This is a genomic window from Salmonella sp. HY31 (genome assembly GCF_042604575.1).
Lineage (GTDB): Bacteria > Pseudomonadota > Gammaproteobacteria > Enterobacterales > Enterobacteriaceae > Salmonella > Salmonella diarizonae.
In genome coordinates this window covers 115,343-173,013 of the sequence record NZ_CP170479.1, presented here as the reverse complement: position 1 = coordinate 173,013, position 57,671 = coordinate 115,343, and the positions used below count along the sequence as shown (strand labels likewise).

The 57,671-nt window shown below is 52.1% G+C and carries 51 protein-coding genes and 2 pseudogenes (2 of these 53 running past the window's edge); 27 read left to right on the top strand and 26 right to left on the bottom strand.

Features of this window, described 5'->3' with window-relative positions; all coding sequences use genetic code 11:
• Positions 1–1,017, bottom strand: the 5' portion of a protein-coding gene (xylB, locus tag ACE15A_RS00795; protein ID WP_053509366.1) for a xylulokinase. 438 nt of this gene lie to the left of the window's left edge; only the first 1,017 of its 1,455 coding nucleotides appear in the window; its start codon is at positions 1,015–1,017; its stop codon lies beyond the left edge, outside the window.
• Positions 1,018–1,115: 98 nt separating this feature from the next.
• The gene (gene xylA / locus ACE15A_RS00790) at positions 1,116–2,438 is read right to left on the bottom strand and encodes a xylose isomerase (RefSeq protein ID WP_053509363.1); all 1,323 of its coding nucleotides are present in this window, start codon (positions 2,436–2,438) and stop codon (positions 1,116–1,118) included.
• 362 nt (positions 2,439–2,800) lie between these two features.
• Here xylA and xylR point away from each other — a divergent pair, with 362 nt between their 5' ends.
• Entirely contained in the window at positions 2,801–3,979 is a 1,179-nt protein-coding gene (xylR, locus tag ACE15A_RS00785; protein ID WP_000459816.1) for a D-xylose utilization transcriptional activator XylR, read from the top strand.
• A gap of 60 nt (positions 3,980–4,039) precedes the next feature.
• Here xylR and ACE15A_RS00780 read toward each other — a convergent pair whose 3' ends face one another.
• On the bottom strand, positions 4,040–4,864 hold the full coding sequence (locus ACE15A_RS00780) for a protein bax (RefSeq protein ID WP_053509361.1): 825 nt from the start codon (positions 4,862–4,864) through the stop codon (positions 4,040–4,042).
• 315 nt (positions 4,865–5,179) lie between these two features.
• Here ACE15A_RS00780 and ACE15A_RS00775 point away from each other — a divergent pair, with 315 nt between their 5' ends.
• Positions 5,180–7,207: an alpha-amylase gene (locus tag ACE15A_RS00775; protein ID WP_053509359.1), complete on the top strand. Its 2,028-nt coding sequence runs from the start codon at positions 5,180–5,182 to the stop codon at positions 7,205–7,207.
• Between the two features lie 173 nt (positions 7,208–7,380).
• Positions 7,381–8,631 carry a valine--pyruvate transaminase gene (gene avtA / locus ACE15A_RS00770; protein ID WP_053509357.1) on the top strand — a complete coding sequence of 417 codons (1,251 nt, stop codon included), beginning with the start codon at positions 7,381–7,383 and terminating at the stop codon, positions 8,629–8,631.
• A 36-nt stretch (positions 8,632–8,667) separates the two neighbouring features.
• Here avtA and ACE15A_RS00765 read toward each other — a convergent pair whose 3' ends face one another.
• Together ACE15A_RS00765 and yiaJ are read right to left on the bottom strand one after the other, a co-directional pair.
• Positions 8,668–9,141 carry a 4Fe-4S dicluster domain-containing protein gene (locus ACE15A_RS00765; RefSeq protein WP_001078816.1) on the bottom strand — a complete coding sequence of 158 codons (474 nt, stop codon included), beginning with the start codon at positions 9,139–9,141 and terminating at the stop codon, positions 8,668–8,670.
• A 116-nt stretch (positions 9,142–9,257) separates the two neighbouring features.
• Positions 9,258–10,073 (bottom strand): IclR family transcriptional regulator YiaJ, encoded by an 816-nt coding sequence (yiaJ, locus tag ACE15A_RS00760; protein ID WP_023247336.1) that lies wholly within the window; start codon positions 10,071–10,073, stop codon positions 9,258–9,260.
• A gap of 219 nt (positions 10,074–10,292) precedes the next feature.
• On the opposite strand from yiaJ, the gene yiaK reads away from it, so the two are divergent.
• The 8 genes and pseudogenes from yiaK to araD all read left to right on the top strand — a co-directional run bounded on the left by yiaK (position 10,293) and on the right by araD (position 17,961).
• The gene (gene yiaK / locus ACE15A_RS00755; RefSeq protein WP_053509355.1) at positions 10,293–11,291 is read left to right on the top strand and encodes a 3-dehydro-L-gulonate 2-dehydrogenase; all 999 of its coding nucleotides are present in this window, start codon (positions 10,293–10,295) and stop codon (positions 11,289–11,291) included.
• 11 nt (positions 11,292–11,302) lie between these two features.
• Positions 11,303–11,767: a YhcH/YjgK/YiaL family protein gene (locus tag ACE15A_RS00750; RefSeq protein WP_053509353.1), complete on the top strand. Its 465-nt coding sequence runs from the start codon at positions 11,303–11,305 to the stop codon at positions 11,765–11,767.
• A 23-nt stretch (positions 11,768–11,790) separates the two neighbouring features.
• Positions 11,791–12,719, top strand: a pseudogene (locus ACE15A_RS00745) (DUF4862 family protein).
• Between the two features lie 134 nt (positions 12,720–12,853).
• A complete protein-coding gene (locus ACE15A_RS00740) occupies positions 12,854–14,173 on the top strand; it encodes an MFS transporter (RefSeq protein WP_053509352.1) in 1,320 nt (439 codons plus the stop codon).
• 81 nt (positions 14,174–14,254) lie between these two features.
• A complete protein-coding gene (locus ACE15A_RS00735) occupies positions 14,255–15,757 on the top strand; it encodes an FGGY-family carbohydrate kinase (protein ID WP_053509350.1) in 1,503 nt (500 codons plus the stop codon).
• Positions 15,754–16,419 (top strand): 3-keto-L-gulonate-6-phosphate decarboxylase UlaD, encoded by a 666-nt coding sequence (gene ulaD, locus ACE15A_RS00730; RefSeq protein WP_053509348.1) that lies wholly within the window; start codon positions 15,754–15,756, stop codon positions 16,417–16,419. The genes ACE15A_RS00735 and ulaD overlap by 4 nt, the downstream gene beginning before the upstream one ends.
• Complete coding sequence (locus ACE15A_RS00725; RefSeq protein ID WP_023247329.1) at positions 16,412–17,272, top strand: L-ribulose-5-phosphate 3-epimerase; 861 nt, start codon at positions 16,412–16,414, stop codon at positions 17,270–17,272. Before ulaD ends, ACE15A_RS00725 begins: the two co-directional genes overlap by 8 nt.
• Positions 17,266–17,961, top strand: coding sequence for an L-ribulose-5-phosphate 4-epimerase (gene araD, locus ACE15A_RS00720; protein ID WP_053509346.1), 696 nt, complete (start codon positions 17,266–17,268; stop codon positions 17,959–17,961). Before ACE15A_RS00725 ends, araD begins: the two co-directional genes overlap by 7 nt.
• A 76-nt stretch (positions 17,962–18,037) precedes the next feature.
• Here araD and aldB read toward each other — a convergent pair whose 3' ends face one another.
• Complete coding sequence (gene aldB, locus ACE15A_RS00715; RefSeq protein ID WP_023247327.1) at positions 18,038–19,576, bottom strand: aldehyde dehydrogenase AldB; 1,539 nt, start codon at positions 19,574–19,576, stop codon at positions 18,038–18,040.
• A 168-nt stretch (positions 19,577–19,744) separates the two neighbouring features.
• Here aldB and ACE15A_RS00710 point away from each other — a divergent pair, with 168 nt between their 5' ends.
• Positions 19,745–20,626 carry an ROK family protein gene (locus ACE15A_RS00710; RefSeq protein ID WP_023247326.1) on the top strand — a complete coding sequence of 294 codons (882 nt, stop codon included), beginning with the start codon at positions 19,745–19,747 and terminating at the stop codon, positions 20,624–20,626.
• 71 nt (positions 20,627–20,697) lie between these two features.
• Here the strand turns inward: ACE15A_RS00710 and yiaY are convergent.
• The 4 genes and pseudogenes from yiaY to ACE15A_RS00690 all read right to left on the bottom strand — a co-directional run bounded on the left by yiaY (position 20,698) and on the right by ACE15A_RS00690 (position 25,981).
• Positions 20,698–21,849: pseudogene (gene yiaY, locus ACE15A_RS00705) on the bottom strand (L-threonine dehydrogenase).
• A gap of 186 nt (positions 21,850–22,035) precedes the next feature.
• A complete protein-coding gene (selB, locus tag ACE15A_RS00700; RefSeq protein WP_053509344.1) occupies positions 22,036–23,886 on the bottom strand; it encodes a selenocysteine-specific translation elongation factor in 1,851 nt (616 codons plus the stop codon).
• On the bottom strand, positions 23,883–25,274 hold the full coding sequence (gene selA, locus ACE15A_RS00695) for an L-seryl-tRNA(Sec) selenium transferase (RefSeq protein WP_053509342.1): 1,392 nt from the start codon (positions 25,272–25,274) through the stop codon (positions 23,883–23,885). Before selA ends, selB begins: the two co-directional genes overlap by 4 nt.
• 98 nt (positions 25,275–25,372) lie before the next feature.
• On the bottom strand, positions 25,373–25,981 hold the full coding sequence (locus ACE15A_RS00690; protein ID WP_023247322.1) for a glutathione S-transferase: 609 nt from the start codon (positions 25,979–25,981) through the stop codon (positions 25,373–25,375).
• A gap of 477 nt (positions 25,982–26,458) precedes the next feature.
• On the opposite strand from ACE15A_RS00690, the gene mtlA reads away from it, so the two are divergent.
• The 3 genes from mtlA to mtlR all read left to right on the top strand — a co-directional run bounded on the left by mtlA (position 26,459) and on the right by mtlR (position 30,237).
• Complete coding sequence (gene mtlA / locus ACE15A_RS00685) at positions 26,459–28,372, top strand: PTS mannitol transporter subunit IICBA (RefSeq protein WP_000093295.1); 1,914 nt, start codon at positions 26,459–26,461, stop codon at positions 28,370–28,372.
• Positions 28,373–28,501: 129 nt separating this feature from the next.
• A complete protein-coding gene (mtlD, locus tag ACE15A_RS00680; protein ID WP_023247321.1) occupies positions 28,502–29,650 on the top strand; it encodes a mannitol-1-phosphate 5-dehydrogenase in 1,149 nt (382 codons plus the stop codon).
• Positions 29,647–30,237 carry a mannitol operon repressor MtlR gene (gene mtlR / locus ACE15A_RS00675; RefSeq protein WP_000193201.1) on the top strand — a complete coding sequence of 197 codons (591 nt, stop codon included), beginning with the start codon at positions 29,647–29,649 and terminating at the stop codon, positions 30,235–30,237. Before mtlD ends, mtlR begins: the two co-directional genes overlap by 4 nt.
• 9 nt (positions 30,238–30,246) lie before the next feature.
• On the opposite strand, the gene ACE15A_RS00670 is transcribed toward mtlR, so the two are convergent.
• Entirely contained in the window at positions 30,247–30,456 is a 210-nt protein-coding gene (locus tag ACE15A_RS00670) for a hypothetical protein (RefSeq protein ID WP_001062562.1), read from the bottom strand.
• 290 nt (positions 30,457–30,746) lie between these two features.
• Here ACE15A_RS00670 and ACE15A_RS00665 point away from each other — a divergent pair, with 290 nt between their 5' ends.
• From ACE15A_RS00665 to trmL, 5 genes are all read left to right on the top strand, one after another.
• Positions 30,747–31,109: a YibL family ribosome-associated protein gene (locus ACE15A_RS00665; RefSeq protein WP_000665689.1), complete on the top strand. Its 363-nt coding sequence runs from the start codon at positions 30,747–30,749 to the stop codon at positions 31,107–31,109.
• 272 nt (positions 31,110–31,381) lie between these two features.
• Positions 31,382–33,037, top strand: coding sequence for an L-lactate permease (gene lldP, locus ACE15A_RS00660; RefSeq protein WP_053509340.1), 1,656 nt, complete (start codon positions 31,382–31,384; stop codon positions 33,035–33,037).
• Complete coding sequence (lldR, locus tag ACE15A_RS00655) at positions 33,034–33,810, top strand: transcriptional regulator LldR (protein ID WP_000636693.1); 777 nt, start codon at positions 33,034–33,036, stop codon at positions 33,808–33,810. The genes lldP and lldR overlap by 4 nt, the downstream gene beginning before the upstream one ends.
• Complete coding sequence (gene lldD, locus ACE15A_RS00650; protein WP_001635973.1) at positions 33,807–34,997, top strand: FMN-dependent L-lactate dehydrogenase LldD; 1,191 nt, start codon at positions 33,807–33,809, stop codon at positions 34,995–34,997. The genes lldR and lldD overlap by 4 nt, the downstream gene beginning before the upstream one ends.
• Positions 34,998–35,061: 64 nt before the next feature.
• Positions 35,062–35,535: a tRNA (uridine(34)/cytosine(34)/5-carboxymethylaminomethyluridine(34)-2'-O)-methyltransferase TrmL gene (gene trmL / locus ACE15A_RS00645; RefSeq protein ID WP_000932339.1), complete on the top strand. Its 474-nt coding sequence runs from the start codon at positions 35,062–35,064 to the stop codon at positions 35,533–35,535.
• Between the two features lie 185 nt (positions 35,536–35,720).
• Here the strand turns inward: trmL and cysE are convergent, their stop codons facing one another.
• The 5 genes from cysE to ACE15A_RS00620 all read right to left on the bottom strand — a co-directional run bounded on the left by cysE (position 35,721) and on the right by ACE15A_RS00620 (position 38,919).
• Positions 35,721–36,542 (bottom strand): serine O-acetyltransferase, encoded by an 822-nt coding sequence (gene cysE / locus ACE15A_RS00640; protein WP_001112115.1) that lies wholly within the window; start codon positions 36,540–36,542, stop codon positions 35,721–35,723.
• A gap of 77 nt (positions 36,543–36,619) precedes the next feature.
• Entirely contained in the window at positions 36,620–37,639 is a 1,020-nt protein-coding gene (gene gpsA / locus ACE15A_RS00635) for an NAD(P)H-dependent glycerol-3-phosphate dehydrogenase (RefSeq protein WP_023247315.1), read from the bottom strand.
• Positions 37,639–38,106 (bottom strand): protein-export chaperone SecB, encoded by a 468-nt coding sequence (secB, locus tag ACE15A_RS00630; RefSeq protein WP_000003370.1) that lies wholly within the window; start codon positions 38,104–38,106, stop codon positions 37,639–37,641. The genes gpsA and secB overlap by 1 nt, the downstream gene beginning before the upstream one ends.
• 43 nt (positions 38,107–38,149) lie before the next feature.
• Positions 38,150–38,401, bottom strand: a complete 252-nt coding sequence (grxC, locus tag ACE15A_RS00625) for a glutaredoxin 3 (protein ID WP_001273795.1) — start codon at positions 38,399–38,401, stop codon at positions 38,150–38,152.
• A gap of 86 nt (positions 38,402–38,487) precedes the next feature.
• On the bottom strand, positions 38,488–38,919 hold the full coding sequence (locus ACE15A_RS00620; protein ID WP_001156175.1) for a rhodanese-like domain-containing protein: 432 nt from the start codon (positions 38,917–38,919) through the stop codon (positions 38,488–38,490).
• Between the two features lie 246 nt (positions 38,920–39,165).
• On the opposite strand from ACE15A_RS00620, the gene gpmM reads away from it, so the two are divergent.
• The 3 genes from gpmM to ACE15A_RS00605 are packed head-to-tail and all read left to right on the top strand — an operon-like array spanning position 39,166 to position 42,969.
• Positions 39,166–40,710, top strand: coding sequence for a 2,3-bisphosphoglycerate-independent phosphoglycerate mutase (gene gpmM / locus ACE15A_RS00615; protein ID WP_053509338.1), 1,545 nt, complete (start codon positions 39,166–39,168; stop codon positions 40,708–40,710).
• A 33-nt stretch (positions 40,711–40,743) separates the two neighbouring features.
• Positions 40,744–42,003: a murein hydrolase activator EnvC gene (envC, locus tag ACE15A_RS00610; RefSeq protein ID WP_024149606.1), complete on the top strand. Its 1,260-nt coding sequence runs from the start codon at positions 40,744–40,746 to the stop codon at positions 42,001–42,003.
• 3 nt (positions 42,004–42,006) lie between these two features.
• Positions 42,007–42,969, top strand: coding sequence for a divergent polysaccharide deacetylase family protein (locus ACE15A_RS00605; RefSeq protein WP_053509336.1), 963 nt, complete (start codon positions 42,007–42,009; stop codon positions 42,967–42,969).
• Here ACE15A_RS00605 and ACE15A_RS00600 read toward each other — a convergent pair.
• From ACE15A_RS00600 to kbl, 3 genes are all read right to left on the bottom strand, one after another.
• Positions 42,956–43,990 (bottom strand): glycosyltransferase, encoded by a 1,035-nt coding sequence (locus ACE15A_RS00600; protein WP_053509335.1) that lies wholly within the window; start codon positions 43,988–43,990, stop codon positions 42,956–42,958. The two genes, ACE15A_RS00605 and ACE15A_RS00600, sit on opposite strands and share 14 nt — an antisense overlap.
• 494 nt (positions 43,991–44,484) lie before the next feature.
• Entirely contained in the window at positions 44,485–45,510 is a 1,026-nt protein-coding gene (gene tdh / locus ACE15A_RS00595; RefSeq protein WP_053509333.1) for an L-threonine 3-dehydrogenase, read from the bottom strand.
• Between the two features lie 9 nt (positions 45,511–45,519).
• The gene (gene kbl / locus ACE15A_RS00590; RefSeq protein ID WP_053509331.1) at positions 45,520–46,716 is read right to left on the bottom strand and encodes a glycine C-acetyltransferase; all 1,197 of its coding nucleotides are present in this window, start codon (positions 46,714–46,716) and stop codon (positions 45,520–45,522) included.
• A gap of 202 nt (positions 46,717–46,918) precedes the next feature.
• Between kbl and rfaD the strand changes: the two genes are divergently transcribed.
• Genes rfaD through rfaL form a run of 4 tightly spaced genes read left to right on the top strand, consistent with a single transcriptional unit; the run spans position 46,919 to position 51,107 of the window.
• Positions 46,919–47,851: an ADP-glyceromanno-heptose 6-epimerase gene (gene rfaD / locus ACE15A_RS00585; RefSeq protein WP_023247310.1), complete on the top strand. Its 933-nt coding sequence runs from the start codon at positions 46,919–46,921 to the stop codon at positions 47,849–47,851.
• Positions 47,852–47,853: 2 nt separating this feature from the next.
• Positions 47,854–48,900 (top strand): ADP-heptose--LPS heptosyltransferase RfaF, encoded by a 1,047-nt coding sequence (gene rfaF, locus ACE15A_RS00580; protein WP_023247309.1) that lies wholly within the window; start codon positions 47,854–47,856, stop codon positions 48,898–48,900.
• The gene (gene rfaC / locus ACE15A_RS00575; protein WP_053509329.1) at positions 48,900–49,853 is read left to right on the top strand and encodes a lipopolysaccharide heptosyltransferase RfaC; all 954 of its coding nucleotides are present in this window, start codon (positions 48,900–48,902) and stop codon (positions 49,851–49,853) included. The genes rfaF and rfaC overlap by 1 nt, the downstream gene beginning before the upstream one ends.
• Before the next feature lie 39 nt (positions 49,854–49,892).
• Positions 49,893–51,107 (top strand): O-antigen ligase RfaL, encoded by a 1,215-nt coding sequence (gene rfaL / locus ACE15A_RS00570; RefSeq protein ID WP_053509328.1) that lies wholly within the window; start codon positions 49,893–49,895, stop codon positions 51,105–51,107.
• A 55-nt stretch (positions 51,108–51,162) separates the two neighbouring features.
• Here rfaL and ACE15A_RS00565 read toward each other — a convergent pair whose 3' ends face one another.
• From ACE15A_RS00565 to ACE15A_RS00535, 7 genes are all read right to left on the bottom strand, one after another.
• Positions 51,163–52,308 carry a lipopolysaccharide N-acetylglucosaminyltransferase gene (locus tag ACE15A_RS00565; RefSeq protein WP_053509326.1) on the bottom strand — a complete coding sequence of 382 codons (1,146 nt, stop codon included), beginning with the start codon at positions 52,306–52,308 and terminating at the stop codon, positions 51,163–51,165.
• Positions 52,309–52,390: 82 nt separating this feature from the next.
• Positions 52,391–53,200, bottom strand: a complete 810-nt coding sequence (waaZ, locus tag ACE15A_RS00560) for a 3-deoxy-D-manno-oct-2-ulosonate III transferase WaaZ (RefSeq protein ID WP_053509324.1) — start codon at positions 53,198–53,200, stop codon at positions 52,391–52,393.
• Between the two features lie 149 nt (positions 53,201–53,349).
• Complete coding sequence (rfaY, locus tag ACE15A_RS00555) at positions 53,350–54,048, bottom strand: lipopolysaccharide core heptose(II) kinase RfaY (RefSeq protein ID WP_053509322.1); 699 nt, start codon at positions 54,046–54,048, stop codon at positions 53,350–53,352.
• Positions 54,049–54,070: 22 nt separating this feature from the next.
• Positions 54,071–55,084, bottom strand: coding sequence for a lipopolysaccharide 1,2-glucosyltransferase RfaJ (rfaJ, locus tag ACE15A_RS00550; RefSeq protein ID WP_053509320.1), 1,014 nt, complete (start codon positions 55,082–55,084; stop codon positions 54,071–54,073).
• Positions 55,085–55,101: 17 nt separating this feature from the next.
• Positions 55,102–56,115, bottom strand: coding sequence for a lipopolysaccharide 3-alpha-galactosyltransferase (waaO, locus tag ACE15A_RS00545; protein WP_053509318.1), 1,014 nt, complete (start codon positions 56,113–56,115; stop codon positions 55,102–55,104).
• A gap of 5 nt (positions 56,116–56,120) precedes the next feature.
• A complete protein-coding gene (gene waaB, locus ACE15A_RS00540) occupies positions 56,121–57,200 on the bottom strand; it encodes a lipopolysaccharide 1,6-galactosyltransferase (RefSeq protein ID WP_053509383.1) in 1,080 nt (359 codons plus the stop codon).
• An 85-nt stretch (positions 57,201–57,285) separates the two neighbouring features.
• Positions 57,286–57,671: the final stretch of a glycosyltransferase family 52 gene (locus ACE15A_RS00535; RefSeq protein ID WP_077950628.1), read on the bottom strand. Its footprint extends 538 nt past the window's final position; 386 of the gene's 924 nt are visible here — the last part of the coding sequence; the start codon falls outside the window, past its right edge; the stop codon is at positions 57,286–57,288.

Below are 57,671 nucleotides of genomic sequence, written 5' to 3'. Positions count from 1 at the left end.
CGGCGTGCGCTCGCCGGACAGGTACGGCAAAAACCAGACAGGATCGGTATGCTCATCCGCCTGCTGTGCGGCGACAATCAGCGCCGGGACGTTCTCCTGCCCGGTGAGTTTAGCCGCCCAGTCCAGACAAGAAGCGGCGCTCAACATCACAGACATTAAATGCCAGCGTTCCGGCAGCGCATGGCAAAAACTGTGTACTGCGCTTTCCGGTTTACTCAGAAAGCCGTCGCTGACGGCAAAATAGACGCCCGATGTTCCGAGTGAGAGCATCGCCTGTCCGGCATTGATCATTCCTACGCCGACCGCGCCAGCCGCATTGTCGCCGCCGCCCGCCACCACGGGTACTGCTGGCATTCCCCATGCGCTGGCTACCTCTGGCAGCAACGTTCCAGTAATTTCACTACCTTCAAATAACGCTGGCATCTGCTGTCGGGTTAAATGACAGGCGTTGAGCATAACGTCGCTCCAGTCACGTTTTTTTACGTCCAGCCACATCGTTCCCGCCGCATCCGACATATCGCTGGCAAAGACGCCCGTCATTCGCAGCCGCAGAAAATCTTTCGGCAGCAGGACCTTTTCTATCTGGCGGAAAATATCCGGCTCGTGGCGCTGCACCCAGACTAATTTGGGCGCGGTAAAACCGGGCATCATCAGATTACCGGTTATCGCACGCGACTGCGGGGCCTGTTTTTCCAGCCAGGCGCACTCTTCGCTAGAGCGTCCGTCATTCCATAAAATTGCTGGTCGCAGAACTTGCTGACGGCTATCAAGCAATGTCGCGCCATGCATTTGTCCGGCGATCCCCAATGCCCGGACGCCACTTAACGACTGTTGCCGACCTAAGCCTTTAACCGCGCGATCCGTCGCCTGCCACCACTGCTCTGGTTCCTGTTCCGACCATAAGGGATGCGGACGCGATACGGTCAGTGTTTCAGTATGCGTAGCCAGCACATCGCCCTGCTCATTCAACAGGATAGCCTTTACACCCGATGTACCAAGATCGATCCCGATATACATATTGTGGATTCCTTTACTGAAAGCGCCCGGCAGCGCTACGCTTACCGGGCTAACCACGACTACAGGCCGGCTAACGCGGAGTCACCCGGTAGCTATAGTTATTTATCAAACAGATAACGGTTAACCAGATTTTCTAACAGCTCCTGATGACCGCTTTGATGTATCGGCGCCAGATTGTGCTGCTCCGCATACTGCGCCAGCTCGCCTAAGGAGAGTTGTCCTTTCAGGATCTGCTGCCCCAGCTCGCCATTCCAGCCGGCATAGCGCTTCGCCACGCGCTTATCCAGCTCGCCGTCTTCGACCATACGCGCGGCGATTTTCAGCGACAGCGCCATCGTATCCATCGCGCCGATATGGCCGTAGAACAGATCGTATTTATCGGTGCTCTGGCGACGGACTTTGGCGTCGAAGTTGAGACCACCCGTCGTGAAGCCGCCCGCTTTCAGGATTTCGTACATCACCAGCGCGTTCTCTTCAACGCTAATCGGGAACTGATCGGTATCCCAGCCCAGTTGCGCATCGCCGCGGTTGGCGTCAACGGAGCCAAAAATACCCAGCGCGATAGCGGTCGCGATCTCATGGTGGAAAGAGTGGCCCGCCAGCGTCGCGTGGTTCGCTTCAATATTCACTTTGATCTCTTTTTCCAGACCGAACTGTTTGAGGAAGCCATAGACCGTTGCAACGTCATAATCATACTGATGTTTTGTCGGTTCCTGCGGTTTCGGTTCAATCAGCAGCGTGCCCTGGAAACCCATTTTATGTTTGTGCTCAACCACCATTTGCATAAAGCGGCCAATTTGTTCGCGTTCCTGGCGCAGATCGGTATTCAGCAACGTTTCATAACCTTCGCGTCCGCCCCACAGTACGTAATTTTCGCCGCCCAGTTTGTGCGTGGCGTTCATTGCCGTAACCACTTGCGTCGCTGCCCAGCTAAAGACCTCCGGGTCCGGGTTAGTGGCGGCGCCTGCGCCATAGCGCGGGTTGGTAAAGCAGTTCGCCGTTCCCCACAGCAGTTTTACGCCGCTCTGCTCCTGTTTCGCCGCCAGCACATCCACCATCTGCGCGAAGTTGTTTTTATACTCTTTCAACGACGCGCCTTCCGGCGACACATCCACATCATGGAAGCAATAAAAAGGCACATTCAGTTTGTGGAAAAATTCAAACGCCACGTCCGCTTTGCGTTTCGCCAGCTCCAGCGCTTCGCCCGGTTGCTGCCACGGACGATTAAACGCGCCTACGCCAAACATATCCGCGCCGTTCCAGCAGAAGGTATGCCAGTAACAGGCCGCGAAACGCAGGTGATCTTCCATACGTTTGCCTAAAACCAGCTCATCGGGATTGTAATGACGAAATGCCAGCGGGTTAGTCGATTGAGGGCCTTCATAGCGAACACGATCGAGTTGGTCAAAATAAGCCTGCATAGTGAGCTCCATAATCAGATAATACGGCAAGTAAACGACATAACGTCATACTGGAATTTCCTGATTTATTGCTCAATTACGTTATTTCACACCGCTATTAAGAGAATACCCAAATGTGCTCTGGCTCTCAAAAAAATGCTGAAAACCGCAGAAGAAAAAAGCGATCGCGATCGAATCCTGGCAAATAAACAAAAAACCGTAATACATAGATAAGAAATGACAATTGTCATCCGCCGTTTGCTGTGATGAATTTCGCATAACGCTTCAGGCGCAAAATAATTTGCCATCATTCGCCAGGCCGTTATGTCAGCCGTTTTGATAGTATCCACAAATCCAGGTCCACTTTTGCAGGATATATCCTCATGTTTGATAAACGTCACCGCATCACTCTGTTATTTAACGCGAATAAAGCCTACGACCGTCAGGTAGTGGAGGGTGTGGGTGAATATTTACAAGCCTCGCAATCCGAATGGGATATATTTATTGAGGAAGATTTCCGTGCCCGTATCGATAACATTAAAGAGTGGTTAGGCGACGGCGTTATTGCCGATTACGATGATGACGATATCGCGCAATTATTGGCCGATGTCGACGTACCGATTGTCGGGGTCGGCGGTTCTTACCATCTTGCTGAAAATTATCCCGCCGTTCATTACATCGCCACGGATAACCATGCGCTCGTTGAAAGCGCTTTCCTGCATTTAAAAGAAAAAGGCGTCAACCGCTTCGCGTTTTACGGTTTGCCCGCCTCCAGCCGCAAACATTGGGCGGCGGAACGGGAATACGCCTTTCGCCAACTGGTCGCCGAGGAAAAATACCGCGGCGTAGTCTATCAGGGGCTGGAAACCGCGCCGGAAAACTGGCAGCACGCGCAAAATCGCCTCGCCGACTGGCTTCAAACGCTGCCGCCGCAAACCGGCATCATTGCCGTGACGGATGCCCGCGCCCGCCACGTATTGCAGGTCTGCGAACACCTGCATATTCCGGTGCCGGAAAAACTTTGCGTTATCGGTATTGATAACGAAGAGTTAACCCGTTATCTGTCACGCGTCGCGCTTTCCTCCGTCGCGCAGGGGGCGCGGCAAATGGGCTATCAGGCGGCGAAACTGCTGCACCGTTTGCTGGCGCGTGAAGAGATGCCTTTACAGCGTATTCTGGTGCCGCCGGTGCGCGTCATTGCGCGCCGCTCGACAGACTACCGCTCCCTGACCGATCCGGCGGTTATCCAGGCGATGCACTTTATTCGTAACCATGCCTGTAAGGGCATTAAAGTCGAGCAGGTGCTGGACGCGGTTGGGATTTCACGTTCAAACCTGGAAAAACGTTTTAAGGAAGAGGTTGGCGAGACGATACATGCAGTGATCCACGCCGAAAAGCTGGAAAAAGCGCGTAGTTTGTTGGTTTCCACCACGTTGGCGATAAACGAAATTTCGCAAATGTGCGGCTACCCCTCGCTGCAATATTTCTATTCGGTGTTTAAAAAGGAGTACGATACCACGCCTAAGGAGTATCGCGACCAGCATAGTGAAGTGTTGTTGTAGTTTATCCAGCCTACAGATGCCTTGTAAGCCGGATAGCGTAGCGCCATCCGGCACACAGAATTACATATGCGCGGCGATCAGGCGCTGGTTGTCCTGGTACATCGCGAACAAGTAGTTGTTATAGCGCGACCCCTGGGTAGAGTAGCCCTTCAGCTTATGAATCATCGCCGTGGCGGTGACTTCCTGATCCGCTTTACGCAGTTGGGCGCGCGACTTGCGGAAAGAAGAATAAGCCGGATGCGTGTTCAGGTTGGTGACATACGCGCTCACCGACTCCTTAACCGACGCGAATTGCGAATAACCTTTCACCTTACCCGGCGCATTGGTACAACGCCCTTTCGTACACTTCATGCCGAACAGGTTATTGTTGCTACGCGCCAGTTTAGAGGTTCCCCAGCCGCTTTCCGCCGCCGCCATCGTCGCCACCATGCTGGTTGGAATAATGTCGACGCGCTCCAGCAACGTATTCCACGGGATACGACGCGTGTTGCCGGACCAGCTCACTTTATAGCGCTTCGCGATATCTTTCATACGCGCGCGTTCAGACGGCGACCAGCGGTTCTGGTACTGTTTTGAGATCAGCCAGTTACGGTCCGCGGTAATCGCAGCATTTTGGCTGGTGATGTAAGGCATAACGGTCCGGAGAAACGCTTTTTTTCTGGGGGTTCCGGAAGGGTATTTTCGCAAATCAGGAAGTGAACTGCTCTTTGCACTATTGCGAGAATACTCTTGTTTACTGCTAACCTGTTTATAACTTGTCTCGGTTATGTGGGACTTTTGACTCGTTTGTGTTGCGTGCGTCTTTGCCAGCACCTCACCCGAAAATGCGATGGTGAGTAACATAAGAATCATTGCCCCATATCGTCGCATGGGAGTCAATATCATTAGGTCTCCTGGTCGGATTGATACATTCCAACACCTTTTATTTTTCACGAAGTTAAGGTACGAACCCCAAATTCTAGCAAAAATAGACTTAAAAAGCACCTCAGGGAATAGTCTTAATCCGAAACTATGTCACGCCTTAACGATAACAGACAGCAATAATGCCAGTAAAATGTGGTGCTTATCGCAAATAGACGCGTTTTTTTGCGCCTCGTCGCTCACCCTCGCGCCTCCTCCTGCGCGACTCTCTGTTTGGGAGGAGTTTATTCGCCTAAAAACCAGGCAAACTGATGAATATTGCCCATAAAGGATAGCGTGATGAAACTTGCCGCCTTCGCTCTGACGCTGATACCCGGTATCGCGATCGCCTCCTCATGGAGCTCGCCAGGCTTTCCGACGTTCTCGGCGCAGGAAACCGGACGCTTTACCAGCCATGCTGCGTTAACAAAAGGTACGCGTGCGTTAACGCTCCATATTGATCAGCAGTGCTGGCAGCCCGTCGGCGCCATAAAACTCAACCAGATGTTGTCGTTAAAACCCTGCGAAGGCGCGCCGCCGCAATGGCGTCTGTTTAAAGATGGCGACTATACACTAACGGTAGATACCCGCTCCGGTACGCCGACCCTGTTGTTATCGATAAAAACTGAACCTGAACGCACAGCGCAGCTCGCCTACCAGTGTCCCGTCTGGGATGATTCGCCGCTCACGCTGGATGTTAGCCAAACCTTTCCAGAAGGAACGGTAGTGCGCGATTATTACAGTGGTCAAACCGATACCGTCCAAAACGGGCAAATCACGCTGCAACCTGCCGACAGCCACGGGCTTTTATTGCTGGAACGCGCGGAAACCCATGCGTCAGCGCCTTTTAACTGGCGCAACGCCACCGTTTATTTTGTGCTTACGGATCGCTTTCGCAATGGCGATCCAACCAATGACCACAGCTATGGTCGCCATAAGGATGGTATGCAAGAGATTGGCACTTTCCACGGCGGCGATTTACGCGGGTTGACGAGTCAACTGGACTATCTACAGCAATTAGGCGTGAACGCCTTGTGGATAAGCTCTCCGTTTGAACAGATCCACGGCTGGGTCGGCGGCGGAACAAAAGGCGATTTTCCTCATTACGCCTATCACGGCTATTACACTCAGGACTGGACGACGCTGGATGCCAATATGGGCAGCGAAGCCGATCTCCGTGCGCTGGTCGACGGCGCGCACCAGCGCGGCATCCGTATTTTATTTGACGTAGTAATGAATCATGCCGGTTACGCCACGCTGGCGGATATGCAGGAGTATCAGTTCGGCGCGCTCTATTTATCCGGCGCGGAACGGCAAAAAATTTTCGGCGATCGTTGGACAAACTGGCGACCCGCCGCCGGACAAAGCTGGCACAGCTTTAACGACTACATCAACTTCAGCGACAGCGCCGCCTGGGAAAAATGGTGGGGGAAAAAGTGGATTCGTACCGATATTGGCGACTACGACAGTCCGGGATTTGACGATTTAACCCTGTCGCTGGCCTTCCTGCCGGATATAAAAACGGAATCTACCACGCCTTCCGGCGTACCCGCGTTCTATGCCAACAAACCCGATACTAAAGCAAAGTTCATTGAGGGCTATACGCCACGGGATTATCTGACTCACTGGTTAAGCCAGTGGGTGCATGATTACGGCATTGACGGGTTCCGGATCGATACCGCCAAACATGTTGAGCTTCCTGCCTGGCAACAGCTAAAAACCCAGACCAGCGCGGCGTTACGTGAATGGAAGCAGGCTAATCCGGACAAAGCACTGGATGATAGCCCGTTCTGGATGACTGGCGAAGCGTGGGGCCACGGCGTCATGAAAAGTGATTATTATCGCTATGGTTTCGACGCGATGATCAATTTTGATTATCAGGAGCAGGCGGCGAAAGCGGTCGATTGCCTGGCGGAAATGGGGCCAGTCTGGCAGCAAATGGCGGATAAAATGCAGGATTTCAACGTATTAAGTTACCTCTCCTCGCATGATACGCGCCTTTTCCGTGAGGGCGGTGATAAAGCGGCGGAACTGCTGCTGCTTTCGCCGGGCGCGGTGCAGATCTTTTACGGCGATGAATCCGCTCGTCCCTTCGGCCCCACCGGCTCCGACCCGCTGCAAGGCACCCGTTCAGATATGAACTGGCAGGACGTGAGCGGAAAGTCAGCCGCAGCCGTCGCGCACTGGCAGCGTATTAGCCAGTTCCGCGCCAGACACCCCGCCATCGGCGCAGGCCAACAAACCACGCTGACGCTAAAACACGGATACGGTTTTGTACGCCAGTACGGCGACGATACTGTGATGGTCGTCTGGGCGGGCCGCCGCTAATCGTGACGCTACCGGTCCCTTCGCGTACCGGTAGCTCCTTCAAAATAAAAAACTAACCTGGTAAAAATCTGTAGCATAAAACATCAAAACCACCGCCTCCCTCCCATTTGCGCCCCGCCATTTGTAGCGTTATGGTTATCCACTTTGACAGACAGTTCGATAGATCACCCGTTATGACATTTTCACTTTTCGGCGATAAATTTACCCGCCATTCAGGCATTACCCGCCTGATGGAGGATCTCAACGACGGTTTACGCACGCCAGGCGCCATCATGCTTGGCGGCGGTAACCCGGCGCACATCCCTGCAATGCAGGATTATTTCCAGACGCTACTGGCAGAGATGGTAGAAAGCGGCAAAGCCGCTGATGCGCTTTGTAATTATGACGGTCCCCAGGGAAAAACGGCGCTACTGACTGCACTGGCCGCACTGCTACGTGAAGCGCTGGGATGGGATATCGAACCACAGAATATTGCGCTGACAAATGGCAGTCAGAGCGCGTTTTTCTACTTGTTTAATCTCTTCGCTGGACGCCGCGCCGACGGCAGTACGAAAAAGGTACTATTCCCGCTTGCGCCGGAATACATCGGCTATGCGGATTCCGGTCTGGAAGACGATCTCTTCGTTTCGGCGCGCCCGAATATTGAACTGCTGCCGGAAGGCCAGTTTAAGTATCACGTCGATTTTGAGCATCTGCACATCGGCGAAGAAACGGGGATGATTTGCGTCTCGCGTCCGACCAACCCGACCGGTAACGTTATCACCGACGAAGAGCTGATGAAGCTGGACAGACTGGCGAATCAGCACAACATCCCACTGGTGATTGATAACGCTTACGGCGTACCGTTTCCGGGCATTATCTTTAGCGAGGCGCGCCCGCTGTGGAACCCAAATATTATCCTATGCATGAGCCTCTCGAAGCTGGGGCTGCCCGGCTCCCGCTGCGGGATTATCATCGCCAATGATAAGACGATTACCGCCATTGCCAACATGAACGGCATTATCAGCCTTGCGCCCGGCGGCATGGGTCCGGCGATGATGTGCGAAATGATTAAGCGTAACGATCTGCTACAGCTGTCGGAAACGGTTATCAAACCTTTCTACTATCAGCGCGTTCAACAGACGATCGCGATCATTCGTCGCTATTTATCCGAAGAACGCTGCCTGATTCATAAACCGGAAGGCGCAATATTTTTGTGGCTGTGGTTTAAAGATCTGCCGATTACCACCGAGCTGCTCTATCAGCGCTTGAAAGCGCGCGGCGTGCTGATGGTGCCGGGCCACTATTTCTTTCCCGGGCTGGATAAACCCTGGCCACACACACACCAGTGTATGCGGATGAACTACGTGCCTGAACCGGACAAAATCGAGGCGGGCGTAAAAATTCTGGCAGAAGAGATAGAACGCGCCTGGCGTGAAGGCTGACGGCTATTCCGGCCATCATGCAGGCCGGAACGACGTTCAGAAAGGTTGAGAATAGAGGCGCTGGCGCTGCACGTGTGTTGCGTCAACGCACTGTAAGGCCTGGGTCGGGCAGGCTTCCACGCACGCCGGTCCCGCTTCCCGATGCCAGCAAAGATCGCATTTAATCGCCTGTGCGCCTGACGCGGACGCCACCACGGTCATCGCGCCAAACGGGCAAGCCAGCATACAGCTTTTACAACCAATGCAACGCGATGGCGTCACGAAGATATGTCCCCGATCGCGGCGAATTGCCTGTACCGGACAGACATTCGCGCACGGCGCGTCCTCACACTGATGGCAGACCGTGGCCGTGGTGAAGCTATCCTCTTTTATCACCCGGATACGCGGCACAAAGTCCGCCGTCGTCACCGCCGCGCTATTCTGCTGTTCCTGATGAGACACCACGCAGGCGACCTCGCAGGTACGACACCCGATACACGCCGACGCATCCGCCATAATAAACCGGTTCATTGTTCTCCCCCTGCGTTAAAACGTCAGAATGCCAGAGGGCAATTCCCCGCCGCTTTGATCCCACTACGCAAACGGACAAATTTTGTCAGATGCCTGATAAAACCTGGCGAGCTGTCTTATTCGCGAACGGTAAATCCCAGCTCATTAGAGATAGCCTGTGCGGTTTCACGCAACGGTTTGAGCAGATTTTTCTCGCCGATCTGTTTTAGCCGTGACGTCGATAGCGAAATAGAAATGGCGTAAGGCACTCGATGGTGAATATCAAACACTGGCACGGCAATACAGGAGACGCCCAGTTCATTTTCTTCGCGGTCCATCGCCATGCTGGTTTCACGAATTTGCGCCAGCTCATCGTACATCGCTGGTAAACCGGTAATGGTGTTGCGAGTCAGCGGCTGGATCTGATCTTTATGGCTTTCCCAGTAAGACGCCACATAATCCGGCTGACCAAACGCCATATAAATTTTCCCCATCGCCGAGCAGTAGAGCGGCATATGCTGGCCAATATAGGCGCGGGTACGCAGCATACCGGTGGTCGGCTCCAGTTTATAAATCAAAATCGCATGATCGTCTTCACGGCTGGAAAAGTTAATGGTCTCGCCGGTCGCGATATTTAGCGCTTCCAGATGCGGCGCGGCAACATGGATGATGTTCAGAGATGACAGAGCCTTCTGCCCGACAGCGATAAATTTGGTGGTCAAACGGTAGCTTCCGGCGGCGGGCGCAGGCGTGACGTATCCGCATGACTGTAGCCCCTGCAATAACCGATGGACGGTGCTTTTGTTTAGTCCCGCCAGTTCCGAGAGATGCGCCAGTGGACACCCGTTCGGGTAGTTACTGAGGATCTCAATCAGCATTAATCCTCGAAACAGGCTTTGACTTCCGGCTGGTCTCTCTTTGTCGTGCGTCATTTCGCTTTCTTTTTTGGTCATTGCTCCCGCTCCCCCTTGCTGTCGGGATCTGATGGTAACGCAAAGTGTGTTTCAGTTCACGATCTGCACTGAAAAAATACAACTTATTGATTTTAAAAAATTTAAAAAATAGCTCTGCCCGTTGATCTGGGAATTTTTGATCGATATATTTGAAATTACATTTCGCATAGTGAAATTTAACGATAAAAAAGCGATCACAGATTATCGGGAGATACAGGAATGAAAGTGACTTTTGAGCAGTTGAAAGCGGCGTTTAACCGGGTACTGCTTTCACGCGGCGTGGCGGCTGATACTGCTGACGCCTGCGCGGAAATGTTCGCTCGCACCACCGAGTCCGGCGTTTATTCACACGGCGTGAACCGCTTTCCCCGCTTCATTCAGCAACTGGACAATGGCGACATCATTCCTGAGGCAAAGCCGCAGCGCGTGACCAGCCTGGGGGCGATTGAGCAGTGGGATGCACAGCGCGCTATTGGCAACCTGACGGCGAAAAAGATGATGGATCGGGCCATTGAACTGGCCTCCGACCACGGCATCGGTCTGGTAGCGCTACGCAATGCCAACCACTGGATGCGCGGCGGCAGCTACGGCTGGCAGGCGGCGGAAAAAGGCTACATCGGCATCTGCTGGACCAACTCGATTGCCGTCATGCCGCCGTGGGGCGCGAAAGAGTGTCGTATCGGTACTAACCCGCTGATCGTCGCGATCCCTTCCACGCCGATCACGATGGTGGATATGTCAATGTCCATGTTCTCCTACGGGATGTTAGAAGTTAACCGTCTGGCGGGCCGCGAACTGCCGGTGGACGGCGGTTTCGACGATAACGGTCAGTTGACCAAAGCACCGGGCGTGATCGAGAAAAATCGCCGCATCCTGCCGATGGGTTACTGGAAAGGTTCTGGTCTGTCAATCGTGCTGGATATGATTGCCACGCTACTTTCCAACGGCTCTTCCGTTGCCGAAGTGACGCAGGAAAACAGCGACGAATACGGCGTATCGCAGATTTTCATCGCCATTGAAGTCGATAAGCTGATCGATGGCGCTACGCGTGACGCCAAACTGCAACGAATCATGGATTTTATTACTACCGCCGAACGCGCCGACGACAACGTCGCGATTCGGCTGCCCGGCCACGAATTTACCAAACTGCTCGATGAAAACCGCCGTCACGGTATCACCGTTGATGACAGCGTCTGGGCCAAAATTCAGGCGCTGTAAGGAGCCACATCATGATCTTTGGACATATCGCGCAACCTAATCCGTGCCGGCTGCCGTCGGCCATAGAGCAGGCGCTCGATTTCCTGCGCAATACGGACTTTCGCACGCTGGTGCCGGGCGTGGTGGAGATCGACGGTAAAAACATTTTTGCGCAGATTATCGATTTAACCACACGCGACGCCGCCGAAAACCGACCGGAAGTACATCGCCGCTATCTGGATATTCAGTTTCTGGCCTGGGGTGAAGAGAAAATCGGGGTTGCCATTGATACCGGTAATAATCAAATCAGCGAATCATTATTAGAACAGCGCGATATTATTTTTTATCACAACAGTGAACATGAATCATTCATTGAAATGATACCGGGAAGTTATGCCCTGTTTTTCCCGCAGGATGTTCATCGTCCTGGCTGTAATAAAAGCATTGCGACACCGATACGGAAAATAGTCGTAAAAGTCGCCATAGACGTTTTATAAAATAGAGTTTACTGGAGCACAAAATGAAAAATAATACCGGTTATATTATCGGTGCGTATCCTTGTGCACCCTCATTTCACCAGAAGAGTGAAGAGGAAGAGACGGAATTCTGGCGACAACTCTCCGATACGCCGCATATTCGCGGACTGGAGCAACCTTGCCTTGAACATCTTCACCCGCTCGGCGACGAGTGGTTATTGCGCCATACACCGGGAAACTGGCGCCTTGTCGTGACGGCAATCATGGAAACCATGCGCCGCCGCGGCGAAAACGGTGGTTTTGGGTTAGCGTCCAGTGACGAGGAACAGCGTAAAGCTTGCGTGGAATACTACCGTCATCTTTATCAGAAGATAACTAAACTCAATGCGAAAATCCCCGGCAAAGTCATGGCGCTGGAGCTTCATGCCGCACCGATGGCGAATAACCCAAACGTCGCCCAGGCTACCGAGGCTTTTGCCCGCTCGCTCAAAGAAATTGCTCACTGGGACTGGTCCTGCGCGCTGGTGCTGGAACATTGTGATGCAATGACCGGCCCCGCGCCGCGCAAGGGCTTTTACCTTTAGAGAACGTGCTGGAGACCCTTGTCGACTACGACATCAGCGTGTGCATTAACTGGGCGCGTTCAGCCATTGAAGGGCGGGATATCACCCTGCCGCTAGCCCACACGCAACAGGTCAAACAGGCCGGAAAACTCGGCGCGCTGATGTTTTCCGGCACAACGCTGGATGGAGAGTACGGTGAATGGCAAGACTTACACGCGCCGTTCGCCCCTTTCTGCCCGCAAAGTCTGATGACCACGGAACATACGCATGAATTATTGGCCTGCGCGGAAGAGACGCCCTTACATTTTGCGGGCATTAAATTACTGGAAATTAATGCCAGTGCCGATGTCAGCCACCGCGTAGCGATATTACGCGACGGCATCACGGCATTAAATAAAACAAAACAATAAGACGTTGCCAGATGGCGGCGTAAACGCCTTATCCAGCCTACAGCTAACGCTGTAGCTCGGATAAGCGCAGCGCCATCTGGCATTAATAATAAAACTTTTCATCGCCAAAATACTTACTCTACGAGAATATAAAGATGAACATGACCTCTCGCTCTACACAAACAGATATACCGCGTCAGCGCTGGCTACGAATTATTCCACCGATCCTGATCGCCTGTATTATTTCTTATATGGACCGCGTCAATATCGCCTTTGCAATGCCGGGCGGAATGGATGCCGAACTGGGTATTTCCGCCACCATGGCGGGGCTGGCAGGCGGTATTTTCTTTATCGGTTATCTGTTTTTACAGGTTCCCGGCGGCAAAATTGCCGTCCACGGTAGCGGTAAGAAATTTATCGGCTGGTCGCTGGTCGCATGGGCGATAATTTCCGTCCTGACGGGCATAATTACTAACCAGTACCAACTGCTTATCCTGCGCTTTTTACTGGGCGTGGCGGAAGGCGGTATGTTGCCCGTCGTACTGACGATGATCAGCAACTGGTTCCCTGATGCCGAACGTGGCCGCGCCAACGCGATTGTGATTATGTTTGTCCCCATTGCCGGCATTGTTACCGCGCCGCTCTCCGGCTGGATCATTACCGTACTCGACTGGCGCTGGCTATTTATTATCGAAGGTCTGCTCTCCGTCGTGGTTCTGGTGCTATGGTCCTACACCGTTTATGACCGTCCGCAGGAAGCGCGCTGGATCTCGGCCGCCGAAAAAAATTACCTGGTTGAGACGCTGGCCGCCGAGCAAAAAGCGATTGCCGGCACCGAAGTTAAAAACGCCTCTCTCGGCGCGGTGCTTTCCGACAAAACGATGTGGCAGCTTATCGCGCTGAACTTCTTCTATCAGACCGGCATTTACGGTTATACCCTGTGGTTGCCGACCATTCTGAAAGAGTTGACTCACAGCAGCATGGGCCAGGTCGGAATGCTCGCCATTCTGCCTTACGTCGGCGCGATTGCCGGGATGTTCCTGTTCTCCTCCCTCTCTGACCGTACCGGTAAACGCAAACTGTTCGTCTGCCTGCCGCTGATTGGCTTCGCCCTGTGCATGTTCCTGTCGGTAGCCTTGAAAAGCCACATCTGGCTGGCGTATGCGGCGCTGGTTGGCTGCGGATTCTTCCTGCAATCGGCGGCGGGCGTGTTCTGGACTATCCCGGCGCGTCTGTTCAGCGCGGAAATGGCAGGCGGCGCGCGCGGGGTGATCAACGCGCTCGGCAACCTCGGCGGCTTCTGCGGTCCTTACGCGGTAGGTGTCTTAATCACCCTCTACAACAAAGACGCTGGCGTCTATTGCCTGGCGATCGCCCTCGCCTTAGCTGCACTGATGGCCCTGCTGCTACCCGCGAAATGCGATGCGGGCACAACGCCAGCAAAAACGATGACCCCACGCAAACACGCGGCCTGAAAAATGGCCGGAGCGCTACGCTTGCAGGCCTACAGTAGGCCGGGTAAGCGTAGCGCCATCCGGCAAAATGAGAGATGAAAGATGAGCAGGAAAGAGACCTTCTGGCTGGGTATTGATTGCGGCGGTACGTATCTGAAAGCGGGTTTATATGACGCCGAAGGTCATGAGCACGGCATTCATCGGCAATCGCTACAAACGTTATCGCCGTTTCCCGGTTATGCCGAACGCGATATGCATCAGCTCTGGCAACAGTGCGTCGCTACCATTGCCGGACTGTTGAAACAGACGGGCGTATCCGGCGGGCAAATTAAAGGTATTGGCATCTCTGCTCAGGGTAAGGGGCTGTTTCTTCTTGATAAACAGAACAGGCCGCTGGGCAATGCGATACTCTCCTCCGACCGCCGGGCGCTGAACATCGTTGAACGCTGGCAGCAAGATGGCATTCCGCAAAAACTCTATCCCGTAACCCGCCAGACATTGTGGACCGGGCATCCGGCCTCTCTGTTGCGCTGGATAAAAGAGCATGAACCTCAACGCTATGCGCACATCGGCTGCGTGATGATGGCCCATGACTATCTGCGCTGGCGTTTAACCGACGTGAAGGGCTGCGAAGAGAGCAACATTTCCGAATCCAATCTCTACAACATGACGACAGGCCGGTACGACTCGCGTCTGACCCAATGGTTGGGTATCAGTGAGATCGACCATGCCCTGCCCCCCGTGGTAGGGTCTGCCGAAACCGGCGGAAAGATCAGCGAGGAAGCTGCCGCTATCACTGGCCTGGCCGCAGGAACACCTGTGGTCGGCGGTCTGTTTGATGTGGTATCCACCGCGCTTTGCGCCGGTATTGATGATGAATTTACCCTCAACGCCGTCATGGGCACCTGGGCGGTCACCAGCGGGATCGCTCGCGGTCTGCGCGAGCATGAGGCCCATCCCTACGTTTACGGTCGCTATGTGAATGACGGGCAATACATCGTTCATGAAGCCAGTCCAACGTCTTCCGGCAATCTCGAATGGTTTACCGCCCAGTGGGGCGACCTCTCTTTTGATGAGATAAACCGGGCGATCGCCAGTCTGCCGAAAGCGGGGAGCGACCTCTTTTTTCTGCCCTTTCTCTACGGCAGTAATGCCGGGCTGGAAATGACCAGCGGTTTTTACGGTATGCAGGCGCTACATACCCGCGCTCATTTGTTACAGGCGCTGTATGAAGGCGTGGTTTTCAGCCATATGACCCATCTCAACCGTATGCGTGAACGCTTTACCGAAGTCCGCACTCTGCGCGTCACCGGCGGCCCGGCCCACTCCGACGTCTGGATGCAGATGCTGGCGGACGTCAGCGGTCTGCGTATTGAACTACCGCAGGTGGAAGAAACTGGCTGCTTTGGCGCGGCGCTTGCCGCCCGCGTCGGTACCGGCGTATATCGCAGCTTTAGCGAAGCCCAACGCGCCCTGGAGCACCCGATACGCACGTTACTGCCCGACATGACCGCCCACGCACGCTACCAGCGTAAATATCACCATTACCAACATTTGATTGAAGCACTACAGGGCTATCACGCCCGTATTAAGGAGCACGCATGAGGAGCCGCCCATTACTGCAACTGGCGCTTGACCATACCAATCTTCAGACAGCGCAGCGCGATGTTGCCCTATTACGAGACCACGTCGATATCGTTGAGGCTGGCACCATTCTCTGTTTAACCGAAGGAATTAGCGCGGTGAAGGCCCTGCGCGACCAGTGCCCGGATAAAATCATCGTCGCTGACTGGAAAGTAGCCGATGCGGGTGAAACTCTGGCGCAGCAGGCCTTTGGAGCAGGCGCCGACTGGATGACCATCATCTGCGCCGCGCCGCTCGCCACCGTCGAAAAGGGCCACGCCGTGGCGCAATCCTGCGGCGGTGAAATTCAGATAGAACTGTTCGGCAACTGGACGCTGGATGATGCCCGTAACTGGTATCGCATCGGCGTACGTCAGGCGATTTACCATCGCGGGCGCGACGCGCAGGCCAGCGGGCAGCAGTGGGGCGAGGCGGATCTGGCGCGCATGAAAGCGCTGTCGGATATCGGTCTGGAACTGTCGATTACCGGCGGTATTACGCCTGCCGATCTGCCGTTATTCAAAGACATCCGCGTGAAAGCGTTTATCGCCGGGCGCGCGTTGGCGGGTGCGTCCCATTCGGCGCAGGTCGCCGCCGAATTCCACGCGCAAATTAACGCCATCTGGGGGAAACCACATGCGTAACCATCCGTTAGGGATCTATGAGAAAGCGCTGGCGAAAGATCTCAGTTGGCCGGAACGACTGGTGCTGGCGAAAAGCTGTGGTTTTGATTTTGTCGAGATGTCGGTGGATGAGACTGACGAACGCCTGTCGCGTCTGGACTGGAGCGCAACGCAGCGCGCCTCGCTGGTGACCGCGATGCTGGAAACCGGCGTCGCCATCCCGTCGATGTGCCTGTCCGCCCACCGTCGCTTCCCGTTTGGCAGCCGCGATGAAACGATACGCGAGCGGGCGCGGGAGATCATGACCAAAGCCATTCGTCTGGCGCGCGATCTCGGTATCCGCACCATTCAACTGGCGGGTTATGACGTCTATTACGAAGAGCATGACGAAGGCACCCAGCAGCGCTTTGCCGAAGGGCTGGCGTGGGCGGTGGAACAGGCCGCCGCCGCGCAGGTCATGCTGGCAGTGGAGATCATGGATACCGCCTTTATGAATTCCATCAGCAAGTGGAAAAAGTGGGACGAGATGCTCGCCTCGCCGTGGTTCACCGTCTACCCGGACGTCGGCAATCTCAGCGCCTGGGGAAACGACGTGACCGCCGAGCTGAAGCTGGGCATCGATCGTATCGCCGCTATTCATTTGAAAGACACACAGCCGGTCACTGCGCAAAGCCCCGGACAGTTTCGCGACGTGCCGTTTGGCGAAGGGTGTGTGGATTTTGTCGGCATTTTCAAAACACTGCATGAGCTGAACTATCGCGGCGCATTTCTGATTGAAATGTGGACAGAGAAAGCAAAAGAGCCGGTGCTGGAGATTATCCAGGCGCGACGCTGGATAGAAGCGCGTATGCAGGAAGGAGGATTCACATGTTAGAACAACTCAAGGCGGAGGTGCTGGCGGCAAATCTGGCGCTTCCGACACATCATCTGGTGACGTTTACCTGGGGCAACGTCAGTGCGATAGACGAAACGCGCAAGCTTATGGTGATCAAACCTTCCGGCGTCGAATACGACGTGATGACCGCCGACGATATGGTGGTCGTGGAAATCGCCAGTGGTAAAGTCATAGAAGGCAGCAAAAAACCGTCGTCCGATACGCCGACGCATCTGGCGCTCTATCGCCGCTTCCCGCAAATCGGCGGGATCGTACATACCCATTCTCGCCACGCGACAATTTGGGCGCAGGCCGGTCTGGATCTGCCTGCCTGGGGCACCACACATGCCGACTATTTTTACGGCGCTATTCCCTGCACTCGTCCGATGACGCAGGACGAAATCAATGGCGAATACGAGTATCAGACCGGGGAAGTGATTATTAAAACCTTTGAAGAGCGCGGCCTGGACCCGGCACAAATCCCGGCGGTATTCGTGCATTCCCACGGCCCATTTTGCTGGGGTAAAGACGCGGCTGAGGCGGTACATAACGCCGTGGTGCTTGAGGAGTGCGCTTACATGGGGCTATTCTCGCGCCAGTTAGCCCCGCAGCTTCCTGATATGCAACCGGAATTGCTCGATAAACATTATCTGCGCAAACACGGCGCGACTGCCTATTACGGGCAGTAATACTACCGCTCTCCCGTCTTATCCGGCCTACGGAACTACGCCAAAGGTAGGCAGCATGTAGCTGCCTACCCATTAGTTAAAACAGTCCCAACGGCTTATCGGAATAGCTTACTAACAGACATTTGGTCTGCTGATAATGCTCAAGCATCATTTTGTGAGTCTCACGGCCAATGCCGGACTGTTTATATCCGCCGAACGCCGCATGCGCCGGATAGGCGTGATAGCAGTTCGTCCATACGCGCCCGGCCTGAATCCCGCGCCCCATTTTATACGCCAGCGAACCATTACGGCTCCAGACGCCTGCGCCGAGACCATACTGCGTATCGTTGGCGATTTCCAGCGCCTCCTCCATGGTTTTAAAGGTGGTTACCGCCAGCACCGGGCCAAAGATCTCCTCCTGAAAGACGCGCATATTATTCTTACCAAACAGAATAGTAGGCTCAAGGTAATAGCCTTCTTTAAGTTCGCCATCCAGCGCTTTGCGCCGTCCGCCGGTCAAAATATCAGCCCCCTCTTTTTTACCGATATCGATATAATTGAGGATAGTCTCAAGCTGGCCGTGAGAAACCTGCGCCCCCATTTGCGTATCGCTATCTAGCGGGTTCCCGCTGCGGATGCTCTCCACCCGGCGAATAGCGCGCTCCATAAAGCGCTCATAGATGGATTCCTGGACCAGCGCACGGCTCGGACAGGTACACACCTCGCCCTGGTTAAAGGCAAACAGGGCAAATCCCTCCAGCGCTTTATCAAAGAACGCATCTTCCTCATCCATCACATCAGCAAAGAAGATATTTGGCGATTTACCTCCTAACTCCAGCGTCACCGGAATAATATTCTGCGTGGCGTACTGCATGATCTGTTGACCCACTTCCGTCGAGCCGGTAAACGCCACCTTCGCGATACGTTTCGAGGTCGCCAGATATTCGCCAATCTCGCCGCCCGCGCCGTTCACTACGTTGACGACGCCCGGCGGTAACAGATCGCCAATGACTTCCATTAATAGCAGAACGGAAAGCGGCGTCAGGCGTGCCGGTTTAAGCACCACGCAGTTACCCGCCGCCAACGCTGGTGCCATTTTCCAGCTTGCCATCAACAACGGAAAGTTCCATGGGATTATCTGCCCCACGACACCAAGCGGTTCGTGAAAATGGTAGGCCACGGTTTCGCTATCAATTTCGCTGATCCCACCCTCCTGCGCACGTATACAAGAGGCGAAATAGCGGAAATGATCGATCGCCAGCGGTACGTCGGCGGCGCTGGTTTCACGAATCGGTTTACCGTTATCCCAGGTTTCCGCTGTCGCCAACAGTTCGAGGTTTTGTTCCATCCGATCGGCGATCTTAAACAAGATAGCGGCACGGTCTTGTACTGACGTATGCGCCCACTTATCTTTCGCCTTATGCGCGGCGTCGAGCGCCAAATCGATATCTTTTTTACCGGAGGAAGCGACTTCACATAGCGGCTGGCCGGTCACTGGCGTCAGGTTCTGATAATATTCGCCGTCGGCGGGCGCAACCCAGTCACCGCCAATAAAATTGTCATAGCGGGCTTTTAACTTCAGTGGGTACCCGTATTCACCTGGCTGAATACGTGTTGAAGGGGGATTGTTCGTCATGACCAACTCCTTATTGTAAAGGTACTCCACAAGGGTAGACGGTACTGGTGAATTTTTCGCCAATGGTTTCCCGCTTTACGACAGCAATCACGAATTACTTTCCTTTACGTTTCTCCGTCTGGTTTTAGCCATACTAAACAGGTGCCTGTTTAACGTACGGAGAACACTATGCAGCAATATATCGGTATTGATGTGGGAGGAACTCACGTCAAATATGGCGTGATTAACAGTGACGGCGAAGAATTAACCCATCATCAATTCGATACGCCAGAGGACGCCTCCACGTTTACCCGCAAATGGCAGGATGTGGTGGCGCGTTGCCAACAGGACTATGACATTGCGGCAATCGGGGTCAGTTTCCCTGGCCATATTAATCCCCATAACGGTCATGCGGCAAAAGCGGGCGCGCTGGCTTACCTGGATGACGTCAACCTGATGGAGTTGTTCAGCGGGCTGACCGATCTGCCGCTGGTCGTGGAGAACGACGCAAACTGCGCGGCACTGGGCGAAATGTGGCGAGGCGCCGGGCAACATTATGAAAATCTGGTCTGCATTACCATTGGAACCGGCATTGGCGGCGGTATTATCGTCGGACGGGAGTTGTATCGCGGTGCGCATTTCCACGCCGGTGAATTCGGCGTCATGCCGGTCGGGAACAATGGCGAAAGTATGCATAAAATCGCGTCAACCAGCGGATTAATGGCGTCGTGCCGCCAGGCTCTGGCGCTGCCCGCCGAAGAGATGCCGCCTGCGGATGTGATCTTTGAACGAATGGCGACCGATGTTCATCTGCGTGAGGCGGTCAATGACTGGGCGCGTTATCTGTCACGCGGCGTTTACAGCGTGATCTCTATGTTTGATCCGGGCGTGGTGCTGATCGGCGGAGGAATAAGCGAACAGGAAAAGCTCTACCCGCTCCTGACGCGGCATCTTGAAACGTTTGAAATGTGGGAGGCGCTCCAGGTGCCGATTCAGCCCTGCCAACTGGGAAATCAGGCGGGCAGGCTGGGCGCCGTCTGGCTGGCGCAGCAAAAGCTCGACCGAAGCTAAAGTGTTACGCCTTATCCGGCCTGCATCGTCTACGTAGGCCCGGTAAGTGTCCGCGCCACCGGGCAAAGGCGTTACATCGCCGCGTGATAAATTTCCACAATTTCGTCGTGCGTCGCCTGAATCGGGTTGGTCAGGCCACAGGCATCTTTAAGAGCATTGGTCGCCAGAACCGGGATATCCTCTTCCTTCACGTTTAGCTCGCGCAGTCCTGCCGGAATGTTGACTTTCTGTGATAGTTGGCGAATGGCCGCCACACACGCCTGCGCGCCTTCCGCCTCGCTCATACCTGATACATCGACGCCCATCGCCGCTGCGCAATCACGCAGGCGAGCCGCCGCTACCTGGCTGTTGAATACCTGCACATGCGGCAGCAGAACCGCGTTACATACGCCGTGCGGTAGGTTGTAGAAACCGCCAAGCTGGTGCGCCATAGCATGAACGTAGCCCAGCGACGCATTGTTAAACGCCATTCCCGCCAGGAACTGAGCATAAGCCATCGCTTCACGCGCCTGGGCATTGCTCCCCTCTTCAACCGCAACAATCAGATTTTCCGCAATCATCGTTACCGCTTTCAGCGCTCAGGCATCGGTAATAGGCGTTGCCGCAACGGAAACATAAGCTTCAATCGCGTGAGTTAACGCATCCATACCGGTTGCCGCCGTCAGGGATTTCGGCATACCAACCATTAAAGAGGAGTCGTTGACAGAGAGCAGCGGCGTAACGTGTTTATCGACGATAGCCATTTTAATATGTCGTTCTTCGTCGGTGATGATGCAAAAACGGGTCATTTCAGACGCGGTGCCGGCGGTCGTATTAATCGCAATCATCGGCAACTGCGGTTTCGCGGAGCGGTCAACGCCTTCATAGTCACGAATATCGCCGCCATTCGCCGCCACCAGCGCGATACCTTTCGCGCAATCGTGCGGGGAACCGCCGCCCAGCGAGATAACGCTGTCGCAGCCATTTTCTTTCAGAAGCTTCAACCCGGCTGCCACATTGCTGGTGGTAGGGTTAGGCTGCGTCCCATCATAAATCACGCTAAAAATATCACGTTCCTGTAGCGCTTTTTGAATATCGCCCGCCATCCCTAATTTTGCCAGCATGGCATCCGTGACAATTAATGTACGGCGAAAACCATATTCCGCCATCGTATTCATTGCGTCCTTTAATGAATCGGCACCAATTACATTCACGGAAGGAATAAAAAACGTTGAAGCTGCCATTATACTGTCCTTAATTACCTGAATAAGGCGTAAAGAATACGGGCAAAATTTTCCTGATAATAGGATCACGATAGCTATTCTAAGAAGTCAGAAAAATAAAAAGCACATTAGGTTCATTTCCTGATGTGCTTTTTATAAATCAACTCAATAATTGTATTGATTCATTTCTTATTTAATTTAAACATTTCATTCTTTTTGCGGAAATAATAACGCATCACGTAATAAATGGTCATTCCCACGACGCCGTGTAAATCCAATCCGGTCAAAATATTCAAGGATCTGAATAGCCAGTTTCCGCCCTACATTCAGCCTGTCGCGAAAATCCGCTGCGCAGGTGGATCCTCTTTCTTGATCCAGTTCGCGGATCATATTGGCGAAAGCGACAATCCGATCGTTGCGATAGTACCGATCTTTGACGATCGCGGTAATGATGCCTTGCTGCGCCGCCTGCCGCAGCGCCAGCCGCATCAATTGTTCCTCCGTCCCGGTCTCTTTCGCCAGATCGCGTACCCACCAGGGCTCATCGCCAAATAGCGGTTCGACTTTTTGCCAGACGGCCTGCTGCTCATCGCTAAATCCCGCTTTATGATCCGGCAAATGCAACCAACCGTGATGGCTGTCAATCAGATCATCGTCGCGCATCCGCTCGATCAGCATCAGCACCAGCGCTTCATCCTCCATTGGCAAGGCCATGCGACGTAAACGCTCGCGTCCCGGCCCCGGTTCATCGCGGTGCTGTTCGTGGTAAGTCGCCAGCGTATCGAGAATTTTACGCTGCCAGCGGGCGGCGACGGGCGCACTTAACAGATTGTCTCCGGCCTGGATAAAACCATGTTGCTCAATAAGCTGACGCATACCGAGAGAATTAAGCTGACGCGCCCAACCGAAATCCGGCAGGTTGACGGCGCCGCGTTCCAGATGAATGGCTAGCGCCGCGCTATCGTCCTGCGCGGCGGCAAGCGTTGAAAGCCACTGTAAGTAATCTGGCTTACGTTTACCGCGACGCGGCGCGTTAAGCGTCACCACGCGCGCGCCGGCAAGGGTGGCGCGCGCGGAAATATCACGCAGCACCAGTGTGTCATTATCGGCCAGCCATAGCGGCGTATCGAAAATCAGCTCTGCCAGCGCGCCTTCCAGCAAAGAGACGCGACCGGTCACATGGCTGGCGGCATGGTGAATATGTAGCGGTTGCCATTGGGAAAGCGGCGCATGAAGCGCCAAAGAAACAATCACCCGGGAAAAAGCCTCCCCCGCTGGCGCATCGGCAAGCAGCCAGTCACCGCGGTTAAGTTGCTCCTTCTCCGCATCGCCCGCAATATTGAGCGCAATACGTTGCCCGGCATGCGCATGGTCGGTGGGCTGATTTTGCGCGTGTAGGCTTCGTACGCGCATCGGCGTGTTAACGCCGGTCAACCATAGCGTATCGCCTACTTTTACCGCTCCGCTCAGCGCCGTTCCGGTCACCACCAGTCCCGCCCCTTTCACCGTAAACGCACGGTCGATAGCCAGGCGGAAGCGATGCTGCGCGGCGTGCAAACGTGCGGGAAGTTGCTGTAAATGGGCGCGAAGTTCTGCAATACCGCGCCCTTCATTGGCGGCGGTGACAAATAAAACGGCATCGGCGAAACCATAGTTGTCGAGCGTCGCCAGTACCGCTTCACGTACTTCACTGATACGCGCATCGTCCACGCGATCGGCTTTGGTCAGCGCGACGGTGAGCTGCGGATTGCCCGTCAGTTGCAGGATCTGTAAATGCTCGCGCGTTTGCGCCATGACGCCGTCATCACAGGCGACCACCAGCAAAGCGTGATCGATACCGCCTACACCCGCCAACATGTTGGAGAGAAATTTTTCATGTCCGGGCACGTCGATAAAGCCCAGCACACGACCATCCGGCTGCGGCCAATAGGCGTAGCCCAGATCGATAGTCATCCCGCGTTTTTTCTCTTCCGGCAAGCGATCGGCATTGACCCCGGTAATCGCCTGGAGCAACGTCGTTTTACCGTGGTCTACGTGCCCGGCAGTTGCAATAATCATTTCAGCATCATCTCCATAAACCGGCTTTCGTCTTCAAGACAGCGCATATCCAGCCATAAACGGCCATCATAAATTCGACCAATGACCGGTACAGGCAGCGTGCGCCAGTGGGCCGCCAGGGCCTCCAGTCGACTACCGCGCCCATCGTGCGGGGTAAAGGTTATGGCGGCGCTGGGGAGGCGGTCTACCGGTAATGAACCGCTGCCGATTTGCGATAGACAGGGCTTAACCTCCAGCGCAAATTCATCGCCGTAACGCGTCGCCAGCCGCGTCTGTAACCGCTGCGCTTGTTCGCGAATCGACGCCTCACTGCGGGTTAACAGACGCAGCGTGGGTAATTTTTCCGCCAACGCTTCCGGGTGCAGATACAGACGTAACGTCGCCTCCAGCGCCGCCAGCGTCATTTTATCCGCGCGCAGGGCGCGTTTCAGCGGATGGCTTTGCAGTTGGGCAATCATCGCTTTTTTGCCGACGATGATCCCGGCCTGCGGCCCGCCCAGCAACTTATCGCCGGAGAAGCTTACCAGGCTGGTGCCTGCGGCAACTAGCTGCTGCGGCATCGGCTCTTTGGGTAAGCCATATTGACTTAAATCCACCAGCGAACCACTGCCCAGATCCGCCACCACCGGAATATCCAGCTCTCGCCCGATTTCCGCCAGCTCTGCTTCCTCTACCGTTTTGGTAAAGCCCTCAATGCTGTAATTACTGGTATGTACCTTCATCAACAGCCCGGTATTTTCATTTACCGCCTGACGGTAATCTTTCGCGTGCGTCCGGTTGGTGGTACCCACTTCATGCAGCGTACAACCCGCCTGGCGCATGACATCCGGAATACGAAACGCGCCGCCGATTTCGACCAGTTCGCCACGCGAAACCACCACCTCTTTGCCGCTGGCGGTCGCCGCCAGCATCAGCAATACCGCCGCCGCATTGTTATTGACGATACAGGCGTCCTCCGCCCCGGTGATACGGCATAACAGCGTCGCCAGCGCCTGGTCGCGATGCCCCCGCCCGGCGCCATCCAAATCGTATTCCAGCGTCACCGGCGCGCGCATCGCCTGCGTTACCGCCTCAATCGCTTCTTGCGCCTGCAATGCGCGGCCAAGATTGGTGTGCAACACCGTCCCCGTCAGGTTAATCACCGGGCGCAGCGCGCTTTGCGCCGCATTTTCCAGCCGTCGTTTCGCCTCTTGCGCCCAGTCTGCGCACCAGTCGGGAAGCGTCTGCGTATTCCGTATGACGTCGCGCGCGTCGTCAAGCATCCGCCTAAGCAGATCAACCACCTGGGTATGGCCATACCGATCGCGCAGAGAAAGAAAAGCGCTATCGTGCAATAAGCGATCGATAGCAGGAAGCTGGCTGTAGAGTGTACGCGTTTCGCTTGTCATGAAAATGCCTGGCTGTTGGTGGCCCTCTCCTGGCTGGAGAGGGATATCGACTTGAGGGGGATTGTAACGTGAGTTTGCTCAGGCGGACATAATGCGCGTCAAGCCTTCGGTGCTTCGGTGCGGGCAAAGCTTTCGCGCTGAAAAAGCGTTTCGACCAGTTTGACCAGGTGGGGGCGGCCAACGCACCAGCCCGGCGCGACCCGGCGGAAGTTGAGATAGCCTACCGCACAGGCAATCGCGATAGTCGCCAGATTCACCGTATCCGTTTTTAGGGTCCCGTCGCTCAGATAACCTTCGAGCATATCCAGACTGCGGTTGATTTTTTCCCGCTGGCGCAGCAGTTCCGTTTCCGATTGCTGCGCCGCCGGACGCGCCTGTTCGCGTACAGAGACCAACGCGGCATCCATAATGCCATCGGCCAACGCTTCAAGCTGGCGAATTTTAAGCGCCGCCATGGGGTCACGCGGGAGCATCGCTGGCGCGATATCCAGCAGCTCAATATATTCCGCGATGATCGGCGAATCGAACCAACATTCCCCTTTCTCCGTCACCAGTGCCGGCACCTTACCCAGAGGGTTGTATTGCGCCACGCCGTTATCCGCCTCGTAGGGCAGTTCGTTAACAAATTCGAAGGTGATGCCCTTTTCCAGCAGCAGAACAGAGATTTTGCGCACAAAAGGGCTAGTATAGCTACCGATGAGTTTCATGCCGTGTCCTTTTTTGCCAACCAAGTAAAAATCATAGTATGGCTCAAATAAACGAAAAGAGACGCTAAAGGAAGTTGCTGAGTGACATAACGTGAGAGGGCTCGCGACAAAATGTTTGCCGGATCGTATTGACGTTACCCGGGCCTAAAATTTCTTGTGAAGATGATCACAAAAATTCAACAAAGCACCAAAATAAAAGTGTGAAATATCTCACATAAAATTGCCTTTTAAGGTCTAAAAATTAGATGCGTTGTTTTTTTACACAGTAACTTTGTGATCAATATCACATAAATTACCTCTCTACCCCCTATATTTATGCGATCTAAATCACATTAACTGTCCCTGTCTGGACAGTTGAACGATTCAGTGCCAGATTGCGCAGTATCTACACTACAGGGTCCGGCTACCTCTGCCGCTACATTAACAAACCTCGGGCTTTTCAGCCTGCGCGACAGCAACATAAGAAGGGGTGTTTTTATGTCATCCGATATTAAGATCAAAGTGCAAAGCTTTGGTCGATTCCTCAGCAATATGGTGATGCCTAATATCGGCGCGTTTATCGCGTGGGGTATTATCACCGCATTATTTATTCCGACAGGGTGGTTGCCTAACGAAACTCTGGCGAAACTGGTTGGTCCGATGATCACCTACCTGCTGCCGCTGCTAATCGGTTATACCGGCGGTCGTCTGGTTGGCGGCGAACGCGGCGGCGTGGTGGGCGCTATCACTACCATGGGCGTTATAGTCGGCGCGGATATGCCGATGTTCCTCGGCTCGATGATCGCCGGTCCGTTGGGCGGCTACTGCATTAAGAAATTCGACAGTTGGGTAGACGGTAAGATCAAATCCGGTTTTGAGATGCTGGTGAACAACTTCTCCGCTGGCATTATCGGTATGATCCTCGCCATGCTGGCGTTCCTCGGTATTGGTCCGGCGGTTGAAGTCCTGTCCAAAATTCTGGCGGCGGGCGTTAACTTCATGGTGGCGCACGATATGCTGCCGCTGGCGTCCATTTTTGTTGAACCGGCGAAAATCCTGTTCCTCAATAACGCGATTAACCACGGTATCTTCTCACCGCTGGGTATCCAGCAGTCCCATGAGATGGGTAAATCCATCTTCTTCCTGATTGAAGCTAACCCGGGTCCGGGGATGGGTGTCCTGCTGGCGTACATGTTCTTCGGTCGCGGCAGCGCTAAACAGTCTGCGGGCGGCGCGGCAATTATCCACTTCCTGGGCGGTATCCACGAGATCTACTTCCCGTACGTGCTGATGAACCCGCGCCTGATTCTGGCGGTGATTCTCGGCGGTATGACCGGCGTATTCACCCTGACCATCCTGAACGGCGGTCTGGTCTCTCCGGCGTCTCCGGGCTCCATTCTGGCGGTACTGGCGATGACGCCAAAAGGCGCTTACTTCGCTAACATCACTGCCATCGTGGCGGCAATGGCGGTCTCCTTCGTGGTTTCTGCAATTCTGCTGAAAACCAGCAAAGTGAAAGAAGAAGATGACATTGAAGCGGCCACCCGTCGTATGCATGACATGAAAGCACAGTCCAAAGGCGCCTCTCCGCTGGCGGCTGGCGATGTCACCAACGACCTCAGCCATGTACGTAAAATCATTGTCGCCTGCGATGCCGGTATGGGTTCCAGCGCGATGGGCGCAGGGGTACTGCGTAAGAAAGTACAGGATGCGGGTCTGAGCCAGATCTCCGTCACCAACAGCGCCATTAACAATCTGCCGCCGGATGTGGATCTGGTCATTACTCACCGCGACCTTACCGAGCGTGCGATGCGCCAGGTACCGCAGGCGCAGCATATTTCGCTGACCAACTTCCTGGATAGCGGCCTGTACACCAGCCTGACCGAACGTCTGGTTGCCGCACAGCGCCACAATACCAATGAAGAAAAGGTACGTGACCATCTGAAAGATAGCTTTGAGGAAGGCGATAACAACCTGTTCAAGCTGGGCGCGGAGAATATCTTCCTCGGACGTAAAGCGGCCACGAAAGAAGAGGCGATTCGCTTCGCCGGCGAGCAGTTGGTGAAAGGCGGCTACGTACAGCCGGAATACGTCGACGCGATGCTGGAACGTGAAAAGCTCACCCCGACCTATCTGGGCGAGTCTATCGCAGTGCCGCACGGTACGGTGGAAGCGAAAGATCGCGTACTGAAAACCGGCGTGGTGTTCTGCCAGTATCCGGAAGGCGTGCGCTTCGGCGAGGAAGAAGATGACATCGCGCGTCTGGTCATCGGCATCGCCGCTCGTAATAATGAGCACATTCAGGTGATTACCAGCCTGACTAACGCTCTGGATGACGAGTCAGTTATTGAACGTCTGGCGCACACCACCAGCGTCGATGAAGTGCTGGAACTGCTGGCAGGCCGTAAGTAAGTTCTGTTTGCCCGGTGACGCTACGCTTACCGGGCCTACGGTTTCCTCTCCCGCAAGGGAGAGGGTTAGGTTGAGGGGAAAGCCTCACCCCAGCCCTCTCGGGTAAAAACATTAATGAAGGTTAATACTATGAAAGCATTACATTTTGGCGCAGGTAATATCGGTCGTGGCTTTATCGGCAAATTGCTGGCTGACGCGGGGATACAACTGACGTTTGCGGATGTAAATCAGGTGGTGCTTGACGCCCTGAATGCCCGTCATAGCTATCAGGTCCATGTCGTGGGTGAAAATGAGCAAGTGGATACGGTCTCCGGCGTTAACGCGGTAAGTAGCATCGGCGATGAGGTGGTAGAGCTGATTACCAGCGTCGATCTGGTGACGACTGCTGTCGGCCCGGTGGTCCTGGAGCGTATCGCCCCGGCTATCGCTAAAGGGCTGGCAAAACGTAAGGCGCAGGGCGTGGATGCCCCGCTGAATATCATCGCCTGCGAAAATATGGTGCGCGGTACCACGCAGCTCAAAGGCCATGTGATGAACGCGCTGGCGGATGGCGATAAAGCCTGGGTTGAACAGCACGTCGGTTTTGTAGATTCCGCCGTTGACCGTATCGTGCCGCCTTCCGCTTCCGCCACCCATGACCCGCTGGAAGTAACGGTAGAAACCTTCAGCGAGTGGATCGTCGATAAAACCCAGTTTAAAGGCGCGTTGCCGACCATTCCGGGGATGGAGTTAACGGATAACCTGATGGCATTTGTCGAACGTAAACTCTTCACGCTGAACACGGGGCATGCTATAACCGCGTACCTCGGCAAATTAGCCGGTCATCAGACCATTCGCGACGCCATTCTCGACGAGAGTATTCGCGCGGTGGTTAAAGGCGCGATGGAAGAAAGCGGCGCGGTGCTGATCAAACGCTACGGTTTTGATGCTGACAAACATGCGGCATACATTCAGAAAATCCTCGGTCGTTTTGAAAACCCGTATCTGAAAGATGACGTCGAACGCGTAGGCCGTCAGCCGCTACGCAAACTCAGCGCGGGCGACCGTCTGATCAAACCACTGCTTGGCACCCTGGAATATGGTCTGCCGCATGTGAATCTGGTGAAAGGGATCGCGGCGGCGATGCATTTCCGTAGCGATGAAGATCCGCAGGCGCAAGAGCTGGCGGCTCTGATTACCGAAAAAGGCCCGCAGGCCGCGCTGGCGCAAATTTCCGGACTGGATGCCAATAGCGATGTGGTGGCGGAGGCGGTTAACGCATATAACGCGACCAAATGACGCAGAACCCGGCGCAGGTTAGCCTGCGCCCAAATAACAGATTGTCAGATATGCAGGCAATAATGGAACAAACCCAGGCCTTTGAAAATCGTGTGCTTGAGCGTCTGAATGCTGGCAAAACCGTACGGAGCTTCCTGATCACCGCCGTCGAGTTATTGACCGAGGCGGTGAATATCCTGGTGCTTCAGGTGTTTCGCAAAGACGACTATGCCGTGAAATACGCTGTGGAACCGTTGCTGGACGGCGACGGGCCGCTGGGCGATCTTTCGGTACGTCTGAAACTTATCTATGGCCTGGGCGTACTCAGCCGCACCGAATATGAAGATGCGGAGCTGTTAATGGCGCTGCGCGAAGAGCTGAATCACGACGGCAATGAGTACGCCTTTACCGACGATGAGATCCTTGGGCCGTTTGGCGAACTGCACTGCGTCATGGCGCTACCGCCGCCGCCGCATTTTGATACGTCCGACGCGGCGCTATACGCCATGCAAATTCAGCGCTACCAGCAGGCGGTGCGTTCGACGATGGTCCTCTCCCTGACCGAGCTGATTTCTAAAATCAGCTTAAAAAAGGCATTTCAAAAGTAAATCCCGCCGTTAACCTCTTTCTTCTTCTTTTGGTCGGTACAACCGCCGGTAATATTCCAGGCGCTGCAAATAAATGGGCGCGCTCTCCGACGGCACTTCGGAAGGAACATAATTACGCGGCGGCGTTTTATTCAAGTACTCACGGAACGCCTGGCTGGATGCCATAAAATCGACGGCTTTATCAATAAGAAGGGGTACGTTCTCACCTATTTTTGCCATGATAGATCCTCCATGTGTGACCCGCGTCTGACTCCCGCGGCCGCTTATTTGAGTTTAGGATCGATTTAGCGTTGTCATTGAGGAAAATGTGCTTAATCGCTTTTCTTGCCGGCAAAAAGGCGCTTCATCTTTTCTTTCGAAAAAAAGGATTTTATTCTCAAAGAGATAACTAAATAATTAGCGGTGTAATACTTGTCATAATTGATTATCTTTACGCCATGAGTTGTGAAGAATCACCCACTGCGCGCATACTATAGGGTATCTATCCCATTTCTATCAGAAGCTATCCCATGAAAGAAGTCGAAAAAAACGAAATTAAACGCCTGAGCGATCGTCTTGACGCTATTCGCCACCAGCAGGCAGGTCTCTCGCTGGTTGAATCCGCCGATAAATACGCGGAGCTGGAAAAAGAAAAAGAGACGCTGGAAGCAGAAATCATCCGCCTGCGCGAAGTACACAGCCAGAAACTGAGTAAAGAAGCGCAGAAGCTGATGAACCTGCCGTTTCGCCGCGCTATCACTAAAAAAGAGCAGGCCGATATGGGCAAACTCAAAAAAAGCGTACGCGGCCTGATCGTGGTGCACCCGATGACGGCGTTGGGCCGGGAAATGGGGCTCAAAGAGATGACAGGCTTTAGTAAAACAGAATTCTAAACGTTGACCGGGCGGCGCTTTCGCTTACCCGGTTCTTCCCTTCTTATGCCTGAATTATTGGCCCTACCAATTCCCGCTGAATCCGACCACAGGTTCACATTTCATTAAATTAACTCTACACTACCGTTGCCAATAAATAACATCTGGTTAACTATTCGTTGTCATTATCCATACACAACAATATTGGCAGGACCACTTTTACACATAATGTGACCCCAACGAGATGAGCAAAGATTCATCCCATTATGCGTGTGGTTCTCAGGAGACCTGCAATGAACCTCTGGCAACAAAACTATGACCCGGCGGGTAATATCTGGCTTTCCAGCCTGATCGCATCGCTCCCGATCCTGTTCTTCTTTTTCGCCCTGATTAAACTCAAGCTAAAAGGCTATGTTGCCGCCTCGTGGACGGTCGTTATCGCGCTCGCCGTCGCGCTGCTGTTCTATAAAATGCCGATAGATCACGCGCTGGCGTCGGTCGTGTACGGCTTCTTCTACGGGCTATGGCCAATTGCCTGGATCATTATCGCCGCGGTCTTCGTCTATAAAATTTCGGTAAAGACCGGACAGTTTGACATTATCCGCTCGTCAATTCTGTCGATTACGCCCGATCAACGCCTGCAAATGCTGATTGTCGGCTTCTGCTTCGGCGCGTTCCTTGAAGGCGCGGCGGGTTTCGGCGCGCCAGTGGCGATTACCGCCGCGCTGCTAGTGGGGTTAGGCTTTAATCCGCTGTATGCGGCAGGGCTGTGCCTGATTGTAAACACGGCGCCGGTTGCATTTGGCGCGATGGGCATTCCGATTCTGGTTGCCGGACAGGTCACGGGCCTGGACAGCTTTGAAATCGGTCAGATGGTGGGCCGCCAGTTGCCGTTCCTGACCATTATCGTCCTGTTCTGGATTATGGCGATTATGGACGGCTGGCGCGGCGTGAAAGAAACCTGGCCTGCGGTGATGGTCTCTGGCGGTTCATTTGCTATCGCCCAGTATCTCAGCTCCAACTTTATCGGGCCGGAACTGCCGGACATTATCTCTTCACTGGTGTCTCTGGTGTGCCTGACGCTGTTCCTCAAACGTTGGCAGCCGGTACGCATCTTCCGCTTCGGCGATATGGGCGCGTCGCAGGTCGATCAGACGCTGGCCCGCACCCACTATACGAAGGGACAAATTGTTCGCGCCTGGTCGCCGTTCCTGTTCCTGACTGCCACGGTCACCCTCTGGAGCGTACCGCCGTTCAAAGCGCTGTTTGCCCCCGGTGGCGCGCTGTATGACTGGGTTATTAACGTTCCGGTGCCATATCTCGATAAACTGGTCGCCCGTATGCCGCCGGTCGTACACGAAGCGACCGCTTACGCTGCGGTGTATAAATTTGACTGGTTCTCCGCCACTGGCACCGCGATCCTGTTCGCCGCGCTGTTGTCTATCGTCTGGCTGAAAATGAGACCCTCAGCCGCAATCCAGACCTTTGGCAGCACGCTGAAAGAGCTGGCGTTGCCGATTTACTCCATCGGTATGGTACTGGCGTTCGCGTTTATCTCGAACTATTCCGGGCTTTCTTCTACGCTGGCGTTAGCGCTGGCGCACACCGGCAGCGCCTTCACGTTCTTCTCGCCGTTCCTCGGCTGGCTGGGCGTCTTCCTGACCGGCTCGGATACCTCATCTAACGCGCTGTTTGCCTCTCTACAGGCTACTGCGGCGCAGCAAATCGGCGTCTCTGATGTGCTGATGGTGGCGGCGAATACCACTGGAGGCGTAACCGGGAAGATGATCTCGCCACAGTCTATCGCCATCGCCTGCGCGGCAGTGGGGCTGGTAGGGAAAGAGTCCGATCTGTTCCGTTTTACCGTCAAACACAGCCTGATCTTCACCTGTATGGTGGGCGTGATCACTACGCTTCAGGCCTATGTTTTAACCTGGATGATTCCGTGATTGTGATGCCAAAACGCCTGTCAGACGAGATTGCCTCTCGCGTGCGGGCGCTGATTGAAGAACAAAACCTGGAAGCGGGCATGAAATTGCCCGCTGAGCGCCAGTTGGCTATACAGCTTGGCGTATCACGCAACTCTTTACGCGAAGCGCTGGCGAAGCTGGTCAGCGAAGGCGTGCTGGTGAGCCGTCGCGGCGGCGGGACATTTGTCCGCTGGCAGCACGAAACCTGGTCTGAACAGAATATCGTGCAACCGCTGAAAACGCTGATGGCGAACGATCCGGACTACAGTTTCGACATTCTGGAAGCCCGCCACGCCATTGAAGCCAGTACGGCCTGGCACGCCGCCATGCGCGCCACCGCCGCCGACAAAGAGAAAATCAGACTCTGCTTTGATGCGACGCTCAGTGAAGACCCGGATCTCGCCTCCCAGGCCGACGTGCGCTTTCATCTGGCGATCGCGGAAGCCTCGCACAATGTGGTGCTGCTGCAAACCATGCGCGGTTTCTTCGACGTACTGCAATCCTCCGTCAAACAGAGTCGCCAGCGTATGTATCTCGTTCCGCCCGTATTCTCAAAACTGACGGAACAACACCAGGCGGTGATGGACGCCATTCTGGACGGTGACGCCGACGGCGCGCGTAAAGCGATGATGGCGCACCTCAGTTTTGTCCACACCACGATTAAACGATTTGATGAAGACCAGGCTCGCCAGGCGCGTATTACCCGCCTGCCCGGCGACCATAATGAGATGACCAGGGAGAATAAATCATGATTATTTCAGCAGCCAGCGATTATCGCGCCGCAGCTCAGCGCACGTTGCCTCCTTTCCTCTTCCACTACATCGACGGCGGCGCGTATGCGGAATATACCCTGCGCCGAAATGTGGAAGACCTGTCGCAAGTCGCTCTGCGCCAGCGCGTGCTGAAAAATATGTCCGATTTAAGCCTGGAAACGACCCTGTTTAACGAAACGTTGTCGATGCCGGTGGCATTAGCGCCAGTGGGTCTGTGCGGCATGTACGCCCGTCGCGGCGAAGTACAGGCCGCCGCCGCCGCGGACGCGAAGGGTATTCCGTTCACCCTTTCCACCGTCTCCGTCTGCCCGATTGAAGAGGTTGCCCCCACGCTTAAACGCCCCATGTGGTTCCAGCTCTACGTATTACGCGATCGTGGTTTTATGCGCAACGCGCTTGAACGCGCGAAAGCGGCGGGCTGCTCCACGCTGGTCTTTACCGTGGATATGCCGACGCCGGGCGCACGCTACCGTGACGCCCACTCCGGAATGAGCGGCCCAAACGCGGCCATGCGCCGTTACTGGCAGGCGGTCATGCACCCTAAATGGGCGTGGGATGTCGGCCTGAACGGTCGTCCGCATGATTTAGGCAATATTTCTGCCTATCTGGGTAAACCGACCGGCCTTGAAGACTACATCGGCTGGCTGGCAAATAACTTCGATCCATCCATCTCCTGGAAAGATCTGGAGTGGATACGCGAATTCTGGGACGGCCCAATGGTGATCAAAGGTATCCTCGATCCAGAAGATGCCCGTGATGCGGTACGTTTCGGCGCTGACGGTATCGTGGTGTCGAATCACGGCGGCCGCCAGCTTGATGGCGTGCTCTCTTCCGCCCGCGCCCTGCCCGCCATTGCCGATGCGGTGAAAGGCGATATCGCCATTCTGGCGGATAGCGGGATTCGTAACGGGCTGGATGTCGTGCGTATGATTGCGTTGGGGGCCGATACCGTACTGCTGGGTCGGGCCTATCTCTACGCGCTGGCGACGGCAGGAAAAGCCGGTGTCGCCAACCTGCTGGACCTGATTGAGAAAGAGATGAAAGTCGCCATGACCCTGACCGGCGCGAAATCCATTAGCGAAATCAGTGGCGATTCACTGGTGCAGGAACTGGGGAAAAGTTTGCCCGCCGCGCTGGCGCCAATGAGCAAAGGCGATGCCGCCTGAACGCCCGGCGCGTGAGAGCCCGGTAAATTTCTGCTATTCTGCCCCCCGCATTTAAGGGGGCATCATGCTTAACATCGTACTCTTCGAACCAGAAATCCCGCCGAATACCGGCAACATCATTCGTCTTTGCGCCAATACCGGCTTTCGTCTGCACATCATCGAACCGATGGGGTTTACCTGGGATGATAAGCGCCTACGCCGCGCAGGGCTGGACTATCACGAATTCGCCGCGGTTCAGCGCCATCACGATTATACCGCCTTTATCGCCGCCGAAAATCCGCAGCGCCTGTTTGCGTTGACGACAAAGGGCACGCCCGCCCATAGCGCCGTAAGCTATCAGGATGGCGATTATTTGATGTTTGGCCCGGAAACGCGCGGCCTGCCCGCCAGCATTCTCGATGCGTTGCCTAAAGAGCAGAAGATTCGCATTCCGATGATGCCGGATAGCCGCAGCATGAACCTGTCGAATGCGGTGTCGGTGGTGGTGTATGAAGCGTGGCGCCAGTTAGGATACCCCGGCGCGGTATTGCGGTCGTAATATATTCAATGCCGGATGGCGGCTGATGCCTTATCCAGCCCACATTAATATTGATAATATTCGTTTCGAGCGTTATCGGCGCAGCCATTGGACACGGACTGCGCTTGTCTACCTGCGCGTACACGCAGTACGTGAGGATGACGAGCACAGCCCAGGTTCAATATGGCAAGTAAGACAGCTCGAAATCAGATGCCGTCGCCATACTCAAAAGTATGGTGTATCCCGTTGAAATGCTGGTCCATATCCATCGACGGCTTATCGCTGCCCGGCTTGCCGACAATACGCGCCGGAACGCCTGCGGCGGTGGTGTGCGGCGGGACAGGCTGTAAAACGACGGAGCCTGCGCCAATTTTCGCGCCGCGCCCCACCTCGATATTGCCGAGAATTTTCGCGCCCGCGCCAATCATCACGCCTTCGCGGATTTTAGGATGGCGATCGCCGCTGGTTTTCCCGGTACCGCCCAGGGTGACGGATTGCAGGATCGACACATCATCCTCAATAACCGCCGTCTCCCCCACCACAATACCGGTGGCATGGTCGAGCATAATCCCGCGGCCAATTTTCGCTGCCGGGTGAATGTCCACCTGAAACGAGACCGAAACCTGATTTTGCAGGAAGATAGCCAGCGCGCGGCGACCTTTATTCCACAGCCAGTGACCAATGCGGTAGGCCTGCAACGCATGAAAGCCTTTCAGATATAACAGCGGCGTGGAGTATTTATCCACCGCCGGATCGCGAGTGCGCACTGCCTGAATATCGCAGGCTGCCGACGCGATCATTTCCGGGTCGGCGGCGTAGGCTTCTTCGACCACTTCACGGATAGCGATAGCGGGCATGATGGGCGAAGCCAGTTTATTTGCCAGCATATAGCTCAGCGCACTGCCCAGATTTTCATGCTTGAGTAACGTGGCGTGATAAAAACTGGCCAACATAGGCTCACAGTCAGCTAAAGCGCGGGCTTCAGCTTTAATATTGTTCCAGACGATTTCCAGTTCTTCACACGGCATGGCTTACTCCAGGCGGACAGAAAACGACCAACCCGTTCTGTGCGGGTTGGGTCGTTTATGCAAACAGTTCCTTACGGCTAGTGGCGACTCAGCTCTTCCTTGCGGGCGCGACCTAATAACGTTAATGCTGCCTCGCGCGCGTTTTTTCCGCAATACAATACTTGATAAATTTCCTCGGTTATTGGCATTTCAACACCAAAACGGTGCGCCAATTCACGAACTTCTTTAGTATTGCGATAGCCTTCGACCACCTGGCCAATCTTATCCTGCGCGCCTTTAACGTCCATGCCCTGGCCAAGCATCATGCCAAAACGGCGGTTGCGCGACTGGTTGTCGGTACAGGTCAGCACCAGATCGCCTAAGCCCGCCATCCCCATAAAGGTGGCGGGATCGGCGCCAAGCGCTGCGCCAAGCCGCGACATTTCGGTCAGCCCACGCGTGATTAGCGCCGTGCGGGCGTTCGCGCCGAAGCCGATGCCGTCAGACATCCCCGCGCCAATCGCAATCACGTTTTTCACCGCGCCGCCAAGCTGCACGCCGATAAAATCCGCATTGATATAGACGCGAAAACTTTTTCCGCAGTGCAACAGTTGCTGGAGATCGTCGGCAAAGGTCTCATCGGTTGAGGCCAGAGAGATTGCCGTCGGCAAACCCGCCGCCAGCTCTTTAGCGAACGTCGGGCCGGAAATCACCGCCAGCGGGATTCTATCGCCTAACGCCTCGCGAGCGACATCCTGCAACAGGCGTCCCGTTTCCGCTTCCAGGCCTTTGGTCGCCCATACCAGTCGCGCATCCGGACGCATCAGCGGTTTAATCTGCCGCAGCACGTCGCTGAAAACATGGCTTGGCACCACCACCAGAATGTTACGACTGGCCGCCAGCGCGGTTGCTAAGTCGCTTTCCAGGTGTAATGTATCAGGAAAAGGCACATCGGGAAGGAACGCGACGTTGCAGCGATCGTGCTCCAGGGTCGCGATATGTTTTGGGTCGTGGCCCCACAGGACAACCTGGTGGCCGTTTCTCGCCAGAGTGATGGCAAGAGCGGTGCCGTACGAGCCGGCACCGATGACTGTCATTGACGCATTACTTTGGTTCATCAGGCATCCTGATGTTCTTCAGTACCTTCGCCAGCCTGCTGCTGCAAATAGTTCATGAACAGCGCATCAAAATTGACCGGCGCAAGGTTCAGTTGCGGGAACGTACCGCGTGAAACCAGGCTGGTGATGCATTCGCGGGCATACGGGAACAGAATGTTCGGGCAGTATGCGCCCAGGCAATGCGCCATCTGAGTACCTTCAATACCGCTGATGGAGAAAATACCGGCCTGCTGAACTTCGCACAGGAACGCGGTTTCTTCACCCAGGGAAGCCGTTACGGTAACACGCAGCACAACTTCATAAACGTCATCCGCCAGTTGGGAAGATGCCGTATCAAGATCCAGTTTAACCTCTGGCTGCCAATCTTTCTGGAAAACATGCGGTGCGTTTGGCGCTTCGAAAGAAACATCCTTGGTATAGATACGTTGGATCTGGAAAGCCATTTCAGTGTTATTTTGTTCTGACATGTGTAAAACCCTTTAGTGTTGTCCTTAAATACTTGAGTACGCCTTAACGCAACAGCGGATCCAGTCCACCACGCGCATCCAGCGCATACAAGTCGTCACAACCGCCAATGTGCTGTGCATCAATAAAAATTTGCGGAACCGTCGTTCGGCCACTACGTTTGATCATCTCTTCACGCTTCACGGCGTCGCCGTCAATCGCAATTTCCTGGAAACTCACGCCCTTGCTGTTTAACAGCGCTTTTGCACGATGGCAAAACGGGCAGGTTGCTTTGGTGTAGATTTCAATATTGGCCATGACTTCGCTCCTGTTTTTTTACCCGATGGATTTCATGTCGAAGCAAGGGCAAGTCATTCCCCTTGCGTCATGAAAACGACGGGTAATTACTTACCGCGCACCAGAGGCAGATTCTCGCCGCTCCAGCCTGCTACGCCTTCTTTCAACACAAAGACCTTTTCAAAGCCGGCTTTTGTCAGCGCGTTAGCGGATTCCTGGCACTGCATACCAGAACCGTCGACCACGATAATCGGCTTGTCTTTGTGCTTTTCCAGTTCGCCAACATTGTTGGCTTTGATTTCGCTCGGCAGCAAATTGGTCGCGCCAGCGATATGGCCTTTACGGAAATCGTCACGTTGACGTAAATCCACAACAATGGCGTCCTCTTTATTGATAAGGCGCGTGGCTTCGCCGCGTGTAATCACCTTAACTTTTGAAGTCAGACCTTTGAACGTGGTAAATAAAACCGCCACCAGTAACGCAATCCAGGCGATACTCAGTATGGGATGACGGCCAACAAATTGCATAATTTCTTGCATGGGGGGTAACAACTCCCGACGTAGTGATTAAAAAACCAGGAAAGGAGTATACCTGCGCAATGGCGCAAATACAGCCAGAGCGTGCACTGGAATGCATTTTTGCGGGGCGCTACGAAAAAAATCGCGTTATTACTTGCCTTCTCACGCCAGCGCGCTCCCTTTCTTTGATCTTCTGAGGCTATTTTATCGATTCAGCTGTAGTAAAATTACGCAATTATTTTGTCTATTGAGTATGAGGTTGTCGCAATGTCGGTTTCTAAAAAACCTATGGTACTGGTGATTCTGGATGGCTACGGCTACCGTGAAGAACAGCAGGATAACGCCATCTTAAATGCCAAAACTCCGGTGATGGATGCTCTGTGGACAAAACGTCCGCATACCCTGATCGACGCATCCGGTCTGGAAGTGGGTCTGCCTGACCGCCAGATGGGCAATTCCGAAGTGGGCCACGTTAACCTGGGTGCAGGTCGCATCGTTTATCAGGACCTGACGCGTCTGGACGTTGAAATTAAAGAACGTACTTTCTTTGCTAATCCGGTCCTGACTAATGCGGTTGACCAGGCGAAAAACGCCGGTAAAGCGGTTCATATTATGGGCCTGCTGTCCGCAGGCGGCGTCCACAGCCACGAAGATCACATTATGGCAATGGTGGAACTGGCCGCAGAACGCGGCGCAGAAAAAATCTATCTGCACGCCTTCCTCGACGGTCGCGACACGCCGCCGCGCAGCGCTGAAGCCTCGCTGAAAAAATTCGAAGACAAATTCGCCGCGCTGGGCAAAGGCCGCGTTGCGTCTATCGTCGGTCGTTACTACGCTATGGACCGCGACAACCGTTGGGATCGCGTGGAAAAAGCGTATGATCTGATGACCCTGGCGCAGGGCGAATTCCAGGCGGATACCGCCGTGGCTGGCCTGCAGGCTGCTTACGCTCGTGATGAAAACGATGAGTTTGTCAAAGCGACCGTTATCCGCGCCGAAGGCCAGGCCGATGCGGCAATGGAAGATGGCGACACGCTGATTTTCATGAACTTCCGCGCTGACCGCGCGCGCGAAATTACCCGGGCTTTCGTTAACGCTGATTTCGATGGCTTTGCGCGTAAGAAAGTGGTTAATCTCAACTTCGTGATGCTGACTGAATACGCCGCCGATATCAAAACCGTCGTAGCTTACCCGCCAGCTTCACTGGCGAATACGTTCGGCGAGTGGATGGCGAAAAACGATAAAACCCAACTGCGTATTTCCGAAACGGAAAAATATGCGCACGTAACCTTTTTCTTTAACGGCGGCGTAGAAGAACCGTTTGCTGGCGAAGAGCGCATCCTGATCAACTCGCCGAAAGTGGCTACTTATGACCTGCAACCGGAAATGAGCTCTGCAGAATTGACTGAAAAATTGGTCGCGGCGATCGAAAGCGGTAAGTACGACACCATCATTTGTAACTATCCAAACGGCGATATGGTCGGTCATACCGGCGTGATGGAAGCCGCTATCAAAGCGGTGGAAGCGTTGGACAACTGCATTGAACAGGTAACAAAAGCGGTTGAATCCGTTGGTGGACAACTGTTGATTACCGCGGACCACGGCAACGCGGAGCAGATGCGCGATCCGGCGACCGGTCAGGCGCATACCGCCCACACCAACCTGCCGGTGCCGCTGATTTATGTCGGCGAGAAAAACGTGAAGGCGGTCGAAGGCGGCAAACTTTCAGACATTGCGCCTACCATGCTGTCGCTGATGGGGATGGAAATCCCGCAAGAGATGACTGGTAAGCCGCTGTTCATCGTGGAATAATCCCTCCCCATGAGGGGAAAGGCGATTAACACCATTCAACAGGCCGTGAAACCAAGAACGTTTTCAGTCAGGCCTTTGTTCTACGCCAGCGTACTTAGCGCTGGCGTATTGTTGTGCGCTTTTTCCGCCCATGCGGATGACCGTGATCAACTCAAATCTATTCAGGCCGATATCGCTGCGAAAGAACGCGCCGTACGCCAGCAACAACAACAGCGCGCCAGCCTCCTGGCACAACTTAAAGCCCAGGAAGAGGCCATCTCGGCCGCAGCGCGTAAACTGCGCGAAACGCAAAGTACTCTGGATCAGTTAAACGCGCAAATTGATGAGATGAACGCCTCAATTGCTAAACTGGAGCAGCAAAAAGCCAGCCAGGAGCGTAATCTCGCCGCGCAGTTGGACGCCGCTTTCCGCCAGGGCGAACACACCGGTATTCAGCTTATTCTTAGCGGAGAAGAGAGCCAGCGCGGGCAACGCCTGCAGGCCTATTTCGGCTATCTGAACCAGGCGCGCCAGGACACTATCGCCGAACTGAAACAGACTCGCGAACAGGTCGCCACGCAAAAAGCCGAGCTGGAAGAGAAACAAAGCCAGCAACAAACGTTGCTGTATGAACAGCGCGCTCAGCAGGCGAAGCTGGAGCAGGCGCGTAATGAACGTAAGAAAACGCTTGCCGGACTGGAGTCGTCTATTCAGCAAGGCCAACAGCAGTTAAGCGAACTGCGCGCCAACGAATCACGCCTGCGCAACAGTATCGCGCGGGCAGAAGCGGCGGCCAAAGCGCGAGCGGAGCGTGAAGCCCGCGAAGCGCAGGCGGTACGCGACAAGCAGCAGGAAGCCTCGCGCAAAGGCACCACCTATAAGCCGACCGAAAGCGAGCGTTCGCTGATGTCTCGCACCGGCGGGCTGGGCGCGCCTCGCGGTCAGGCATACTGGCCGGTACGCGGCCCGATATTGCATCGCTATGGCGAACGGCTGCAGGGTGAACTACGTTGGAAGGGGATGGTGATCGGCGCGTCGGAAGGCACCGAGGTCAAAGCCATCGCCGACGGCAGGGTGATTCTGGCGGACTGGCTGCAAGGTTATGGTCTGGTGGTGGTCGTGGAGCATGGTAAAGGCGATATGAGCCTTTACGGCTATAACCAGAGCGCGCTGGTCAGCGTAGGCGCGCAGGTACGCGCCGGACAACCTATCGCCCTTGTGGGCAGCAGCGGCGGTCAGGGCAGACCCTCGCTTTATTTCGAAATTCGTCGCCAGGGTCAGGCCGTCAATCCACAGCCGTGGTTGGGAAGATAAGTTTTGCCTCAGTTTCGTCGCACCATTCTCACGCTGGCCACTTTGCTGGCGTTTGCACATCCCGTTTTCGCTGGCAAGCTCGCCATCGTGATTGATGATTTTGGCTATCGCCCGCACACGGAAAACCAGGTTCTGGCGCTGCCGCCAAACATCTCCGTCGCCGTACTGCCCAACGCGCCGCACGCGCGCGAAATGGCGACTAAAGCGCACAATAGCGGGCATGAGGTATTAATCCATCTGCCGATGGCGCCGCTAAGCAAACAGCCGCTGGAGAAGGATACGCTGCGACCAGAAATGAGCAGCGATGAGATCGAACGCATTATCCGCGAGGCGGTAAACAACGTGCCGTATGCCGTAGGGCTTAATAACCACATGGGCAGCGCAATGACTTCCAGCCTGTTCGGTATGCAAAAAGTTATGCAGGCGCTGGAACATTACAATCTCTATTTTCTCGACAGCATGACGATTGGCAATAGCCAGGCGATGCGCGCAGCATCCGGTACGGGTGTGAAAGTCATTAAGCGCAAGGTGTTCCTCGACGATACCCAAAACGAGGCGGATATCCGCCGTCAGTTTAATCGCGCTATCGAACTGGCCCGTCGCAACGGTTCCGCTATCGCGATTGGTCATCCGCATCCCGCAACGGTTCGCGTACTGCAACAGATGGTTTATCGCCTGCCGGCGGATATCACCCTGGTGCGCCCAGGCAGCCTGCTCAACGAACCGCAGGTGGATACGTCCCGGCCTAATCTGACGCCGCAGAAAATTGACGCGCCGCGCAATCCCTTTCGCGGCGTGAAGATGTGTAAGCCGAAAAAACCGCTGGAACCGGTCTACGCTACGCGCTTTTTCAGCGTCATCGGCGAGAGCATTACGCAAAGCTCCGTGGTTGCCTGGTTTCAGCACCAGTGGCAAGGCTGGGGGAAAATCGCCGCGCCTAAAAACGTGAGCGCTAAGACAGATTGAGCGCCTTACGGGCAATACGACGGTGCGACAAGGTTTTGTCGCGCCATTGCCACAGCCGGAAAGACCAGATCAGCGTCTGATAAGCCGCTTTCGCGCTGCGGACGTTAGCAATCATCCGTCTATACATGCCAGAAGTAAAAATCTCGGCAATCATACGCTGGCGGGTCAAAATATCAGGCTCTTTACGCACCGCATGACAAACGCGTAACGCTTCCCAGGTAATTTGCTGGCGAAACTCCGGGTAAATCGGAATACGACGGGCATAATCACGATTGAGCTTTTCTAATAATCGCGTAATTTTAATATAATGCCGCTGATAATTAAGATTTTTATTGCCCTGTCTTTGCAAACGGCTTACCGAATTATCATGCAGGAAATATTTATATAATGATTGTTCGGTATAACGTACGCGCGTGGCATTAAACATGACTTCCGTTGACCATAATATATCCTGATGATGTAGTCCGGGAACGAAGGTAATATTGTTATCGATAATCAGCGCACGTCGATAAACGCCCATCCAGACAACATGCGTCCAGCGCCGCGAGGCCAGCGCCATACGCAACCAATCCGGTCCGCTTAATACCCCGGTGGAACGCAGACGATCGGTCGGAATAGATTGCCAGGCGTGCCCGGTTTTTCTGGCGCACCAGTCCGCATTACACTGCGCAACGTCCAGATCATCGTTAAGCGCCATGGTCATCAGCGTTTCATACATCTTCGGGTAGACCAGGTCATCCGCATCGACAAAGGCGACGTAATCGCCGGTCGCCGCTTGCAGACCAAGATTACGGGCGACAGATGCGCCGGCATTGGCCTGATGAAGTAGTCGAACATGCGGGTAATGTTCCGCGTAATGTTTTGCTATCTCAACGGAATGATCCGTCGATCCATCATTCACAATAATAATTTCCAGCGCCGACCACGTTTGCGCGATTAACGACGCCATGCAAGCATTAAAATCAGCTCCCGCATTATATAATGGGATAATGATACTCACTTTGGTTTTACTATTTTTCATAACGATTACCAGAAAAACCTGAATTTACCCTGCCTTTATACTGTGGCTCTATTAAGAAACTATTAAGCTGCCATGATTTATTTTCGCAGTAAAAAGCAAGAACAAAGCTCAGGGTAGAGCGTTACGTTAGCGAGTAAAATAAGATTAAAGCGCAATTACGAATGCTTGATGACCATGACAATTCTTTACGGCTTTCCAGATTTTCCCTAATAAAAAAGGTTGGCGAATGACACCAACCTTTTACGATGAAACGTATATCAGACCCGATAAATATCATCGGGTCTCTATACCCTTCATACTTCAAGTTGCTTATGTGTTGGCTACGGATTACTCGGCCCATCCATGGGCCTCGCCCTGACGGGCCGTCGCACGCGACGTTCAAATCTGCTCCCGGCAGATTTGTCGTTCACCCCAGTCACATAGTTATCTATGCTCCTGGGGACTCACTCCCTTGCCGCCTTTAAGCAACTCGAATTATTTTGGGTATATACATATTAATCCCAGCTCAGAATGACTTTTCCTGACTGGCCTGAACGCATGGCGTCAAAACCTTTCTGGAAATCATCAATAGAGAAACGATGGGTGATAATCGGTGACAGATCCAGCCCGGATTGGATCAACGCCGCCATTTTGTACCACGTTTCGAACATCTCACGACCGTAAATACCTTTAATGAACAACCCCTTAAAGATGACTTTTGTCCAGTCGATAGACATATCTGCCGGCGGAATCCCCAGCATCGCAATACGACCGCCGTGATTCATGGTGTCCAGCATGGTACGAAACGCCGGCGGCGCGCCGGACATCTCCAGACCCACATCGAACCCTTCGGTCATTCCCAGCTCCGCCATGACATCGGTCAGGCTCTCTTTCGCGACGTTGACCGCGCGGGTGACGCCCATTTTACGCGCCAGCTCCAGACGGTATTCATTGACGTCAGTAATTACCACATGACGCGCGCCGACATGTTTCGCCACCGCGGCGGCCATTACGCCGATTGGCCCCGCCCCCGACACCAGCACATCTTCGCCAACCAGATCGAAAGACAGCGCCGTATGCACCGCATTACCAAACGGGTCAAAAATAGAGGCTAAATCATCAGAAATGTTATCCGGGATTTTAAATGCGTTGAACGCCGGGATGACCAGATATTCCGCGAAGCAGCCGGGACGGTTGACGCCCACGCCGGTGGTGTTGCGACACAGGTGAGTGCGACCGCCGCGGCAGTTGCGGCAATGACCGCAGGTGATGTGACCTTCGCCGGAGACGCGATCGCCGATTTTAAAGCCTTTCACTTCCTGACCGATGCCGACCACTTCGCCGACATATTCATGCCCCACGACCATCGGAACCGGGATGGTTTTTTGCGACCAGTCATCCCAGTTATAGATGTGAACGTCAGTGCCGCAGATGGCTGTTTTACGGATTTTAATCAGCAAATCGTTATGACCGACTTCCGGTTCCGGAACGTCGGTCATCCAGATGCCCTCTTCCGCTTTCAGTTTGGATAACGCTTTCATCTTACATCCTCAGGCAATCACGCCCAGTTGTTTACCAATACGCGTGAACGCGTCTACCGCACGCGTAATTTGCTCGGGCGTATGCGCCGCAGACATCTGGGTACGAATACGCGCCTGACCTTTTGGTACGACCGGATAGAAAAAGCCGGTAACGTAAATGCCTTCTTTTTGCAGTTCGCGGGCAAATTTCTGCGCGACAACCGCATCTCCCAGCATTACCGGGATGATGGCGTGATCCGCGCCTGCCAGCGTAAATCCCGCGGCAGACATCTGCTCCCGGAACTGCCGCGCGTTCGCCCACAAGCGCTCACGCAGTTCTGCGCCCGCTTCCACCATCTCTAACACTTTAATAGAAGCCGCCACGATCGCCGGCGCCAGTGAATTGGAGAACAGATATGGGCGGGAACGCTGACGCAGCCACTCAACGACCTCTTTACGCGCCGCGGTATAGCCGCCGGATGCGCCGCCTAACGCTTTGCCCAGCGTACCGGTAATAATATCTACGCGGCCCATTACGTCGCAGTATTCATGGGAACCGCGACCGTTTTCACCAACAAAGCCTACCGCGTGAGAATCATCAACCATCACCAGCGCATCGTATTTATCGGCCAGATCACAGACGCCTTTCAGATTGGCGATGACGCCATCCATTGAGAACACGCCGTCAGTGGCGATCAGGACATGACGCGCGCCGGCTTCACGCGCGTCTTTCAGCCGCGCTTCCAGCTCAGCCATATCGTTGTTGGCGTAGCGATAGCGCTTCGCTTTACACAAACGCACGCCGTCAATGATAGACGCGTGGTTAAGCGCGTCGGAGATAATGGCGTCTTCCGCTCCCAGCAACGTCTCAAACAGACCGCCGTTAGCATCAAAACAGGAGGAGTACAGAATCGCATCTTCCATACCGAGGAAGCTTGCCAGCTTCTGCTCCAGCGCTTTGTGGCTGTCCTGGGTACCGCAGATGAAACGCACGGACGCCATACCGAAACCGTGGCTGTCCATGCCCGCTTTTGCGGCATTAATCAGCTCAGGGTGATTCGCCAGCCCGAGATAGTTATTGGCGCAAAAGTTAATAACGTGGCTTCCATCCGCCACGGTGATATCCGCCTGCTGCGCAGACGTAATAATGCGCTCTTCTTTAAACAATCCTTCCGCCCGGGCGGTTTCCAGATCGTTGGTTAACTGTTTGTAAAAATCCCCACGCATTGCGATTCTCCAGACTGGGCAAATTTCAGCACATATTACCCAAAGCTATACGTTGATACGAGATGACGCATCATCACTTCTTTAAAATGCAGCATAAATCACGCGTATCCTCACGAGTTATCAGTGAATGGATGAATAGTGATATGATAGGAACATTCATGTCTGAGACAGTCTCTGACACCATAATTCAAAGGTTACAGTTATGATCATCGTTACCGGCGGCGCGGGCTTTATCGGCAGCAATATCGTTAAGGCCCTGAATGATAAAGGTATCACCGATATTCTGGTGGTGGATAACCTGAAAGACGGCACCAAGTTTGTGAACCTGGTGGATCTGAATATTGCTGACTATATGGATAAGGAAGATTTCCTGATCCAGATTATGTCCGGAGAAGAGCTCGGCGATATTGAGGCTGTTTTCCATGAAGGCGCCTGCTCTTCCACCACCGAGTGGGACGGCAAGTATATGATGGATAATAACTATCAATACTCCAAAGAGCTGCTGCACTATTGCCTTGAGCGCGAAATCCCGTTCCTCTACGCCTCTTCTGCCGCCACCTATGGCGGTCGCACGTCTGATTTCATCGAATCGCGCGAATACGAAAAACCGCTTAACGTTTACGGGTACTCTAAGTTCCTGTTTGATGAATACGTGCGTCAGATCCTGCCAGAAGCGAATTCGCAAATTGTCGGTTTCCGCTATTTCAACGTCTATGGACCGCGTGAAGGCCATAAAGGCAGCATGGCAAGCGTGGCATTTCATCTGAATACGCAGTTAAACAACGGCGAAAACCCGAAACTGTTTGAAGGCAGCGAAAACTTCAAGCGTGACTTCGTCTACGTGGGCGATGTGGCCGACGTCAACCTGTGGTTCCTGGAAAGCGGCGAGTCCGGCATCTTTAACCTGGGCACAGGCCGCGCGGAATCTTTCCAGGCCGTCGCCGACGCGACGCTGGCATACCATAAAAAAGGCAGCATTGAGTATATTCCGTTCCCGGATAAGCTGAAAGGTCGCTATCAGGCGTTTACGCAGGCGGATTTAACCAATCTGCGCAACGCGGGCTACGACAAACCCTTCAAGACCGTCGCCGAAGGCGTCACGGAGTATATGGCCTGGCTGAACCGCGACGCGTAAGTATGAAAATTTTGGTCATTGGCCCATCCTGGGTGGGCGACATGATGATGTCGCAAAGTCTCTATCGCACGCTTAAGGCGCGCTATCCCCAGGCGATAATCGACGTGATGGCGCCAGCCTGGTGCCGTCCGTTGTTATCGCGTATGCCGGAAGTTAACGAGGCGATACCCATGCCGCTGGGCCACGGCGCGCTGGAAATCGGCGAGCGCCGCAGATTGGGCCATAGCCTGCGAGAGAAGCGCTACGATCGCGCCTGGGTGCTGCCAAATTCATTTAAATCGGCGCTGGTTCCTTTCTTTGCCAATATCCCGCACCGTACCGGCTGGCGCGGCGAAATGCGCTATGGCCTGCTGAACGATGCGCGCGTCCTTGATAAAGACGCCTGGCCGCTGATGGTGGAGCGCTACGTGGCGCTGGCCTATGACAAGGGTGTGATGCGCACAGCGAAAGATCTACCGCAGCCGCTACTCTGGCCACAGCTCCAGGTTAGCGAAGGTGAAAAGTCGCTGATGTGCAGCGACTTTTCGCTATCTTCTGAACGTCCTCTGATCGGCTTTTGCCCCGGCGCGGAATTTGGTCCGGCAAAACGTTGGCCGCACTATCACTACGCCGAACTGGCAAAACAACTCATTAACGAAGGGTATCAGGTCGTGCTATTTGGCTCGGCAAAAGACCATGAAGCCGGAAATGAGATCCTGGCGGCGCTGAATAGCGAGCAGCAGGCATGGTGTCGCAACCTGGCGGGGGAAACCCAACTGGAACAGGCCGTCATTCTGATAGCCGCCTGTAAAGCCATCGTCACTAACGATTCCGGGCTGATGCACGTCGCGGCGGCGCTCGACCGCCCGCTGGTCGCGTTGTATGGCCCGAGTAGCCCGGATTTCACACCGCCGCTGTCTCATAAAGCCCGGGTGATTCGTCTGATTACGGGTTATCACAAAGTTCGTAAAGGCGATACGGCGCAAGGCTATCACCAGAGCCTGATCGATATCACGCCGCAGCGGGTTCTGGAAGAACTTCATCCGCTGTTATCGGAAGAGGACGTTTAATGCGGGTTTTGATCGTTAAAACGTCATCGATGGGCGACGTGTTACATACCCTGCCTGCACTTACTGACGCGCAACAGGCGATTCCGGGGATTCAATTTGATTGGGTTGTCGAAGAAGGGTTTGCGCAAATTCCGTCCTGGCACAATGCTGTCGATCGCGTGATTCCCGTTGCTATTCGCCGTTGGCGCAAGGCCTGGTTTTCCGCGCCCATCAAAGCGGAACGCACAGCCTTTCGTCGGGCAGTATGCGCATACCAATACGACGCTGTGATTGATGCGCAGGGGCTGGTGAAAAGCGCTGCGCTGGTGACGCGTCTGGCGCACGGCATAAAGCACGGTATGGACTGGAGTACAGCCCGCGAACCACTGGCCAGCCTGTTTTATAACCGTAAACACCATATCGCAAAGCAACAACATGCTGTTGAACGGACGCGCGAGCTGTTCGCCAAAAGTCTGGGATACGATAAACCGCAGTCGCAGGGCGATTACGCTATCGCAAAACATTTTCTGCATGACCAGCAGACGGTCAACGATCCGTATGCGGTGTTTTTGCATGCCACGACCCGCGATGATAAGCACTGGCCGGAAGCAAACTGGCGTGAGCTTATCGGTTTGTTGGGTAACGCCGGATTACGGATAAAACTGCCCTGGGGCGCGCCTCATGAGGAAGCCCGCGCTAAACGACTGGCCGAAGGCTTTAACTATGTGGATGTGTTACCGCGCATGAGCCTGGAGGAAGTGGCGAGAGTGCTGGCTGGCGCAAAATTTGTCGTATCGGTTGATACCGGCCTGAGCCATCTCACCGCAGCGCTCGACAGACCGAATATTACGCTATATGGCCCAACGGACCCTGGGTTGATTGGAGGTTATGGGAAGAACCAAATGGCATGCTGCTCACCAGAACAAAACCTGGCGAATTTAGATGCCGCGAGCGTATTTGGAAGGATTCATTAAAGAGACACTGTCTTATCCCAACCCTATTGTGGAGAAAAGATGCTAACCACATCATTAACGTTAAATAAAGAGAAATGGAAGCCGGCCTGGAATAAAACGCTGGTTTTTCTTTTTGTTGCCACGTATTTTCTGGATGGTATTACGCGTTATAAGCATTTGATAGCCATACTTATGGTTATCACCGCGATTTATCAGGTCTCACGCTCACCGAGAAGTTTTTCCCCTCTTTTCAAAAATAGCGTATTTTATAGCGTAGCAGTATTATCATTAATTCTTATTTATTCCGTACTCATATCGCCAGATATGAAAGAGAGTTTCAAAGAATTTGAGAATACGGTACTGGAAGGCTTCTTATTATATACTTTATTAATTCCCGTGCTATTAAAAGATGAAACGAAAGAAACGGTTGAAAAAATCGTACTTTTCTCCTTTCTAATAAGTCTAGGATTACGTTCACTGGTAGAAATAGTCCTTTATCTTCAGGACTATTCCAGGGGAGTGATGCCATTTACAAACTATGATCATCGACATATATCTGATTCAATGGTATTTCTGTTTCCAGCATTATTGAATATCTGGCTATTCAGAAAAACATCGCTCAAACTCGCTTTCTTTGCGCTGAGCGCCGTCTATCTGTTCTTAATGTTAGGCACTCTGTCGCGGGGTGCATGGCTGGCAGTTTTAGTGGTGGGCATTTTGTGGACGATTTTGAACCGCCAGTGGAAACTAATGGGAATTGGCGCTGCTATACTGGTTATTGCTGGTGCTTTGGTTATCACTCAGCAAAGCCATAAACCAGCTCAGGAGCGGCTACTGTATAAATTACAGCAGACAGATAGCTCATATCGTTATACTAACGGAACCCAGGGTACCGCGTGGATACTTATTCAGGAAAACCCGGTTAAGGGCTACGGCTATAGTAATGATGTTTATGATAGTATTTATAATAAACGCGTTGTCGATTATCCAACGTGGACCTTTAAAGAATCTATCGGTCCGCATAATACCATTCTGTACATCTGGTTTAGTGCTGGCATATTGGGTCTGGCGAGCCTGGCCTATTTATACGGCGCTATTATCAAGGAAACAGCAAGCTCTACCTTTAGGAAAGTAGAGATAAGCCCCTACAATGCTCATCTTCTATTATTCTTATCTTTCGTCGGTTTCTATATCGTTCGTGGCAATTTTGAACAGGTCGATATTGATCAAATTGGTATCATTACCGGTTTCCTGCTGGCGCTAAGAAATAGATAAAAAAACGCGCTGATACTTATTACGGTATCAGCGCGTTTTCCACGTCAGTATTAAATCACTTCTCAAACCAGTTTTTCATTTGTTCTTCAAAACGCTGCGCTACATTTTCCCAACTGTATTTTGAAAACACCAGGGACTTTGCATTTTCTGCAATCTGGTGGCGTTCCTTATCAGCAAGCGCACGGTTAATATCATTAATCATGCTGTCGCTCGACATAGGTTCTGCGAGGTGATAGCCCGTTATACCATCTAACACAAACTCGCCAATCCCCCCTTTTTTGCTGGCAAGAACCACTTTTCCTGCTGCCATCGCTTCTACAGCTACCATGCAAAATGCTTCTTCAACCTGGGAGGGAACAATAACCAGATCGGCTATATGATAGAAGTTATGCATCTGGTCAGGAGATTGTCCACCTGCCATAATGCAATCAGTGCCAATCCCTTTTGCGGCATCCAGTACTTTCTTTTGATACTCTGCTTTTTCTCCCTTACGGCTTGCATAAGGATCGCCAACAACGACAAGTTTAATATTACTTCTTAAGGTACGTAATTTTTTGAACGCCTGCAAAAGCAACAGGATGCCTTTATCAGGCGAAATCCTTCCGGCATATAAGAGAACGGTGGCATCTTCCGCTATATTTAATTGCTGACGAAGATTATCTTGTGGGTTTCTTTTATAAGTTTCAGCACAAAAACCGTTAGGCACAATACTAACATCAGCGGCGGGCAATCTTTCTTCATAAAACGCTTTAAGAAACTGACTGGGCACGATAATTTTTGCATTATTATCAGGCAGTTCTGGTTCAAATGCGTTATGCATGTGCATGACCAGTTTTGCATTCGGATTACGCTCTCTAAGCTGCCGATACAGTTTCATACTATTATGAATAACAATGACGCTATCTTCCTGGGTAGTAACTTTATCTCTAATATTAAGGATGCGTTGGGAATAGGGTAATGGGTCGAGACGAGTCCATTTCTGAAAAAGGCGCTTATAAATTTTACTAAACCCAATGTAATGGATATCACAGTTATCGTTTACTTTATTATATTCAGGATAGCCAGCATTCTTTATACAAGCAATAGAAGTCGGTATTGAAAGCCGTTTAGCAACCTGGTAAATCCAGGTTTCTATCGCAGCCGCCCCCCGTGGAGGAATTGAAAATATAGGAGTAACAGTAAATATGATTTTTTTAATCATAATAGCTTTAATCCAGAATAGTTAGACTTGTAGAAAAAGAAAAATGTACCGAAAGCGGCACAAAATAGTGAGTTTTTAGTATTTAGATGATTTTATCGTAATATATTTCATCCTCAAGTTCTGAGGCTTTAATATATGGAATAATATCGTAATGAATTGCAGTATCATCTGATAAATTAAAGATATTTAAATCACTGACATTTTTTCTCATAAAAGTAAAAAATGGCAGTATTTTAAACAGATCTTTACTAAGCTCAGAAGGCATAGGGCTGGAAGCTTCGTCATAGAAACGTGGGCAACTCCCCGTTAAGTCAAGCCCAGAACATATAATACGGCCGTACTTCAGGGAATAGGCAACCTGAATAGCGGTATAAGCAATGGTATGACAAGAGCAATAGCCGATACTGATATCTTTGCAAAACCCAGTCAGTCGTCCTCTTTTTGAGAGAGGGACTGAAATAAGTAATGCTTTATAAATCCGCTTAAGGAAATTAAATTTAATTTTCTTTAAAAAGCCCCCTTTTTCTCGGCGATAAAAGGAGCGAATAATTAAACAATTTTCTTCAATATATTTTTTATCATCCGCTGATGCCTGTTCGTACACATCAAGATTGACGATAGTAAACTGACTATTACTACTAAATTTATAAAAATCTTCGCGCCGGTGATGGAGGAATCGAACATCCGTCAGGAGGTACAAAAATGGCTTGACATTATTGTTTAGCAAATATTGAACAGAACCATTGACTGCAATGACATCTTTCACTCGTAACAAGGACAGCGGCGTCTTTCTGGATGTGGGACCAGAAAGAAAAATAATACAATCTTCAGCCGTTCTTTTCGCAATAAGTTGCAGAACATCGGCGTGAGTTATAAAGTTAACGCTGCCCATAAAAAACTCGTATGTTTATCATGCAACCTATAAATAAATGTTATAATAAATTACTAATATTACATCTCAAATTCTCTCCAGTATGTCATAACGTTACAGCAAATAAAAGCCAGCCTGTCCCTTAAACTAAACTAAACGTGCTACATTGATCAGCGTCTTTCCTTACCCTTAATACGGCGAAGGAAATTTCGAAGTTTTTTCTTATAAATCAATAAGTAAAATCCGATATCTTCTACATTATTTTTAATACCATAATGTCTTTCTAAATCAATACGATCCTTTGCTTGTCGTTGTCGAGAAGGTCTTTTTCCGGACAAATCGATAATTCTGATCTCATTACCTTGCAGGATAAAATTACCTTTATGGGGATCGCCCGAAACCATACCGTGCTGATGCAGAGAATATATCGACTGTTTGATTTTCTCTCTCACCTCGTCAGAAATTTCTGGCATATCAACAAGCTCAATACCTTCGATATACTCAATTAGCATCACATATGTTTTTACATAGCGTAACGTTTTAATTTCCGCCAGCAGGTAAAAATCATTAAGCGCCTCAAACCCTTCCCGCCGTACACGATCTGTCTGACAAAAAAGCTTTTCGTAGTAATCTCCTTTTACCAACGATTTGAAAAAGCGTTCAGTATTTTTTACTTTCGGACTAAATACTTTGAGAATATATTTCCCGTAGTCTGTATTAATCAATACAACTTTTGTGTCTTTTATATTACGAAAGACTTTAATAACCTGATGATTATAAGATAGAAAATCTTTGAATATCTCAATGTATTTTTCACCGTCTTTTTTGACAAAGACCGTATAGTTTTTAACCTTTTGTTCAATAATCATAATGGAGATTTAGGGAAGGGAATTATTTGTGGAAAAGTTTACGATAAAGATATGCGCTTCCAGCCAGAAGGCCTTTGAAGTAATGACCCTGCACGAAAAGATGTTTATATCGCTTCTTAAATTCAACGATGGTACGCGCATCTTTTGCGGGAAAATCTTTCCAGGGTGAGTTCAGGCGTGCATTTTTGTAATAGATAACTGAAGGATAATTTGCCCAGGCATGCCAGGGCTTAGTTGCACCCGTATAATGAATTAAAATAGTATTCTCATTAATTATATTGCTATATTTCTTATGTGTTCTGTCTTTCAACTCACTTTTGATAGTATAAATAGTATTATACGGTCGTGGTAGGAAAACGACTTTATTCTGTAGAAGAATATTTAAAACATCCTGATCAGGATATTTAAAAGAATCTGCGTCTTTACCCGCCAGGAGTAAAAAGGCTTTTTCTGTTAAGGCATTCTCTTTCCATAATTTCAGGTTAACAAAAACCACGCCGGAGTTAAAATAACCACCTTGTAAATTAAATGTTCTTAATCTCTCATTTACCTTATTCTGGATGGAATCAACATCTTTTACGACCGCAGCAATCTTCTCTGTCAGATCAAGCCGTAGAAGATCTTGCAAAGAACCTTTGCATACAACATCGGCATCCAAATAAAGTAATGTGTTTACCTTCTTGCTAAGATAATCGAAAGCAAATAAACGAAAATACATTGCTCTTGACCATACTTTAGTTTGAGGCAATACCTCAAGGCTTTCTACTTTAATAAGGTAAAGAGAGATTTTAATGTGGTGCTGTACGGCTAAACGCTCTATATATTTAACAAAACACGGGGAGTATGAATCACAAATAATGTGAAAAGCGAGCGGGATATTATTGTTTAATACAACTGAAGCAATTGACACCCCTACACCATCAAGATAGTTTTCGTCAACGCCATAAGAAATATTTAATATGTTACTATCATCATTATTATTACTTTCATCAAAAACTTTATATTCAGTTATTTCTATCTCAGGAAATGAATCCATCACATCACCTATGGGTTTTATTCAAGAAGTTTACGTTTAAAGTAGGCTATATAATAATTTATACCCGAAGTATAATGCTTCTGATTAAACATATGCTTCGCCGCATAACGTAATTGATGGCTAGTGACTGGATTTAACAGTGCGCAATGAGACCATGGTGAGTTGCTCTTAGCCTGTAAAAAATATTGTGACACCGGATAAGCCCCCCAACTATGCCAGGGCTTCGTTGGTCCGATATAATGAACAAATACAGTCTCAGCATCAACTGGATTAATAACTGAATCTTTTAATTCATAGTTAAGACTAAATTGCGTATTAAATTTTTTATCAACAAAACGCGCTTTATTCACTAATAATATATTTAATACATCCTGATCAAGGTGTGTTATGCGCTGTACCACCTCCGGATCTTTTAGCATTTCAATCGCTTTCTTAGAGATATTTTCTGCGGCCCAAAGAGGTATATTAATTAAGATAAAACCGGCATTAAAATAGCCAGAAACCAGCCCAGGCGTTGCCAGGCTAACCGAGCGCTTAGTCCACCATTCCAACTCGCCTTCAGCAACGACCGCCGCAATCTCATTTTTAGCGAAATTAAGATCAATAAGTTCCTGAATACTTCCTTTACATGCAATATCTGCATCCAGATAAAGCACTCTATCTGTTTTATCTGAAAAATAGTCGGCTATAATGAATCTAAAGTATGTTGCATAGGTCCAGTTTTTGGTACTGGGTAGCGATTTTAATCGCTCACAATCAATTAAATAAACAACGATCTGCGTAGCGTACTGTTTTGCTAATGCATCAAATCGCTGCTGGTCTTCAGGGCCAAAGGAATCAGTAAAAACATGGAAAGCTAACGCCTTCTCTGGGTTAGCAAGGAGAACCGATGCAATAGAGACACCACAGCCAAAAAGAAAGTTTTTATCAATCCCATAAGCTATATTAAATTTATTAGCATCACTATGTTGTGCATAGTTATAATCTAAAGTCTGTTGAATGACTTCTTCTTCAAAATATTTTCTGCTCATAGTGATCACTTTTGTAATTTCGAGAATATCGCATTATAAAAATTTTTAAAATATAGCACATCGTAAAATCTCTCAATCGTGCCGGGAATTATATCGTGATGATATTTTACTTCACCGGAAATAACTCGATTAAGATGTCCTACAAAATCATCTATAGCACCCGGCGTGTAAAGCTCACCATTCAAACCGGGTTTAATCATATCGCGCGGACCAGACATACAATCAGAACTAATACACGGAATTCCATATGACATTGCTTCCAGCAGGGTCATAGGAAATCCCTCAAATGCAGAGGTAAGTAGTAACGCGGTGACATTTTTTATTTTTTGCTGTACGACTTGCCACGGCGCGCTTTGCCAACCATACCAGATCACACGCTGCTCAATACCAAGCTCCCGGCTATAGGCCTGGCACTTTTCAAAATCTGAGCCATCACCAATAATATGTAGCTGCCATTCCCCTGTCGTTCGAGCCAAACCATCAAATAAATCTTTAACTCTTTTCTGCCCTTCAAATTTAAGACGCCCTACATAGAGAAATACAGCGGGCTTATCGCGCTCAGGCGGCGGCACAATGATTGCTTTACTAGAGACAGGATTATAAACGACGCTAATATCTTGCCCTGAGATCCCCCGTGCCATCATCTGTTCTTTAATACCACTACTGATGGCCAGATGATAATCTGCATACGTTATACATTCCGCATGTTTTTTATGGTCGAGAGAAAAATGCGGCCATGAGAAAATAGTAAACTGTTTACCACTTTTCTTTCGTGCTTTATTGGCATAAAGACATGAGATAACATCAATACATATCACAATATCCGGTGACGTTTTTTTCAGCCACTGATTAAAATTATAAACATGTCTAGCTCGACGCAGAAAACTTAATTTTATATTTGAGAATGATTGCGCATATTTAATCTCTTTTAGCCATGCTTTATCCATTTTGTCATTACGACAAAAGAAAAACATTTCACAGTTGATTTTCGGAGAGTTGTTTTCAAACGTATGGATAACGTTACTAATAACAGTTTCCATCCCTCCAAAACCAGATACCGCTTCGCCAATAAACGCTATTTTCAATGAAGTCACCATCTGCTGACACTCATGTTATTCGGCTTCCTTCACTTTTAAGATACTGTAAGAACAAACCCAATCAACACTATATTTATACTGAGACCTGATTAAAATCGAAGCCCAGTCCATGATTAAAGCTATCTTTTAGAAAATGGCTGGTTATTTTATAGTTTTTGATAGCTGAGATATTATTTAGATTATACTGAACTGTGCTATTAAATCCATATATCTCTAATGCCATCCCCTGCTCCAGATATTCTAAAATAATGTCCTCGGCTATCATTTCAGAGTTAACATTCAATACACCATTAAAATGATGCGAGTCATATCGAGGATGAGGAATATATATATCAACCGCTTCTTCCTTAATAAACCGCTGAATATGCTCAAGAAAAATACTCTCATCTTCTTTATTTTTTAACGCATCAGTATATACAGTGCCCAATAATACTTTTTTAAAGCCATTATTCGTATCAG

Bases quoted from the DNA above. Each gene is read 5' to 3' on its own strand.
- xylA (WP_053509363.1), bottom strand. From the start codon at position 2,438: ATGCAGGCTTATTTTGACCAACTCGATCGTGTTCGCTATGAAGGCCCT.
- xylR (WP_000459816.1), top strand. From the start codon at position 2,801: ATGTTTGATAAACGTCACCGCATCACTCTGTTATTTAACGCGAATAAA.
- ACE15A_RS00780 (WP_053509361.1), bottom strand. From the start codon at position 4,864: ATGATATTGACTCCCATGCGACGATATGGGGCAATGATTCTTATGTTA.
- ACE15A_RS00775 (WP_053509359.1), top strand. From the start codon at position 5,180: ATGAAACTTGCCGCCTTCGCTCTGACGCTGATACCCGGTATCGCGATC.
- avtA (WP_053509357.1), top strand. From the start codon at position 7,381: ATGACATTTTCACTTTTCGGCGATAAATTTACCCGCCATTCAGGCATT.
- ACE15A_RS00765 (WP_001078816.1), bottom strand. From the start codon at position 9,141: ATGAACCGGTTTATTATGGCGGATGCGTCGGCGTGTATCGGGTGTCGT.
- yiaJ (WP_023247336.1), bottom strand. From the start codon at position 10,073: ATGACCAAAAAAGAAAGCGAAATGACGCACGACAAAGAGAGACCAGCC.
- yiaK (WP_053509355.1), top strand. From the start codon at position 10,293: ATGAAAGTGACTTTTGAGCAGTTGAAAGCGGCGTTTAACCGGGTACTG.
- ACE15A_RS00750 (WP_053509353.1), top strand. From the start codon at position 11,303: ATGATCTTTGGACATATCGCGCAACCTAATCCGTGCCGGCTGCCGTCG.
- ACE15A_RS00740 (WP_053509352.1), top strand. From the start codon at position 12,854: ATGAACATGACCTCTCGCTCTACACAAACAGATATACCGCGTCAGCGC.
- ACE15A_RS00735 (WP_053509350.1), top strand. From the start codon at position 14,255: ATGAGCAGGAAAGAGACCTTCTGGCTGGGTATTGATTGCGGCGGTACG.
- ulaD (WP_053509348.1), top strand. From the start codon at position 15,754: ATGAGGAGCCGCCCATTACTGCAACTGGCGCTTGACCATACCAATCTT.
- ACE15A_RS00725 (WP_023247329.1), top strand. From the start codon at position 16,412: ATGCGTAACCATCCGTTAGGGATCTATGAGAAAGCGCTGGCGAAAGAT.
- araD (WP_053509346.1), top strand. From the start codon at position 17,266: ATGTTAGAACAACTCAAGGCGGAGGTGCTGGCGGCAAATCTGGCGCTT.
- aldB (WP_023247327.1), bottom strand. From the start codon at position 19,576: ATGACGAACAATCCCCCTTCAACACGTATTCAGCCAGGTGAATACGGG.
- ACE15A_RS00710 (WP_023247326.1), top strand. From the start codon at position 19,745: ATGCAGCAATATATCGGTATTGATGTGGGAGGAACTCACGTCAAATAT.
- selB (WP_053509344.1), bottom strand. From the start codon at position 23,886: ATGATTATTGCAACTGCCGGGCACGTAGACCACGGTAAAACGACGTTG.
- selA (WP_053509342.1), bottom strand. From the start codon at position 25,274: ATGACAAGCGAAACGCGTACACTCTACAGCCAGCTTCCTGCTATCGAT.
- ACE15A_RS00690 (WP_023247322.1), bottom strand. From the start codon at position 25,981: ATGAAACTCATCGGTAGCTATACTAGCCCTTTTGTGCGCAAAATCTCT.
- mtlA (WP_000093295.1), top strand. From the start codon at position 26,459: ATGTCATCCGATATTAAGATCAAAGTGCAAAGCTTTGGTCGATTCCTC.
- mtlD (WP_023247321.1), top strand. From the start codon at position 28,502: ATGAAAGCATTACATTTTGGCGCAGGTAATATCGGTCGTGGCTTTATC.
- mtlR (WP_000193201.1), top strand. From the start codon at position 29,647: ATGACGCAGAACCCGGCGCAGGTTAGCCTGCGCCCAAATAACAGATTG.
- ACE15A_RS00670 (WP_001062562.1), bottom strand. From the start codon at position 30,456: ATGGCAAAAATAGGTGAGAACGTACCCCTTCTTATTGATAAAGCCGTC.
- ACE15A_RS00665 (WP_000665689.1), top strand. From the start codon at position 30,747: ATGAAAGAAGTCGAAAAAAACGAAATTAAACGCCTGAGCGATCGTCTT.
- lldP (WP_053509340.1), top strand. From the start codon at position 31,382: ATGAACCTCTGGCAACAAAACTATGACCCGGCGGGTAATATCTGGCTT.
- lldD (WP_001635973.1), top strand. From the start codon at position 33,807: ATGATTATTTCAGCAGCCAGCGATTATCGCGCCGCAGCTCAGCGCACG.
- trmL (WP_000932339.1), top strand. From the start codon at position 35,062: ATGCTTAACATCGTACTCTTCGAACCAGAAATCCCGCCGAATACCGGC.
- cysE (WP_001112115.1), bottom strand. From the start codon at position 36,542: ATGCCGTGTGAAGAACTGGAAATCGTCTGGAACAATATTAAAGCTGAA.
- gpsA (WP_023247315.1), bottom strand. From the start codon at position 37,639: ATGAACCAAAGTAATGCGTCAATGACAGTCATCGGTGCCGGCTCGTAC.
- secB (WP_000003370.1), bottom strand. From the start codon at position 38,106: ATGTCAGAACAAAATAACACTGAAATGGCTTTCCAGATCCAACGTATC.
- grxC (WP_001273795.1), bottom strand. From the start codon at position 38,401: ATGGCCAATATTGAAATCTACACCAAAGCAACCTGCCCGTTTTGCCAT.
- ACE15A_RS00620 (WP_001156175.1), bottom strand. From the start codon at position 38,919: ATGCAAGAAATTATGCAATTTGTTGGCCGTCATCCCATACTGAGTATC.
- gpmM (WP_053509338.1), top strand. From the start codon at position 39,166: ATGTCGGTTTCTAAAAAACCTATGGTACTGGTGATTCTGGATGGCTAC.
- ACE15A_RS00600 (WP_053509335.1), bottom strand. From the start codon at position 43,990: ATGAAAAATAGTAAAACCAAAGTGAGTATCATTATCCCATTATATAAT.
- tdh (WP_053509333.1), bottom strand. From the start codon at position 45,510: ATGAAAGCGTTATCCAAACTGAAAGCGGAAGAGGGCATCTGGATGACC.
- kbl (WP_053509331.1), bottom strand. From the start codon at position 46,716: ATGCGTGGGGATTTTTACAAACAGTTAACCAACGATCTGGAAACCGCC.
- rfaD (WP_023247310.1), top strand. From the start codon at position 46,919: ATGATCATCGTTACCGGCGGCGCGGGCTTTATCGGCAGCAATATCGTT.
- rfaF (WP_023247309.1), top strand. From the start codon at position 47,854: ATGAAAATTTTGGTCATTGGCCCATCCTGGGTGGGCGACATGATGATG.
- rfaC (WP_053509329.1), top strand. From the start codon at position 48,900: ATGCGGGTTTTGATCGTTAAAACGTCATCGATGGGCGACGTGTTACAT.
- rfaL (WP_053509328.1), top strand. From the start codon at position 49,893: ATGCTAACCACATCATTAACGTTAAATAAAGAGAAATGGAAGCCGGCC.
- ACE15A_RS00565 (WP_053509326.1), bottom strand. From the start codon at position 52,308: ATGATTAAAAAAATCATATTTACTGTTACTCCTATATTTTCAATTCCT.
- waaZ (WP_053509324.1), bottom strand. From the start codon at position 53,200: ATGGGCAGCGTTAACTTTATAACTCACGCCGATGTTCTGCAACTTATT.
- rfaY (WP_053509322.1), bottom strand. From the start codon at position 54,048: ATGATTATTGAACAAAAGGTTAAAAACTATACGGTCTTTGTCAAAAAA.
- rfaJ (WP_053509320.1), bottom strand. From the start codon at position 55,084: ATGGATTCATTTCCTGAGATAGAAATAACTGAATATAAAGTTTTTGAT.
- waaO (WP_053509318.1), bottom strand. From the start codon at position 56,115: ATGAGCAGAAAATATTTTGAAGAAGAAGTCATTCAACAGACTTTAGAT.